Annotated in this window: 61 protein-coding genes and 1 pseudogene (2 of these 62 cut by a window edge); 27 read left to right on the plus strand and 35 right to left on the minus strand. The window is 50.3% G+C overall.

From position 1 onward, the window contains the following. From ACN0R1_RS07280 to ACN0R1_RS07300, 5 genes are all read right to left on the minus strand, one after another. Positions 1-60, minus strand: the 5' end (the start) of a protein-coding gene (locus tag ACN0R1_RS07280) for a methyl-accepting chemotaxis protein (RefSeq protein WP_417581387.1). Its footprint begins 2,310 nt before the window's first position; only the first 60 of its 2,370 coding nucleotides appear in the window; the start codon lies at positions 58-60; the stop codon falls past the left edge of the window. Positions 61-76: 16 nt separating this feature from the next. Next, entirely contained in the window at positions 77-568 is a 492-nt protein-coding gene (locus ACN0R1_RS07285; RefSeq protein WP_417581389.1) for a chemotaxis protein CheW, read from the minus strand. A 9-nt stretch (positions 569-577) separates the two neighbouring features. Continuing rightward, a complete protein-coding gene (locus ACN0R1_RS07290; RefSeq protein WP_417581391.1) occupies positions 578-2,659 on the minus strand; it encodes a chemotaxis protein CheW in 2,082 nt (693 codons plus the stop codon). Between the two features lie 22 nt (positions 2,660-2,681). Then, positions 2,682-3,047 (minus strand): response regulator, encoded by a 366-nt coding sequence (locus ACN0R1_RS07295; protein WP_417581395.1) that lies wholly within the window; start codon positions 3,045-3,047, stop codon positions 2,682-2,684. 131 nt (positions 3,048-3,178) lie between these two features. Beyond that, positions 3,179-3,676, minus strand: a complete 498-nt coding sequence (locus tag ACN0R1_RS07300) for an FKBP-type peptidyl-prolyl cis-trans isomerase (protein WP_417581397.1) — start codon at positions 3,674-3,676, stop codon at positions 3,179-3,181. A 354-nt stretch (positions 3,677-4,030) separates the two neighbouring features. Here ACN0R1_RS07300 and ACN0R1_RS07305 point away from each other — a divergent pair, with 354 nt between their 5' ends. From ACN0R1_RS07305 to ACN0R1_RS07340, 8 genes are all read left to right on the plus strand, one after another. Next, positions 4,031-4,525: an exonuclease domain-containing protein gene (locus ACN0R1_RS07305; protein ID WP_417581399.1), complete on the plus strand. Its 495-nt coding sequence runs from the start codon at positions 4,031-4,033 to the stop codon at positions 4,523-4,525. Positions 4,526-4,661: 136 nt separating this feature from the next. Then, positions 4,662-6,437, plus strand: coding sequence for a DEAD/DEAH box helicase (locus ACN0R1_RS07310; RefSeq protein ID WP_417581401.1), 1,776 nt, complete (start codon positions 4,662-4,664; stop codon positions 6,435-6,437). 93 nt (positions 6,438-6,530) lie between these two features. Then, positions 6,531-7,466, plus strand: coding sequence for a M23 family metallopeptidase (locus ACN0R1_RS07315; protein ID WP_417581403.1), 936 nt, complete (start codon positions 6,531-6,533; stop codon positions 7,464-7,466). Then, a complete protein-coding gene (locus tag ACN0R1_RS07320; RefSeq protein ID WP_417581405.1) occupies positions 7,415-7,873 on the plus strand; it encodes a bactofilin family protein in 459 nt (152 codons plus the stop codon). Before ACN0R1_RS07315 ends, ACN0R1_RS07320 begins: the two co-directional genes overlap by 52 nt. A 7-nt stretch (positions 7,874-7,880) precedes the next feature. After that, entirely contained in the window at positions 7,881-8,669 is a 789-nt protein-coding gene (locus ACN0R1_RS07325) for a class II glutamine amidotransferase (RefSeq protein ID WP_417581407.1), read from the plus strand. A gap of 33 nt (positions 8,670-8,702) precedes the next feature. Then, on the plus strand, positions 8,703-10,370 hold the full coding sequence (locus ACN0R1_RS07330; RefSeq protein WP_417581409.1) for an AMP-binding protein: 1,668 nt from the start codon (positions 8,703-8,705) through the stop codon (positions 10,368-10,370). A 107-nt stretch (positions 10,371-10,477) separates the two neighbouring features. Next, a complete protein-coding gene (locus ACN0R1_RS07335) occupies positions 10,478-11,467 on the plus strand; it encodes a HAMP domain-containing protein (RefSeq protein ID WP_417581411.1) in 990 nt (329 codons plus the stop codon). Further along, positions 11,379-11,951 (plus strand): methyl-accepting chemotaxis protein, encoded by a 573-nt coding sequence (locus tag ACN0R1_RS07340; RefSeq protein WP_417581594.1) that lies wholly within the window; start codon positions 11,379-11,381, stop codon positions 11,949-11,951. Before ACN0R1_RS07335 ends, ACN0R1_RS07340 begins: the two co-directional genes overlap by 89 nt. 32 nt (positions 11,952-11,983) lie before the next feature. On the opposite strand, the gene ppnN is transcribed toward ACN0R1_RS07340, so the two are convergent. Then, on the minus strand, positions 11,984-13,360 hold the full coding sequence (ppnN, locus tag ACN0R1_RS07345) for a nucleotide 5'-monophosphate nucleosidase PpnN (protein WP_417581413.1): 1,377 nt from the start codon (positions 13,358-13,360) through the stop codon (positions 11,984-11,986). A gap of 172 nt (positions 13,361-13,532) precedes the next feature. Here ppnN and ACN0R1_RS07350 point away from each other — a divergent pair, with 172 nt between their 5' ends. Further along, positions 13,533-14,756, plus strand: coding sequence for a TraB/GumN family protein (locus tag ACN0R1_RS07350; RefSeq protein WP_417581415.1), 1,224 nt, complete (start codon positions 13,533-13,535; stop codon positions 14,754-14,756). Positions 14,757-14,791: 35 nt separating this feature from the next. On the opposite strand, the gene ACN0R1_RS07355 is transcribed toward ACN0R1_RS07350, so the two are convergent. The 12 genes and pseudogenes from ACN0R1_RS07355 to ACN0R1_RS07410 all read right to left on the minus strand — a co-directional run bounded on the left by ACN0R1_RS07355 (position 14,792) and on the right by ACN0R1_RS07410 (position 24,284). Continuing rightward, on the minus strand, positions 14,792-16,027 hold the full coding sequence (locus tag ACN0R1_RS07355) for an EAL and HDOD domain-containing protein (RefSeq protein ID WP_417581417.1): 1,236 nt from the start codon (positions 16,025-16,027) through the stop codon (positions 14,792-14,794). A gap of 105 nt (positions 16,028-16,132) precedes the next feature. After that, positions 16,133-16,240, minus strand: a pseudogene (locus ACN0R1_RS07360) (GTP 3',8-cyclase MoaA); the annotation flags it as partial. 23 nt (positions 16,241-16,263) lie between these two features. Continuing rightward, the gene (locus ACN0R1_RS07365) at positions 16,264-17,271 is read right to left on the minus strand and encodes a hypothetical protein (RefSeq protein ID WP_417581419.1); all 1,008 of its coding nucleotides are present in this window, start codon (positions 17,269-17,271) and stop codon (positions 16,264-16,266) included. A 36-nt stretch (positions 17,272-17,307) separates the two neighbouring features. After that, a complete protein-coding gene (moaA, locus tag ACN0R1_RS07370) occupies positions 17,308-18,312 on the minus strand; it encodes a GTP 3',8-cyclase MoaA (RefSeq protein WP_417581421.1) in 1,005 nt (334 codons plus the stop codon). Then, positions 18,305-18,769 (minus strand): molybdopterin synthase catalytic subunit MoaE, encoded by a 465-nt coding sequence (gene moaE, locus ACN0R1_RS07375; protein WP_417581423.1) that lies wholly within the window; start codon positions 18,767-18,769, stop codon positions 18,305-18,307. Before moaE ends, moaA begins: the two co-directional genes overlap by 8 nt. Before the next feature lies 1 nt (position 18,770). Further along, positions 18,771-19,583, minus strand: coding sequence for a cyclic pyranopterin monophosphate synthase MoaC (gene moaC, locus ACN0R1_RS07380; protein ID WP_417581425.1), 813 nt, complete (start codon positions 19,581-19,583; stop codon positions 18,771-18,773). Positions 19,584-19,607: 24 nt separating this feature from the next. Further along, positions 19,608-20,909 carry a gephyrin-like molybdotransferase Glp gene (gene glp / locus ACN0R1_RS07385; RefSeq protein WP_417581427.1) on the minus strand — a complete coding sequence of 434 codons (1,302 nt, stop codon included), beginning with the start codon at positions 20,907-20,909 and terminating at the stop codon, positions 19,608-19,610. After that, on the minus strand, positions 20,906-21,445 hold the full coding sequence (gene mobB / locus ACN0R1_RS07390; RefSeq protein ID WP_417581429.1) for a molybdopterin-guanine dinucleotide biosynthesis protein MobB: 540 nt from the start codon (positions 21,443-21,445) through the stop codon (positions 20,906-20,908). The genes glp (ACN0R1_RS07385) and mobB overlap by 4 nt, the downstream gene beginning before the upstream one ends. Before the next feature lie 93 nt (positions 21,446-21,538). Then, complete coding sequence (gene mobA / locus ACN0R1_RS07395) at positions 21,539-22,111, minus strand: molybdenum cofactor guanylyltransferase MobA (protein WP_417581431.1); 573 nt, start codon at positions 22,109-22,111, stop codon at positions 21,539-21,541. After that, on the minus strand, positions 22,111-22,755 hold the full coding sequence (locus ACN0R1_RS07400) for an ABC transporter ATP-binding protein (protein WP_417581433.1): 645 nt from the start codon (positions 22,753-22,755) through the stop codon (positions 22,111-22,113). Before ACN0R1_RS07400 ends, mobA begins: the two co-directional genes overlap by 1 nt. Beyond that, entirely contained in the window at positions 22,752-23,459 is a 708-nt protein-coding gene (locus ACN0R1_RS07405; protein WP_417581435.1) for an ABC transporter permease, read from the minus strand. The genes ACN0R1_RS07400 and ACN0R1_RS07405 overlap by 4 nt, the downstream gene beginning before the upstream one ends. Before the next feature lie 24 nt (positions 23,460-23,483). After that, positions 23,484-24,284 carry a substrate-binding domain-containing protein gene (locus tag ACN0R1_RS07410; protein WP_417581437.1) on the minus strand — a complete coding sequence of 267 codons (801 nt, stop codon included), beginning with the start codon at positions 24,282-24,284 and terminating at the stop codon, positions 23,484-23,486. Positions 24,285-24,526: 242 nt separating this feature from the next. On the opposite strand from ACN0R1_RS07410, the gene ACN0R1_RS07415 reads away from it, so the two are divergent. After that, the gene (locus ACN0R1_RS07415) at positions 24,527-25,909 is read left to right on the plus strand and encodes a sigma-54-dependent transcriptional regulator (protein ID WP_417581439.1); all 1,383 of its coding nucleotides are present in this window, start codon (positions 24,527-24,529) and stop codon (positions 25,907-25,909) included. Then, positions 25,909-27,996 carry an ATP-binding protein gene (locus ACN0R1_RS07420; RefSeq protein WP_417581441.1) on the plus strand — a complete coding sequence of 696 codons (2,088 nt, stop codon included), beginning with the start codon at positions 25,909-25,911 and terminating at the stop codon, positions 27,994-27,996. The genes ACN0R1_RS07415 and ACN0R1_RS07420 overlap by 1 nt, the downstream gene beginning before the upstream one ends. Here the strand turns inward: ACN0R1_RS07420 and glp (ACN0R1_RS07425) are convergent. From glp (ACN0R1_RS07425) to ACN0R1_RS07475, 11 genes are all read right to left on the minus strand, one after another. Further along, the gene (gene glp / locus ACN0R1_RS07425) at positions 27,966-29,195 is read right to left on the minus strand and encodes a gephyrin-like molybdotransferase Glp (RefSeq protein ID WP_417581443.1); all 1,230 of its coding nucleotides are present in this window, start codon (positions 29,193-29,195) and stop codon (positions 27,966-27,968) included. The two genes, ACN0R1_RS07420 and glp (ACN0R1_RS07425), sit on opposite strands and share 31 nt — an antisense overlap. A 24-nt stretch (positions 29,196-29,219) precedes the next feature. Beyond that, a complete protein-coding gene (gene moaB / locus ACN0R1_RS07430; RefSeq protein WP_417581445.1) occupies positions 29,220-29,738 on the minus strand; it encodes a molybdenum cofactor biosynthesis protein B in 519 nt (172 codons plus the stop codon). Beyond that, positions 29,738-30,055 (minus strand): DUF1244 domain-containing protein, encoded by a 318-nt coding sequence (locus tag ACN0R1_RS07435; protein ID WP_417581447.1) that lies wholly within the window; start codon positions 30,053-30,055, stop codon positions 29,738-29,740. Before ACN0R1_RS07435 ends, moaB begins: the two co-directional genes overlap by 1 nt. Positions 30,056-30,185: 130 nt before the next feature. After that, a complete protein-coding gene (locus ACN0R1_RS07440; RefSeq protein ID WP_417581449.1) occupies positions 30,186-31,172 on the minus strand; it encodes a formate dehydrogenase subunit gamma in 987 nt (328 codons plus the stop codon). A 2-nt stretch (positions 31,173-31,174) separates the two neighbouring features. Further along, entirely contained in the window at positions 31,175-31,819 is a 645-nt protein-coding gene (fdh3B, locus tag ACN0R1_RS07445) for a formate dehydrogenase FDH3 subunit beta (RefSeq protein WP_417581451.1), read from the minus strand. Positions 31,820-31,880: 61 nt separating this feature from the next. Beyond that, positions 31,881-34,742 (minus strand): molybdopterin-dependent oxidoreductase, encoded by a 2,862-nt coding sequence (locus ACN0R1_RS07450; RefSeq protein ID WP_417581453.1) that lies wholly within the window; start codon positions 34,740-34,742, stop codon positions 31,881-31,883. A 39-nt stretch (positions 34,743-34,781) separates the two neighbouring features. Beyond that, the gene (locus ACN0R1_RS07455) at positions 34,782-34,994 is read right to left on the minus strand and encodes a formate dehydrogenase (protein ID WP_151054120.1); all 213 of its coding nucleotides are present in this window, start codon (positions 34,992-34,994) and stop codon (positions 34,782-34,784) included. A gap of 11 nt (positions 34,995-35,005) precedes the next feature. Then, positions 35,006-35,653: a TorD/DmsD family molecular chaperone gene (locus ACN0R1_RS07460; protein WP_417581455.1), complete on the minus strand. Its 648-nt coding sequence runs from the start codon at positions 35,651-35,653 to the stop codon at positions 35,006-35,008. Positions 35,654-35,662: 9 nt separating this feature from the next. Continuing rightward, the gene (locus tag ACN0R1_RS07465) at positions 35,663-37,390 is read right to left on the minus strand and encodes a 4Fe-4S binding protein (protein WP_417581457.1); all 1,728 of its coding nucleotides are present in this window, start codon (positions 37,388-37,390) and stop codon (positions 35,663-35,665) included. 161 nt (positions 37,391-37,551) lie between these two features. Then, positions 37,552-38,106 (minus strand): DUF3306 domain-containing protein, encoded by a 555-nt coding sequence (locus tag ACN0R1_RS07470; protein WP_417581459.1) that lies wholly within the window; start codon positions 38,104-38,106, stop codon positions 37,552-37,554. Further along, on the minus strand, positions 38,103-38,570 hold the full coding sequence (locus ACN0R1_RS07475; protein ID WP_417581461.1) for a DUF3305 domain-containing protein: 468 nt from the start codon (positions 38,568-38,570) through the stop codon (positions 38,103-38,105). The genes ACN0R1_RS07470 and ACN0R1_RS07475 overlap by 4 nt, the downstream gene beginning before the upstream one ends. 281 nt (positions 38,571-38,851) lie before the next feature. On the opposite strand from ACN0R1_RS07475, the gene fdhD reads away from it, so the two are divergent. The 3 genes from fdhD (at position 38,852) to ACN0R1_RS07490 (ending at position 41,051) form a co-directional block, all read left to right on the plus strand. Next, positions 38,852-39,718, plus strand: coding sequence for a formate dehydrogenase accessory sulfurtransferase FdhD (gene fdhD, locus ACN0R1_RS07480; RefSeq protein ID WP_417581463.1), 867 nt, complete (start codon positions 38,852-38,854; stop codon positions 39,716-39,718). Continuing rightward, the gene (locus ACN0R1_RS07485; protein ID WP_417581465.1) at positions 39,711-40,625 is read left to right on the plus strand and encodes a substrate-binding domain-containing protein; all 915 of its coding nucleotides are present in this window, start codon (positions 39,711-39,713) and stop codon (positions 40,623-40,625) included. The genes fdhD and ACN0R1_RS07485 overlap by 8 nt, the downstream gene beginning before the upstream one ends. A gap of 120 nt (positions 40,626-40,745) precedes the next feature. After that, on the plus strand, positions 40,746-41,051 hold the full coding sequence (locus ACN0R1_RS07490) for a hypothetical protein (RefSeq protein ID WP_417581467.1): 306 nt from the start codon (positions 40,746-40,748) through the stop codon (positions 41,049-41,051). 93 nt (positions 41,052-41,144) lie between these two features. Here ACN0R1_RS07490 and ACN0R1_RS07495 read toward each other — a convergent pair whose 3' ends face one another. Together ACN0R1_RS07495 and pdxB are read right to left on the minus strand one after the other, a co-directional pair. Next, positions 41,145-41,885, minus strand: a complete 741-nt coding sequence (locus ACN0R1_RS07495; protein ID WP_417581469.1) for a flagellar brake domain-containing protein — start codon at positions 41,883-41,885, stop codon at positions 41,145-41,147. A 4-nt stretch (positions 41,886-41,889) separates the two neighbouring features. Continuing rightward, positions 41,890-43,050 carry a 4-phosphoerythronate dehydrogenase PdxB gene (pdxB, locus tag ACN0R1_RS07500; protein ID WP_417581471.1) on the minus strand — a complete coding sequence of 387 codons (1,161 nt, stop codon included), beginning with the start codon at positions 43,048-43,050 and terminating at the stop codon, positions 41,890-41,892. A 109-nt stretch (positions 43,051-43,159) separates the two neighbouring features. On the opposite strand from pdxB, the gene ACN0R1_RS07505 reads away from it, so the two are divergent. From ACN0R1_RS07505 to ACN0R1_RS07545, 9 genes are all read left to right on the plus strand, one after another. Then, positions 43,160-43,405: a hypothetical protein gene (locus ACN0R1_RS07505; RefSeq protein WP_417581473.1), complete on the plus strand. Its 246-nt coding sequence runs from the start codon at positions 43,160-43,162 to the stop codon at positions 43,403-43,405. Then, complete coding sequence (gene trpB / locus ACN0R1_RS07510; RefSeq protein WP_417581475.1) at positions 43,398-44,600, plus strand: tryptophan synthase subunit beta; 1,203 nt, start codon at positions 43,398-43,400, stop codon at positions 44,598-44,600. The genes ACN0R1_RS07505 and trpB overlap by 8 nt, the downstream gene beginning before the upstream one ends. 84 nt (positions 44,601-44,684) lie before the next feature. Continuing rightward, the gene (locus ACN0R1_RS07515) at positions 44,685-45,176 is read left to right on the plus strand and encodes a hypothetical protein (RefSeq protein ID WP_417581477.1); all 492 of its coding nucleotides are present in this window, start codon (positions 44,685-44,687) and stop codon (positions 45,174-45,176) included. Positions 45,177-45,194: 18 nt separating this feature from the next. Next, positions 45,195-45,791 (plus strand): SCO family protein, encoded by a 597-nt coding sequence (locus ACN0R1_RS07520; protein WP_417581479.1) that lies wholly within the window; start codon positions 45,195-45,197, stop codon positions 45,789-45,791. 19 nt (positions 45,792-45,810) lie between these two features. After that, positions 45,811-46,251, plus strand: a complete 441-nt coding sequence (locus ACN0R1_RS07525; RefSeq protein ID WP_417581481.1) for a copper chaperone PCu(A)C — start codon at positions 45,811-45,813, stop codon at positions 46,249-46,251. A gap of 430 nt (positions 46,252-46,681) precedes the next feature. Then, complete coding sequence (locus ACN0R1_RS07530; RefSeq protein WP_417581483.1) at positions 46,682-47,545, plus strand: hypothetical protein; 864 nt, start codon at positions 46,682-46,684, stop codon at positions 47,543-47,545. Positions 47,546-47,581: 36 nt separating this feature from the next. Continuing rightward, on the plus strand, positions 47,582-48,130 hold the full coding sequence (locus tag ACN0R1_RS07535; protein ID WP_417581485.1) for a hypothetical protein: 549 nt from the start codon (positions 47,582-47,584) through the stop codon (positions 48,128-48,130). Between the two features lie 289 nt (positions 48,131-48,419). Next, on the plus strand, positions 48,420-48,953 hold the full coding sequence (locus ACN0R1_RS07540) for a hypothetical protein (protein WP_417581487.1): 534 nt from the start codon (positions 48,420-48,422) through the stop codon (positions 48,951-48,953). After that, positions 48,950-49,588: a C39 family peptidase gene (locus ACN0R1_RS07545; RefSeq protein WP_417581489.1), complete on the plus strand. Its 639-nt coding sequence runs from the start codon at positions 48,950-48,952 to the stop codon at positions 49,586-49,588. Before ACN0R1_RS07540 ends, ACN0R1_RS07545 begins: the two co-directional genes overlap by 4 nt. 318 nt (positions 49,589-49,906) lie before the next feature. Here ACN0R1_RS07545 and ACN0R1_RS07550 read toward each other — a convergent pair whose 3' ends face one another. Genes ACN0R1_RS07550 through ACN0R1_RS07560 form a run of 3 tightly spaced genes read right to left on the minus strand, consistent with a single transcriptional unit; the run spans position 49,907 to position 51,762 of the window. Next, the gene (locus tag ACN0R1_RS07550) at positions 49,907-50,458 is read right to left on the minus strand and encodes a hypothetical protein (protein WP_417581491.1); all 552 of its coding nucleotides are present in this window, start codon (positions 50,456-50,458) and stop codon (positions 49,907-49,909) included. A gap of 24 nt (positions 50,459-50,482) precedes the next feature. Next, on the minus strand, positions 50,483-51,022 hold the full coding sequence (locus tag ACN0R1_RS07555) for an elongation factor P hydroxylase (RefSeq protein ID WP_417581493.1): 540 nt from the start codon (positions 51,020-51,022) through the stop codon (positions 50,483-50,485). Beyond that, positions 51,022-51,762 carry a hypothetical protein gene (locus ACN0R1_RS07560; protein ID WP_417581495.1) on the minus strand — a complete coding sequence of 247 codons (741 nt, stop codon included), beginning with the start codon at positions 51,760-51,762 and terminating at the stop codon, positions 51,022-51,024. The genes ACN0R1_RS07555 and ACN0R1_RS07560 overlap by 1 nt, the downstream gene beginning before the upstream one ends. Positions 51,763-51,936: 174 nt before the next feature. Here ACN0R1_RS07560 and ACN0R1_RS07565 point away from each other — a divergent pair, with 174 nt between their 5' ends. The 4 genes from ACN0R1_RS07565 to ACN0R1_RS07580 are packed head-to-tail and all read left to right on the plus strand — an operon-like array spanning position 51,937 to position 55,467. Next, the gene (locus tag ACN0R1_RS07565; RefSeq protein WP_417581497.1) at positions 51,937-52,278 is read left to right on the plus strand and encodes a c-type cytochrome; all 342 of its coding nucleotides are present in this window, start codon (positions 51,937-51,939) and stop codon (positions 52,276-52,278) included. A gap of 11 nt (positions 52,279-52,289) precedes the next feature. Then, the gene (locus tag ACN0R1_RS07570; RefSeq protein WP_417581499.1) at positions 52,290-53,606 is read left to right on the plus strand and encodes an NAD(P)/FAD-dependent oxidoreductase; all 1,317 of its coding nucleotides are present in this window, start codon (positions 52,290-52,292) and stop codon (positions 53,604-53,606) included. Positions 53,607-53,609: 3 nt separating this feature from the next. Continuing rightward, positions 53,610-54,668, plus strand: coding sequence for a YeeE/YedE family protein (locus ACN0R1_RS07575; RefSeq protein WP_417581501.1), 1,059 nt, complete (start codon positions 53,610-53,612; stop codon positions 54,666-54,668). 40 nt (positions 54,669-54,708) lie between these two features. Beyond that, positions 54,709-55,467 (plus strand): thiosulfate oxidation carrier protein SoxY, encoded by a 759-nt coding sequence (locus ACN0R1_RS07580; RefSeq protein WP_417581503.1) that lies wholly within the window; start codon positions 54,709-54,711, stop codon positions 55,465-55,467. A 12-nt stretch (positions 55,468-55,479) separates the two neighbouring features. Here the strand turns inward: ACN0R1_RS07580 and ACN0R1_RS07585 are convergent, their stop codons facing one another. Continuing rightward, a protein-coding gene (locus ACN0R1_RS07585) for a sigma-54 interaction domain-containing protein (RefSeq protein ID WP_417581505.1) crosses the window boundary here: on the minus strand, positions 55,480-56,154 show its 3' portion. The gene runs 666 nt beyond the window's last position; only the last 675 of its 1,341 coding nucleotides appear in the window; its start codon lies off the right edge, out of view; its stop codon occupies positions 55,480-55,482.

Raw genomic sequence — 56,154 nt, forward strand, 5'->3', positions numbered from 1 at the left:
CAGAACTGACAATAGGCCGATGACAAAAATTAACCGAGCTTTGACACTGATATTTTTCATCTGTTAGTCCTGTAATTTAAACGCTGGCTAACTGATCGATCAGCCCCATTTCCTGGCTGGTCATCAGTTTTTCTATATCCACAACGATGGCCATACGTTCACCCACAGCAGCTAAACCCAACAAATACTGGGTGTCGAAACTGGCGCCAAAGTCAGGTGCCGGACGAATATCATCCGGCTTCAATGCCACCACATCGGATACCGTGTCCACCACCATACCCACAATCCGCTGCCCCAGGTTGAGAATAATCATCACGGTAAATTGATCATAGGTGGCATTGCCTAAATGAAACTTCAGGCGCATATCCACCACCGGAACTATCACCCCACGCATATTGATCACACCTTTTATATAGTCGGGTGTATTGGCAATGTGAGTGACAGCATCATAGCCACGGATCTCCTGTACCTTGAGGATATCGATAGCGTACTCTTCCTCACCCAGGGTAAATGTCAGATATTCACCATTCTGATTCAACTCCGGGTTATCCTGCGTTGCCTCTGTCATATTTCCACCTCAACCCTGTTGCAACTGGTTATCTGTGCTATTCATACGTGCCAACTTGTCGATATCAAGAATAAGTGCCACGCGCCCGTCACCCATGATGGTTGCACCAGAGATCCCATCCACCTTGCGGTAATGCGTTTCCAGACTTTTAATCACCACTTGCTGCTGTGCGATCAGCTCATCTACAAATAGGGCCACCTTGCCACTGTTGGTCTCAACAACTACCAAAATGCCTTTTTCGGGCTCAGTGACATCGGGTTCCAGATTGAGCGTCTTGTATAATTCAAGTAATGGCAGATATTCACCGCGCATCTGCACCACCCGCCCCTTGCCAGACAGAGTTTTCAGCTGTTCAGGTTCAGGCTGAAAAGATTCCAGAATCCGCGTCAGTGGCAGGATGAAAATTTCCTTGCCTACACGCAGCGTCATGCCATCCAGAATGGCCAGTGTTAAAGGCAGGCGCAGGCTAATAGTAGTGCCCACACCGGGAATCGATTCAATTTCAACCTGCCCTTTCATCTCAGAAATATTACGTTGCACCACATCCATACCCACACCACGTCCAGAAACATCAGTCACTTCTTTGGCCGTTGAGAATCCGGGCGCAAAAATTAACTGCCAGATTTCTTTATCTGTGGGATTGTCTGATATGGGCAGGTTTTTCTCTCGTGCTTTCTCCAGCAATTTTTCACGATTCAAACCAGCACCATCGTCAACGATCTCGACTAAAATACTGCCGCCCTGATGGCTGGCACTGAGTGTGATGGTACCCTCTTCCGGTTTTCCAGCGGCAAGACGTACTTCAGGCGTTTCAATGCCATGATCAATACTATTGCGAAGCAGGTGCGTGAGGGGATCGGCAAGTTTTTCAATAAGCCCTTTATCCAGTTCGGTATCTTCACCCACTAGCTTTAAACGGACTTTTTTGTGCATTTTTTGAGTTAAATCACGTACCACACGTGGAAACCGTCCAAACACAAAATTGATCGGTAACATGCGGATCGACATCACCGCTTCCTGCAAGTCGCGGGAGTTACGCTCTAAATTAACCAGACCGTTATGGATCGATTCATACTCCACCGCATCCAGCTGTGACACGGACTGAGCCAACATTGAGCGGGTAATCACCAGTTCGCCTACCAGATTAATCAACTGATCAACCTTTTCTACACCGACCCTGATCGATGTTTCGGCTTGAGGCTTTGGTGTATCGGCACGGACTTTTTTGGCGACGGTGATTTGTGGTTCCTGCGGCTGTGGCTGAACTGCCACTTGATTGACTGGCAACTCATCTGTGTCAACAAAGAAGCCAAAGCCCTGCTCCACCTCTTGTTGAGCTTGTTGCGCCGGAAGTTCAGATTCATCGATAAAGAAGCCAAAGCCCTCATCACTGTCAACCTCGTCACCCTCTGATTCGGGTTGAATAGACACATCAGAGGGCTGGCAAATAAATGCGAAGATCTCACTGATAGCATCAGGGTTTTCAGGACCTTGTAGCCGCCAGGAGATATGGCTGTTAGGTTGTTGATTGATCACACTGAGTTGACCCAAAGCAGCCAGATCTTCACTGACCGCATCAATAGACGCGGCTCCGGAAAAAATATCGCTGCCTGGATGCAAATCTATCAGCCAGATCGGCGCATTGACTAACTCGACTGCCGTTGTTGTTTCCGAAGTAACAGCCTGTTCAGTAAGGTCGCTATGCTCATCACCCAGTCTGAGCAACTCAGCTCGAACCGCGTCAATCTGAAGTTCATCAACAGGAGAGCCATCCTGGTGTGCTTCCAGCATGGCACTTAGCAGATCGCAGCAGGTCAGAAAAGCCGAGATCATTTCATCAGTAACCGCGAGAGTTTGCTTGCGCAATTTGTCTAACAGGGTTTCCAATGCATGGGTTAACGAGGCGATATCACTGAAGCCAAACGTGCCACTACCACCCTTAATCGAATGTGCAGCACGAAAAATGGCATTAAGATCTTCCAGACTAGGGTCTTCCACATCCAGCGCCAGCAGCAGCTTTTCCATGCTACCCAGATGTTCATAGGCTTCATCGATAAATACCTGATGAAACTGACTCAGATCTATATTCATATAGCCACTTCCTGTCGCAGATTCAACCGATCACCTTGCGCACAACCTCGATCAGTTTCTGTGGATCAAAGGGCTTGACCAGCCAGCCCGTCGCACCGGCTGCACGCCCCTGAGACTTCATGGCATCACCGGCTTCAGTAGTGAGCACCAGAATAGGGACAGAGCGATAGGCTGGCAGCGCTCGTAAACTCTTAATCAGAGTCAGCCCATCCATATTTGGCATATTCTGATCTGTCAGAATCAGATCAAAATGTGCCGCCTGGGCTTTTTCCAACCCTTGTTTTCCATCTACGGCTTCGGTAATGCTGTAACCGGCACCTTTGAGGGTGAAACTGATCATCTGTCGAATAGATGCCGAGTCATCCACAGTAAGTATAGACTTCCCCATAGGATCCTCCATGACTAGTTAAGATTTAAACGCAATATAAGCCTAAAAGCCAATCAATATCAATAAATAATATTCCTTTTAATACGCCATACGCATTAAATTAACATTAGTGTAAAGTTACAGCCTTCAAATCAATGATGGTGCCCGCCCGGCCCGTGAGCATGCCCATGAGCAATCTCTCCAGCTTCCGCTTGACGCAGAGAGTCAATCCGTATGGCATAACTGAGCGTCTGACCTGCGAGTGGATGATTGGTATCCACCTGCACCATAAAGCGACCTGGCTTTAATACAGTTACATGCCGCGGCCCTTGATCAGTTTCAACCAAAGCCACCATGCCCGCTTTCCAGCTTCGCTCACCCTTGGACAAGCCCTGTAAGTGCTTAACCGGCACTTTGAGCACCTGACCCTCATCTCGCTCACCATAAGCGTCTTCTGGCTGAAGCGTAATATCAAAACTGTCACCAGCCTGTTTACCCAACATAGCCGCTTCTAACCCGGGAATCATATTATTGTGTCCGTGCAGATAGACCATCGGTTGATCATCTTCATTTGACTCTAGCACGTCACCTTCGGCGTTACGTAGTGTGTAAAAAAAACCAACGACCATGTCATCTTGTATCTGTGTCATCGCACCTTTCCTGTTTTTCCTGTTATAAGTTTCAAAACAACTCAGCTTCACTATTTATAAAATTTTGTGCTGGCTTAATACGCTCTTGTTCTAACAGTTCATCATAGAAGCTAATAGGGTTTTTACCACTATACTTAGCCAAATAGAACGCCTTGTCAGCCTTTGCCAAGCATGCATATTGCACATCACTAGATGAATCTCAACCACACACAACCGCATCATGACAGGTCCTACTTACGGAAACCTCTTGTTTTTCTATTTGCGTCAATTCGTTGTAATAATGGTATGCTTTGATTCTATCCATAGCCGACACTCCATACAATTTAAAACACAGCTACAGGTTACATTATCTCCATGCTTATTATTGACATAGAAGCCTCAGGTCTGGACCCTGATCACTCCTACCCGATTGAAATCGGTGTTTACAACACTGATAAACCAGACACGTCGCTGAGCTTCTTAATCAGACCCCATCCAGACTGGTCACACTGGGATGATGTTGCCGAAGAGATCCATGGTATCGAACGGGCCGAGTTGTTCCGCGATGGCATTGCGCCCGACCTCGCCTGCGATCAACTTAACCATTTTATTAGCCAGCATGCTGATGGTTCTAACCGCCTCATCTCTGATGCACCAGATTTTGACTTTATGTGGCTACGGCGGTTATTCAGAACAGCCCAGCGTCCTATGCTGTTTAAGCTGGCAGGAATAGATTCAGTCTTATCACTCAACCGCCAGACTCTTATCTTTGCTGAACTGGAAAAGCAACAGATGCCACACCGCGCACTGGCCGACGCCCGAATCATTGGCGAGATACTGATGGGTTACACCTCACCACAGACCCACTAGACAAAGGTCCAGTAAGTCTATACAATTTGCGCTTCTTTCTGAGGCATTGCTGCTTAAATGTGTGCGGCCCGCCTCTTTGCTAACTGAGCGGCACGTTTCACAAAACACCTCTCTTCTATCAGGTATAAATCACAGCATGTCCAATACTGAAACTCTCCCCACCAACTTTGGTGACCTGGGTCTATCTGCACCTATTCTTGCAGCACTGAACGACGTAGGTTATGAAATACCGTCACCGATTCAAGCTGGCACCATTCCTGCTCTACTCGAGGGCCGCGACCTATTAGGTCAGGCGCAAACAGGCACAGGTAAAACGGCCGCTTTCGCCTTGCCTCTGCTGCAGCGTCTTGATCCATCAAAAACCTTTCCGCAGCTATTAATCCTGGCGCCAACTCGCGAGTTAGCACTACAGGTCGCAACGGCTTGCGAACGCTATTCCAAACATCTGACCGGTATACGCACCCTCTCCATCTATGGTGGCCAGGGCTATGATGAGCAGCTGCGTGGTTTGCGCCGCGGTGCTCATGTCGTTATCGGCACGCCTGGACGCGTAATGGATCATATCCGACGCGGCACCCTGGCACTGGATCAGCTTAAGACACTGGTACTGGACGAAGCCGACGAAATGTTACGCATGGGCTTCATCGATGATGTTGAATGGATTCTGCAGCACACCCCGGCTCAGCGTCAGATCGCCCTGTTTTCAGCCACAATGCCGCCTGCTATCCGTCGTATTGCTGACAACTATCTGTCAGATCCGGCCATCGTGAAAATCGTTAACAAAACGGCTACCGCCAGCACTATCCGCCAGCGAGTCTGGACCGTACGCGGCATGACCAAAGCCATGGCGCTCACACGTCTGCTGGAATTGCGTGAACACGAAGGCGTTCTGGTATTCGTACGCACCAAAAATGCGACTGAAGAAGTGGCTGAGCAGCTTACCCGCGCAGGCTTCCCAGCTGCCGCACTGCATGGTGATATCGCCCAGAATCAACGTGAAAAAGTCGTCGATAAACTCAAAAGTGGCGCCCTGGATATAGTCGTCGCAACCGACGTTGTGGCGCGCGGGCTGGATGTCGAGCGCATCACCCACGTAGTCAACTACGACATTCCTTATGATGCAGAATCCTATATCCACCGTATCGGTCGTACCGGCCGTGCTGGCCGCTCAGGTGATGCTATTCTGTTTGTTGCGCCTAGAGAACAGCGCTTGCTGCAGCAGATTGAACGCACCACTCGCTCGCCGATAGAAACACTGGAATTGCCTACCGCTAAAGATATCAATGCATTGCGCATCACTCGCCTGCAGATTGAGCTGGAAGCTGCCGCATCTGACTGTGATCTATACCTGCCATTGATCAAACAGTTTGCCGAAAGCACCGATCTTACCCCAGAGCAAATGGCAGCAGCGGCGCTGAAATTACTTTACAAAAAAACCCCGCTATTTATGGATGAACGCGAACCTGCACCTGTACGTGAAAAACGTACTCGTGACGCCCGTGATCCCCGTGACGAGCGCGGTGGTGACCGTAAGCCAGCGGCCCGTCGTGCCCGTGGTAATGATGCCATCTCTGAAGGCATGCAGCGTTACTGGATAGGCGTGGGTTATCAGCATGGCGTGAAGCCAGGCAATATTGTGGGTGCTATTGCCAATGAAGCCGGTGTCGAAAGCCAGTATATCGGTCGCATAGATATCAGCGAGAACTTCAGCACCGTCGATCTGCCTAACAGCATACCGGCACCGATGCTACAAATCCTGAAACGCGCACGCATTTGTGGCCAGCCACTGAATATCCGTCCCTGGTCTGACGATCTGCCTTCAGATCGTGATAGCCAACCGGCCAAGCCAAAGCGCAAAGCCGCACCGCGTAAAAGCAACAGTAGCACGAGTCGCGAGCGCCCACGCGCTTAAACTGATGAGTGGGCAGCTAACCTAGCTGCCCACTCGACACCAGCCAACTGCTAACGTTATATTACAACGATTTTGCAGACTGGACTCTCTCATTTGCGACAGAAACTGATCATCACCCTGACAACCGTTCGCGGTTCTCGTCAATATACGCTTAGTCAGCTTGCTGGCTATCTAGTAGCTTTGTTTTTACTCCTCTCTGCACTCAGTTTTTTTATATCCAACCTGCTCTTGGTTAAAACTCGTGATGACTTACAGGGATTGGAACAAGAAAAAATCACCCTTGAAGAGCAATTCACTGAAGCCCTGGGCACACAACAATTTTATCTGGAAAACCTGGCCGAATTGGGCTCACGTTACTCTGAAGTTTTCTATGAACGCGCTCAACTGGAAGAAGAAAAAATCCGTTTGGATGCAGACCTAACAGAAATAGAATCCATACTGGGTGTATTGACTGACATACCAGAAGACACAGCCCAAGCCGACCGTTCAGAATTACTCAAAGCCGCTACAGTACAACGGCTATTCCTGCTGTACAGCATTCCTAATGGCCTGCCGATCAAAGGCACCCGTATCGGTTCTGGTTTTGGCTCTCGTGTTCACCCAATTACCCGACAGAGATCACCGCATAACGGCCTGGATTTTCCGGCAGCCAGAGGCACTCCTGTTTATGCCACAGCTGACGGCATCGTAGAAAAATCTGGTTATGACCAAGGATCGGGTTTTGGTAACCTGATTGTACTGCAACATAATTTTGGTTTTAAAACCTATTATGCTCATCTGCAGAAGGCTGAAGTAGAATCATCGCAATATGTACATAAAGGCCAACTGATCGGCTATAGTGGTAACACTGGTCGCTCAACAGGGCCACACTTGCATTATGAAGTCCGGCACTTATATGCACCACTGGACCCTAAATATTTTGTAGACTGGGGATTGGATAATTTTGAATCTCTATTCAGTAACATAGAGGATGTAGCGTGGGAATCCTTAAGCGCCATGTACCCCCTAAACCAGGGCGGGCCACAGTAAGCATTATTGCTCGTGGCAATCGCTTTTCCGGTGATACCCGTATCAGTGGAAAAATGCATGTGGATGGTACCTTTGAAGGGCATATCGTCGCTGAAGATGACGTTTCGATTGGTATCTATGGTCTGATAACCGGCAGAGTCCGTGGCACCAAAATTTTTGTCAGCGGTAAACTGGAAGGTGAAGTTATCTGCGACCATCTATTTATTGAACCGGGTGGGCAGGTTAACGCCAGGGTCTGCTGCGCTGACATGAAGGTTGATCAGGGTGGCGTGTTTGTCGGCGAGCGCAGCCTGCCAGAGCCCACACTGGGAATCAATACCATCGAACTATCTGATGCGCCCCAAAACAGCGAACATAACGACATCCTGGCATCACTGCCTGAACGCATCACACTCAAAAAAGGTTAAATAAATCATGTGTGAACTGCTTGGCATGAGTGCCAACGTACCCACAGATATCTGTTTCAGTTTTACTGGTTTGATGCAACGTGGCGGCGGCACTGGCCCACATAAAGATGGCTGGGGCATAGCGTTTTATGAAGGCAGCGGCCTGCGTATTTTTCACGACCCGGCTCCCAGCGCACAGTCGCGCATTGCCCAACTGATTGCTGAATATCCAATCAAAAGTCGCATTGTCATCAGCCATATACGTCAGGCCAATGTAGGCAAAGTCTGCCTTGAAAACACCCACCCATTTGATCGTGAACTTTGGGGACGCAAATGGTGCTATGCACATAATGGCCAACTGGATCCGGAAATATTTAACTGGCCATTGCAGCACTACTTCCCGGTCGGCTCCACAGACAGTGAGTATGCTTTCTGCTGGTTACTGGATCAGATACGCACTACTTTTCCATCCCCCCCCGAGGATTTTGCAACCCTGACAGATTTTATTCATCAGTGTTGTGAAACCTTGCGATCCCTCGGTGTGTTCAATTTGCTGCTGAGCGAATCCACCCATCTGTTCACCTATTGCACCACCAAGCTCTGCTGGATTACGCGACAATCACCCTTTGGTGAAGCCCGACTGAGTGATTGCGATGTCGCGGTTAATTTTGAAGCGGTCACCACACCCAACGATATTGTTACAGTCATTGCTACCGATGCGCTGACCAATAATGAAGTCTGGTCCAAGCTGGAAACCGGGGAAATGGTCGTTTTTGTGGATGGAAAAGTCGTAAGACGTTTGCATACTACGCCCTGACATACGACAATAGTCGTATAACGAGGGAGTAAAATGACAAAAACATCAGCGCCTCTCTACCATAATGCCCTGTGTCTGAACGAATTGTTCAATTCCGTTTTCAGACAGTTTGGTAACAGCACCGCCTTTTCTCATTCGGGTGGCAGCATTTCTTTTGCTGAACTGGACCAAAAAAGCCGTATTCTGGCTGGCTGGTTTCAGCAGCAGACTGAGCTGAAGCCAGGTGATCGTGTAGCCGTGCACTTACCCAATATGATGCAGTATCCACTGGCCATGATCGCTATCCAGCGCGCTGGCTTGGTGCTAGTTAACAGTAACCCGCTGTATACACCTGCTGAACTGCATTTTCAGCTCAAGGATTCAGGTGCCCGTGCACTTATCACCTTTGCTCCACTCGTTCGCCGGGCCGCTTTAGCGCTGGAAAACACCGACGTGTCGAGTATTTTGGTCACAGAACTGGGAGACTTGCATCCTCCGGTCAAAGGCTGGCTGTTAAACCGATACGTTCGTCATATTGCCATACCCTTTTCAGACAGCGCCATCCCTAACTCAACCCGACTGCACCAGGTGTTAAGCCAGCACTCAGTTGAAGCCTGGCAGCCGGTTAAACAAACAGCCAATGATCTGGCACTGCTGCAGTATACCGGGGGAACAACCGGCATCCCTAAAGGCGCCATGCTGACCCAAGGCAACCTAATGGCCAACCTGAAACAGCTCAAGGACCTGCTGGAAAGGTACACTCATACTGGACAAGAGCGCCTGCTGCAACCTCTACCGCTTTATCATATCTATGCATTCATGCTGAATCTTGCGTTTTTCAGCCAGGGAGCCCACACCGAACTGGTCCCAAATCCTAAAGACATCAAGTCACTGATCCGCTGTTTCCAGTCACACAAACCCACTGTATTTGCTGGAATCAATCCGCTGTTTAATGCACTGCTGAATCATAAACACTTCAAACGCCTTGGCTTTAAACACCTTGGACTGACCATCTCCGGTGGTATGGCACTGTCACCCTTGTTGGGAACAGCCTGGTCTGAAGTGACTGGATCGGCCATTGCTGAAGGCTATGGCTTGACTGAGTGCTCACCGGTTGTCAGTGTCAACCGCCCTGATCATATCGTTGCGGGCAGTGTCGGCCCTGTACTCAACAACACCCAGGTACGCATCATCGACGACCAGGGCAATCTTCTGCCAATCGGTGAAACAGGTGAAATACAGGTCAAAGGGCCACAGGTCATGCTGGGCTACTGGAATCAACCCGAGGAAACACAACAGGTACTTGCCAAAGATGGCTGGCTAAATACCGGTGACATCGGCCTCCTAACGCAGGAAGGTGTATTGAAAATCATTGATCGCAAAAAAGAGCTGATTTGTGTATCCGGTTTTAAAGTATATCCCAGTGAACTAGAGGCTTTAGTATGCAGCATGCCCGAGGTTGAGGACTGCGCTGCAATTGGCTTACCTGATCAGGCCACCGGAGAGCGAATCAAGCTCTACGTCATGACCCGCAGCACCAACCTCACACCTCAGGTAGTACGCACCTACTGCAAGGAGCGTCTGACCGCCTACAAAGTGCCAAAGTGCGTGGAATTTTGCACCACACTACCTCGCACAGCGGTCGGCAAAGTACTAAGACGCAAATTGAAAGAACAGGCGCTACGTCAGTTGGAAAGCAGCAAGCGTTGCCATAATGATTAACTCAATAGACTCGCCATTGCTAACTTTCCCGCGTTGACAAGCCTGTACTGAACGCCTATACATTTCAAAAGCCAATCCCGCCGTTGCTTACCTACTTGGAGAAACCTATGAACTGGGTTAACAGAAGCCTATTCAACAAGCTGCTGGCAATTATTGTCGGTGGCTGTCTGCTGATCATGATTGCCGGCGTGTTCTATTTCATGCAGGTGAATCAGGGAATCCAGCGCTACAACCAGCTAATCAGTCAAGAAGTGGCAATGGAGCGTGCGATCAACTTGATGCAGAGTGAATTTAAAACACAAGTCCAAGAGTGGAAAAATGTGTTAATCCGTGGAGAAAAGGCTGATCAATTAGAGCGCTTTTGGAACAGTTTTCAGCACCAAGAAGACCGAGTACAGAAAATCGGAAACGACCTGCTTCAAATTATGCCGGAAGGAACCGAACGTCAGACAGTTACTGAGTTTATCCAGGCTCATCAAACTATGGGCCAGGAGTACCGCACAGGGTATCAGCAGTTTGTTGCCAGTGGCTTTGACCATCGCGTCGGTGATCAAGCCGTGGCAGGTATAGATCGAGAACCCTCACGACTGTTAAATCTGGCGGCAACTGAGTTGGCCGACAGTGCGATCCAAGAAGCCAGTATGATCCCTGCTGAGGTCGAAAATGCATCTATCCTCGCCGCCTTACTTTTACTGATTGCTATACTGCTTTTTGGAGTGGTAGCCCTATTGGTGGTTAATCTGGCCATTGTCAAACCCAGCCGCAGTCTAATCAGTGCCATTCAAGATCTGAGTGAAGGACGGCTGGACACAAGCATAGCCATATCACGTACTGATGAGTTGGGTGTTCTAGCCGAATCTGCTCGTCAACTGCAACAGTTCCTGCTTCAGATTGCTGGTGAGATGCGCAAAGCCACGACTGAGCTGACTGAGTCTACTGCCCAATTATCTGGCATCTCGGATAACATCATCGATCATGCAGCGAAAACCAACGACAGCGCATCGTTGGTTGCTACGGCAATGGAGCAAATGGCGCCAGCTAGAGGCCGATACCAGCAATATAGGTACCGTCGTTGGTGTTATTCAGGGAATTTCTGAGCAGACCAACTTGCTAGCCTTAAATGCGGCCATTGAAGCCGCTAGAGCGGGTGATCAAGGACGGGGGTTTGCGGTAGTGGCTGATGAAGTTCGAACACTCGCTCAGCGCACTCAGACCTCAACCGAACAGATCCAGAAGATTATTGAGACTGTACAGAAAGGTGCCAACGAAACTGTTGATGTAATGCAAGCGTCTCATGCCATATCCACTGAAAGCGTGGAAATTTTTGAAGAAAGCTCATCCCAACTTCAGAGTGTCAGCAAATTAATCATCCAGATCAATAATTTCAATGCCCAGGTTGCCACAGCAGCGGAACAGCAAACTAGCGTAGCCAGCGATATTGCTCAAAACATCGCCAGCGTGTCACAGCAAACCCATGAAACCGCCCAGGCGGCTCAAGGCCTGACTGGCATTGCTAGCTTATTGAAGCAAATGGGGCAACGCAATCAGGCACTCACCAGCCGTTTTTCAGGAACCAGCTAACTAATCACATATGAGTGACTTCTTCAGAGGAGTCACTCCCTTCGAGCCAGACGAAAACAAGGCACATAATCCTCATGATTGATTTTCATACGCCGCTGTTTGACAAAACTGTCCAGCAACTCTGCCAGTGCATCAATCACCTGAGGGTCACCAGTTAACTGAAACGGTCCGTGCTCTTCAATGGCCCGAATCCCTGGCTCTTTGACATTACCAGCCACTATGCCGGATAAAGCGCAGCGTAACTGAGCAGCCAATTCATAGTCTGGCTGCTGTAGTGACAGGTTCAAACTGCCCATCAGTTCATGTGTTGGCTCAAAGGGTTTTTGCAGTGCCAGCGGAATCATCAGGTCCCAGTTAAAGTGATAGGACTCACCACTGGATTTACGATAGCGGGTAACTTCATCCAGGCGCTCCTTCATGCGCTGCGCAACCGCATGGGCATCACCGGTGATGATTTCATAAAAGTGCGTGGCCAGCTCACCCAACGTCGCGGCAATAAATTTATCCAGCGTCTCAAAATAGGACTGACTCTCTTCCGGTCCGGTAAAAATCAACGGGAAAGGCATCTGAGCGTTCTCTTCGCGTAGCAAAATACCCAGAATATAAAGTATCTCCTCTGCCGTTCCAGCACCGCCGGGGAACACAATAATGCCATGCCCCACCCGCACAAACGCCTCCAGACGTTTTTCAATATCCGGCAAAATCAAGAGCTCATTCACTATCGGGTTGGGCGATTCGGCCGCAATGATTCCAGGTTCGGTGATACCGAGATAACGCCCCTGAGTAATGCGCTGTTTAGAGTGCGCAATAGTCGCCCCTTTCATCGGTCCTTTCATCGCTCCAGGCCCACAGCCAGTGCAGATATTCAACTTGCGCAGACCCAGCTCATAGCCGACTTTCTTGGTGTAGTCATATTCAGTACGGTTAATCGAATGACCACCCCAGCAGACCACCATATCCGGTTTGATATGAGGCCGCATAACGCCAGCATGACGCAAAATATGAAACACCAGATTGGTGATACGTTCAGATTCACTTAATTCATCGTCGCAACTATCCAGCTCATCCTGCACATACAACAGGTCGCGCAGTACCGAAAACAGATGCTCGCGTATCCCCTGGATCATTTCACCGTCGACAAAAGCCGAGGCCGGTGCATTGATCAGATCCAGCTGAACATCACGGAATTTATGACTGATTTGTACATCAAAACGACGAAAACGATGCAGTACTTTGCGGGTGCTATCCATTTCACTACCCGTATTGAGTACAGCCAAAGCACACTGACGAAACAGAGTGTGTAAACCACTGTTACTTCTATCCTGTAATCGTGCCACCTCATACGGTGACAGGGTGTCCAGATTACCTAAAGGGGTGATACTGGCATCGACAAACTGCTCGGTAATCATACGGCTCTCCTGCTAATCAACTATCCAAGTATATGTTTATATTACTACGCTTTTATCTTAAAACCGCATTTCTGTCCAAAAGGCTGGGTAAAACAGGTGACAAAGATGCACTCTGCTGCGCTGAAGGGTAAAATCAGCGCTCTTTTGCGAATTAACACAGACAGCGAACTCTATGACAACCTCAGTAATCAGTTCTGTTCAAACCGGCGGCCCACGTGAAGAGCTGCATAAATATGACACCCACTACACACTACTGGGTACAGCGCATGTTTCCAAAGCCAGTGCCGATGAAGTGCGTGAACTGATTCGTTCTGGAGAGTTTGATGCTGTCGCCATAGAGCTCTGCCCAGGGCGTCTACGCTCCATGCAGGACCCTGATGCGTTGGCAAAAATGGACCTGTTCCAGGTGATCCGTGAAGGCAAAGCCGGTATGGTTGCCGCCAGCCTGGCACTGGGAGCCTTTCAGCAGCGCGTTGCCGAAGAAAGTGGCATAGCACCAGGGGCCGAAATGAAAGCGGCTCTGGAAGAGGCTGAAACAGCTGGATTGCCCGTAATGGTCATAGACCGGGATATTGGTATCACCCTGAAACGGGTCTATCGCAGCGTGCCCTGGTGGCAACGGATGAACCTGATCAGTGGCTTGATGGCCAGTTTGGTATCTAAAGAAAAAGTCTCCGCTGAAGAGATCGAAAAGCTCAAACAGGGTGATGTGCTGGAATCCACTTTCACCGAGTTTGCTGAAGAGTCTGAACACCTTTACCAGGCCCTGATCGCCGAGCGTGACCATTATATGGCACTGCGACTGGCACAGGAAAATGGCGACAGCCGTTACAAACGCGTACTGGTGATCATCGGTGCCGGTCACCTTAAGGGCATGTCCGACAATCTGCGCGGGCACCTACCTGAAGATCCTACTGAACAGATCAATCTGCTTGAGCAAACCCCCAAGGGGAGTCGCTGGCCGAAATTCATCCCCTGGATCATCATGCTACTGGTAATCACTGGCTTTGCCATAGGCTTCAGTCGTAACACTGACCTGGGACTGCAACTGATTATTGAGTGGGTATTGATCAATGGTACGCTGGCGGCACTGGGTGCCTTGATAGCCACAGCCCATCCACTAACCATTATCGGTACATTTTTTGCGGCACCCTTTACATCACTGAATCCCACTATAGGTGCGGGCATGGTGGCGGCAGCCATTGAAATAGCCATGCGCAAACCGACTGTGGGTGATTTTTCAAGGCTGCGCCAGGATGTCACACAGCTGCGGGGCTGGTGGCGTAACCGGGTATCCCGAACACTGCTGGTATTCATCCTTGCCACCTTTGGATCAGCGCTCGGTACTTACCTGGGTGGCTTCAGAATTTTTGGACAACTCGCCGCAGCGGGCTAACGCTGAGGCTGTTTAACACTGAAAGCCACATGGCTTTATCTGGAGGCATCGGCCACTTCACCGAGCAGATTATTTGCCCAACTTACGCTATTCATATAGCAACGATTGAGTCGCTGAACCACCAGCTGTGATGCAGACCCCAGGCGCGCATCTTCATAGGCGATAGTCAATCGTAGTATCTCGCCCAGGCGTCCCTGCTGCTTCAGCAGCGCCTCGCGTACGGCTTCGCTCAGCGGCAGTTGCAGGCAGAGTTTATCCAGGGGTTCATCCAGCAGAGTGTCCATCATTGATAAGATACCGACAAGAAAAGCACTGTCTGGATGGTCGTGATTCGATTCTTCAGCCAAGCGCTCACACATGGCAGCACGGGTGAGTGCTTTGGGCAACAGCAGCAAATTACAGGGGTTGTTATCAGCCAGCAAAATTACAATAATCAATTTTCGCAGTCCATTAAAACCGACCAGAATCATCGCCTGACGTAAACTGCCAATTTCACACTCACGCCGGTAAAGGGGTGAGTTACATAGCCGCAACAGTCGTATACAAAGTGGCGAATCCTGAGCCATCAGCGATTCCAGCTTGTCATACTCCGGCTCCTGTTCATTCAGCACCGCCAACAGACGCAACTGGGCGGCCTTATTGCTGCTGCGTTTTATAAACTGACTTTGTCTGATTTCCGGACGAGCGTAAAAATAGCCCTGAAACAGGGTAAAGCCCAGTTCGCGGCAATGCTTAAAGGTTTCGAAGTCTTCTACTTTCTCAGCCAGGAGCTCAATGCCGCGTGACTTATACAGCTCAAGATCTTTTTCATTGATACCGTTATTAAGTAGATCAATTTTAACAATATCGGCCAACTCCAGTAACGGCAAAGTGGCGTCATTAAGCACAAAATCGTCTAGAGCAATGCGATAACCCAGTGATTTTACATTACGAAGCGCAGCGATAACTTCAGCATCACCTTCAACACTTTCAAGCACTTCCAATACAATTCGGTCGGCTGCCGGTGGTAATAGATCTAGATTAAGCAGCCAGTCACGGGGGGTATTAAAATAGAGTTCACGCGGACCGCTGAGCGCTTCCCGGCCCATTTCGTAAAAAGCGATATTACACACGCGCGCGGTAGCTACCAGGGGGTTTTCAATCACTGCCACCCTGGCATTCACACTGGCGCGATAAAGCAGTTCATCACCCACATGCCGCAAATGCTGATCACAAATAGGTTGTAGCGCAAGACAATAATCGGTTACTTTTTTCTGTTCCTGTTCTGGCATCAAAGGCTCCCTGCGATAAGGTCCAGAATGCATAAGCACTCTATCACTAAGACAGATAGTAAGCCATTCCGCCGAAAAACCCTATACTTTCGTCCCGATAATGCGTTAACCGCCAGTCATATTCATAAAGCGAACCACCTGGACTTCACCATCCGTAGTGAAGTGATGGGATTCAGGTTTCAACTCCATGGCAGCAATAATGGCCTGGCGTAATGGGCCGCTGGTCAAAGCTGTGATCAATTAATTATCCACAAATCATTCACTCGAACATAGCCTTTTATATCGGGATCAGAATACAGGCGGACTAAAAACCAGTCAGCGCTGTAAGTAGAAATTTTTTCCACCCTGGGCCCTGAATCAGAAACCTGAGTATTGACTAGTAAAACCACCTTTGATTCTTTATCAGGCTGTGTATACATTGAAGCCGATGAGTCAAGCCGAAAGAATTGCTGCCAAGGTAGCGATAAAAAATTATGGCGTTGAAGATCATAAATATCAGAGTCGAAAGCCGCTCCTTCAGGCCAAGACTGAACATCGGTAAGCTTTCCGTTGAGAAACGTAGAGCTCAATTCATGATAGGTCAACACTTCAGTCAAGGTAACCTTGGCAGGCATGGCTATATAGCCTTCCTGGTCCGTCTTAAAGGAATCAGCCAGCGCGCCAAAAGGCTCAAGCACGGCTTCAATTTCATCCTGATCCCAAGCTTCGACTCCACTGTGAACGCGCAAAGGCCCTTGCTCATTAAAGCTATCATAAATAAAAAACCGAACAGCTCGACGACTGTCTTCCGCCAACAGGACTAAGTCTTCGAGCATCGCTTCAGTTTTAGGATCTTGTGGTCCTTGAGGATAAAAACGCAAAAGCAAGGTCTTTGCAGGCTGAGCATCAATTAATTTAGTCTCCCAAGAGAGATCATAGTAATCAATATCCCAGTAAGCCAATAAATGACCTTTAATCACAAAAGGCTGTTCAACTATATTGACTGGCGTATGACTTAAGCCATCCACCCAGGCTCGATAACTTAATTGTCCCAAAACTCTTGGCGCATTCCACCCCACATGCATATTCAATACACTGGCTGTCGCCCAATCATCAAATGAGCGCAGGTCACGTTCAGCATCGATTCTGTGTACAGTCTCGTCAGCGAACGTATCTGTACAGCCAGCCGCCAGTATCGATAAAAGCCCAAGCAAGACAAGACGAGGGATAACAGAAGCCATAGCTCTTCTAGTGCCTGTGTTCATACTGATTGATACTCCCTATCTTGGATTCATTCCGACTCAGCCGCCGGTCATATTCATAAAGCGAACCACCTGTACTTCGCCATCCGTAGTGAAGTGATGGGATTCAGGTTTCAACTCCATGGCAGAAATAATGGCCTGGCGTAACGGGCCGTTATCCTTGGGGTAAGCGCGCAGTATAGGTTTCAGATCAACCGAATGCTCATTACCAAGGCAGAGTAACAACTGCCCTTCTACAGTGACGCGCACACGATTGCAATCGCCACAGAAGTTATGGCTGTGCGGTGATATAAAACCTATGCGGCTGCGACTGTCAGCCATACTGAAATATTTCGATGGACCTCCCGTCATATGTTGCAGTGGCGTCAGTGGATAATTCTGTTCAATCATCGCCTTAACTTCATCACTGGAGCAGAAGGTTTCATCACGACCATGATCAGAAATATTACCCAGCGGCATCTCTTCAATAAAACTGATATCGATGCCTCGTTTGCGCACCATATCTACCAGAGCAAGCACCTCGTCATCATTGCGGCCCCGCATCACCACGGCATTGATCTTGATTTCACTGAAACCGGCGGCCTGTGCAGCATCGATACCGGCCAGCACCTTGTGCAGATCACCATTACGGGTAATTCGACGAAACTTCTCCGGGTCCAGCGAATCCAGGCTAATATTCAGTCGATGCAATCCAGCGGCTTTCAGCTCGGTTGCAAAACGCGGTAACTGACTGCCATTGGTAGTCATGGTGAAATCTTTCAGCCCCAAGGTTCCGATATAATCAACCAATTCCATCAGATCTCGTCTGACCAGCGGTTCACCACCTGTCAGACGGATTTTTTCTACCCCAAGACTGGTAAATACCGACGCAATTCGTCCTATCTCCTCCAACGTCAGTACCTGATCGCGAGGCAAAAAGGTCATTTTTTCACTCATGCAATAGACACAGCGAAAGTCACAACGATCCGTTACCGACAAGCGTACATAACGCACCCGTCGACCAAAACGATCCACCAATGCCGTCGTATTCAGGAGCTCAGTCATTATTATTATCCCAGCGTTGTGCCGCCTGGCTATCTGAAGGACGTGAACTGACCCAATAGTCACCGCTCAGGGTATGTTCTTTCTTCCAGAAAGGCGCCCGGGTTTTCAGATAGTCCATAATGAAGTTACAGGCATCAAATGCGGCCTGACGATGTGCTGAGGCCACAGCCACCAGCACTATCGGATCACCCGGCTCCATCCGGCCAATCCGGTGAATAATCGTACCACCCAGCAGCGGCCAACGTTCAGCGGCTGTTTCAGCAATGGCTTGCAGTTGCTGCTCAGTCATGCCGGGATAATGCTCCAACGTCAGTGCAGTCACATCCGGACGTTCATTGAAATCACGCACGTAGCCGACAAAGCTGGCTAATGCACCAATATCTGTACGCTGCAGACTCAAAGCGTCCAGTTCTTTGCCGGTATCAAAACGTTCGGCATAGACCTGTATTTTGAACATATCAGCCCCCGGTTACCGGTGGGAAAAAAGCCACTTCATCACCGGCTTTAACCGGTACCTGGTTATCGGCCATTTTGTGATTGACGGCGACCATCAAGCCCGCTCTATCCAGCACGGCATCCAGTTCTGGCTGAGTTTGACGCAACCAGTCAGACAAACCACCCACGGTCACTGTAAAACCGGCTGCTTTAAGCTCAGCCGGATCAACGGCCAATTCATCCTGCTTCAGTTGCTCTCGTAATTCAGCAAAAAAACGTACCTGAAGTCTTTCGTGGGGCCGTGTCCTGATCTCATCAACACTGGGTTCAAAGACCACTTCGGCAGATACAGTTTCAGCGGCGTCAAACACCCAGTCACCCGACTTACCGCCCTGCTTGGTTAATACGCGGATATCGCCAATCAGCATGGTTTTATCCACCGCTTTACACATATCGTAAAGGGTCAAAGCCGCAACCGATGCCCCGGTCAACGCCTCCATTTCCACCCCGGTTTGACCTGCCAACTTGCAGGTCACCAGAACGCGGATACCCGGTAAAGCGGTATCTGGTTCAAATTCAACAGACACCTTGGATAACATCAGCGGATGACACAAAGGAATCAGATCTGGCGTACGTTTGGCCGCTTGAATGCCCGCAATGCGTGCGGTAGCAAGCACATCCCCTTTGGCATGACGGTCTTCTATAATCATCTGCAGGGTGGATGCCTGCATAGTTATACTGGCACTGGCAGTGGCTGTTCGGGCTGTCACGGCTTTGGCCGATACATCCACCATGTGCGCCTGCCCTTTGGCATCCAGATGAGTCAGTGTGGTCATAATAGTTGTTCTCCGTTCAAATAATTACACCAGCGGATAGCCAGGCAACCAACGACTGAATGGATAAATTCTGACCCGGGAACCCGCTTCAACGCGGTCCCGGTCCTCTTCAATACGTATCAGGCAGTTAGCTTCATGCATAGAGGTCAGAATGCCAGATCCCTGATGACCGGTGGTACGCACCTCCAGCTCCCCCCCTTCGGTGATAGTAAAAATACCACGGTGGAAATCACTGCGTCCGGTGCGACTTTTCATCGATTCTGTCGCTCTTGCCTGCCACGTCAGCCCTACCCATTCAGTTTCACCCTGAAGCTTACGGATCAACGGCTGCAGCAACAGGCAAAACGTCACCATCACAGCTACCGGGTTGCCTGGCAGACCAGCAAATAAGCATAGCTCGCCATCCTGGTTTAATCCCAGATCCCCAAACGCAATCGGGCGTCCCGGACGGATTGCCAGTTGCCAGAAGCTGGTATTGCCAAGACTGCTCAGTGCCTGCTTAACAAAGTCAGCTTCGCCAACAGATACTCCTCCACTGGTCAGTACCAGACGATTACGCTGGGCCGCCTGCTGTAGTGCCTGCTCAATACTGGCTTTATCATCCGGCAGAATACCCAGATCCTCCACCTCACACTCCAGCCCTTTCAGTACAGAGAGCAGGGTAAAGCGATTGGTATCATAAATACCACTGGGCTGCAGCTCATCACCCGGCGCACAGACTTCATCACCGGTTGAGAATACCGCCACTTTCAGAGGCTTATAAACACTTGCCTGGTGTAGCCCCAATGACGCGAGCATACCTATTTCTATCGGACCCAGACGCTGTCCGCGCCTTAACACCAAACTGCCAACCGCTATATCTTCACCCGCCTGACGCACATTGCTGCCGGGCCTGACAGCCACAGAGTCAGCAATCACCACCCGTGTACCGCGCAGTTCACACATCTCTTGCATCACCACCGTATCGGCACCCGATGGCATCGGAGCGCCCGTGGTGATCTTTACCGCACCGCCTGGCTGCAGCCGGCCATCAAACGCACGACCTGCCAGACTCTGGCCCTGCAGCTCCCATTCAGTCTGCGCTCCTAACTCTTCACCTTTGAGGGCAAAGCCATCCATCGCCGCATTAATATTCTGGGGGACATTAAACGGTGCCACTATATCCTTGGACAGGACTCGGCCCAACGCCGCCGCCAAAGGGCAATCGCAGGAAGGCAGGTGACCAAGCGCCATCGACATAACCAGCCGAGCGCCCTCTTCCAGTTTTAAGTGACGATTGCCTTGGGGAGTGACAAAATCAAAGCAGGAAATATCTTTCTGGCTCATCCCTGGCCTCCGCTGGTTGGACAAAATTGACACACAAAGGTCTCAATCTCATCGAGGTTGTTAATATCCAATAAGGGTAGTTTGAGGCCTTCAGGTAAGGCGCTAGGGTCATCGGTTGCAACTGCAATAATAGTGCGGTCCTGCTCATAACGCAGTGGCTTACCAACAGCGGGCCGGTAGAGTTCGATTTTAGGATAGTTTTCGGCTTTAAAGCCTTCCACCAGCACCATATCCAACTGATCTGTATCCAACTTCGTCAGTAGATCCATCAATTTAGGTGCGTCATCCTGCGGGTCCTCAGTCATCAGTGCCCAACGCTTAGCTGAGGCAATCAACATCTGACTGGCGCCCGCATGCCGCAGTTCATAGCTGTCTTTGCCGGGTATATCAACATCAAAATCATGGTGGGCATGTTTGATACAACCGATACGCAAGCCCCGCTGTTTCAGTCGCGGCAAAAGCTGTTTCAGCAATGTAGTTTTTCCGGTACCACTCCAGGCGGCAAAGCCGAGTACCGGAATATCGTAGGGTTTCATGCGGTCCGATAATCCTATTGTTATTATCTGTTTACAAGCAAGGTTTATTCCTGATTCAAAAGGAATAAACTGACTTATAACGGAGAATTATCGTTAACTCTTCGGAGTTATTTGTTCAGGTGTATTAAAGTTATACAAACTATCCGCAGCAAAACTAACTTGCGCCATACCTACCGAGGCATACCAGCGGTCTGGTTTACGCTCACCGGCTTGTAATGCTGCCCGCAGTTCTGGTAACAGCTGCTTTTGTAGCATCACCACCATCGGCTGCAATCTTTCTCCGTCATCTGCCACAATAACAGGCTTTCCGGTATTAGAGAATTCCTCACTGAAACGATTAACCAGCTCGCGACTTATAAACGGACCATCACAGGGTACAAATACCACCTGATCATGAGACGCATGGGTTAAACCTGTAGCTATCCCCACCAAGGGTCCCTGAAAGCCGGTCAACAAGTCCTCAACAACCCTGACTCCCAAATCAGCATAGCGAGACTGATTACGATTAGCGACGATAATAATTTCATCTACCTGGTCGGACAAACGCTCCATAATATGCTGAATCATCGGCCGCCCCTGGAAATCGACCCAACCTTTATCTTCCCCGCCCATACGGCGCCCCTGCCCACCGGCCAGGATAACCCCTGTTACTGCTGTATTTTGCATCATCCACCCTCAGTGATTAACTTGCCCTGATGCAACTGCCACTGACTGTCGCAAAGTGCCGTCAAGGCACCCTGCTGGTGACTGGTCATCAAAATGGCGGCACCACTTCGGCGTAACTGTGAGACCAATTCTACACAACGCTCAATGCCATTTTCATCCAGACTGGCGATGGGCTCGTCCAGCAGCCAGAATTGCGGCTCACATAACCAAGCCCTGGCCATAGCTAAAGCCTGGCGCTCGCCACCTGAAAGAGTCCGCGCCGCTTGCCCAGCGTGATGAATTAACCCTGACCAGTGTAACGCCTGATCAACGCGTTCACACTTGTCATTTTTAGAACCAGAACGGGATGCCAATACCTGCGCCAGATTTGCCCGTACCGTTTTGTCAAACATATAGGGTTGCTGATGCAGGTAACAACAACGTCCATCTCCTAGACTCACGGGCTGCTGATTGATCAGTACCCGACCAGCACTTGGGCGTTGCAACCCTGCCAGAACTTTCAGCAAAGTAGTTTTACCACTGCCGTTTTCACCTCGCAGATGCACACACTGGCCTGCCAGTAGCTGCAGATAATCGATCTGCCACAGGGTTTCACGCTTAAAACCATGCTGTAATCCAGTGGCCTTCAGCTCAGCAGGTTTCATTGTGCAGCCCCCTGAACACTGCGCCCACGACTAATGCCTACCAGCAGATTTAATCCCAGCGCCAGCACCAGCAATACGATTCCCAAGGCGATCCCCTGCACATATTCACCCTTGGTGGTTTCCAGCGCAATGGATGTCGTAATGGTGCGGGTATAGCCAGCAATATTACCACCCACCATCATGGCACAGCCCACTTCGGCAACAATACGACCGAAGGCAGTCACTGCAGCAGCCAATACAGCAAAGCGTACTTCAAGCGTAATCAACCACAGGGTTTTTAACCGTGAACAGCCCAGCGTTCGCGCTGTTTCCCAGGCATGACGTGACACCCCCTGATAGGCCATGTGCAGCATCGCTACCAGCAGCGGAAAACAGATTAAAATCTGTCCGATAATCATTGCCGGCTGAGTGAATAACAAGCGCAAGTCACCAAACGGGCCGCTACGGGAAAACAGCAACACCAGTGTTAAACCTATAACGACTGTGGGCACCGCTAACAGCGTGTTGTTCAGGGTAACGATGAACCAGTGTCCGGGAAAACGCCAAAAACTCAGCACAAAGCCAAGCATCATCGCAAAGGGAAAGGCTATTAAAAGGGCCGAAAGCGAAACTCTGAAGGACACCAGAATAATGCCCCAGAGCTCCGCATCACCGGAAATCAAAAGATACAATGCAGCTATAGTCGCTTCCGAAATAGAATTCATTACTGCATTGTCTTTCGCATGAAATTATTGTTTAGCAGAGGCAAAAAACAACTGCTCTCCTTCAATCTGAAAACTGTCAATCAAACGCTGCCCTTGTTCTGACACCAGCCAATCCGCCAGCATTTTAGCCAATTCAAATTCAACATGGGGGTGCCGCTCCGGGTTCACCAGAATCACCTGATAAGGGTTAAACAAGCTTTCGTCTCCCTCATAAACCAGTGCCAGATCCAAACGGTTTTTCATCGCCAGCCAGGTACCCCGATCGGTAAGCGCATAGCCTTCCATTTCATCCGCCAGGGACAGTACACGACCCATACCCTGACCGACGCTCCGGTAACCATCAAAAGGCAGAGTTTGTCCGGCATTTTCCCAGAAAGCCAATTCTTTCATGTGGGTTCCCGAGTCATCGCCACGCGACACAAACACTGACCCACTTGCTACAATACGCGAAAAGGCATCCAACGCATTATCAGCGGATCGCAGCTCAGCCGAGTCAGCAACCGGCCCCACCAAAACAAAGTCATTATACATCAACCCTCTGGGATCAACACCATGGCCGCCTGCAACAAAAGCGGCCTCAGCCGCCGGTGCATGCGTCATCACCAGATCCACATCACCATCCTGTCCCAGACGCAGTGCTGCACCTGTACCTACTGAAATTACCTGAACACTGATATCAGTCTCTTCTTCAAAGTGCGGTAATAAAAAATCCAACAAGCCTGAGTTATAAGTACTGGTCGTTGTCGCCAATCTGAGCATTTTTTCAGCAAACGCAGACTGCATTGTCAGCAGCACCAAACAGACTACTAGTAAAAATCGTTTCATAAAGCCCCGCTCCATTGTGTTTATAATTTCATGCAGTTAGAGAGCAAGCAACAGGCCAGCTTTCATGCCAACACTGTCCAAGCCCGCATAAAACATAAAAACAAAGCTAGAAACTCAGGAAGTTTGACGAATTACATCCCATAACTTATCTGCTAATATGAGTCAAAATTACACAGGTCAGACTACATATGGGACATTAGATCCCAACACTGACCGCTTTCGACCTGTCAATCGGATAACCCATGATAACAACAGACTCAGATCTTTGCCGCTCGGCTTCGGTATTAGTGGTAGATGATGAATCCGGCATGCGCAGCTTCCTGCAAAAAGCCCTGCAGAAACATTTCGGGCTGGTTGAAGTCGCAGGCAGCATCGAAATAGCTGAAGAGATACGTAAACGCTGCCACTTCGACCTGCTTATTGTGGATGTAAAACTGCCAGGACGCTCCGGCATCGAATGGCACGAAGCTTTACAGGATCCGAACCGACATAGTGATGTTATCTTCATGACCGCCTATGCTGAGTTGGACACAGCCATTCAGGCACTGCGTGCTGGTGCCGCCGACTTTATTCTGAAGCCCTTCAGGCTGGAACAGATGATGAATGCGGTCAGACGGGTACTACAGCGTCGTCTGCTGGCTCGGGAAAATTTTTTGTTACGACGTGAGGTCACCCGTTACATCGCCGCCGATACGCCTATGCTGGGTGACAGCGCAGTGATTAAACGACTCGAAGCCGTAATTCAGCGCGTAGCCCCCACGCCTTCCCCGGTTTTAATAGAGGGAGAATCCGGCACAGGTAAAGAACTGGTAGCCCGGGCGCTACACCATCAATCCGGCAGAGAGGGTGCATTTGTGGCGATTAACTGTGGTGCCATAGCCCCCGATTTGCTGGAAGCCGAACTGTTTGGGCATACCAAAGGCGCCTTTACCGGCGCTGATCGTGCCCGCGAGGGGCTATTTACCTATGCCGCCGGTGGTACGCTGTTTCTGGATGAGATAGGCGAAATGCCCTTAGCTATGCAAGCCAAGCTGTTGCGGGCGCTGGAGCAAAAAAGCATTCGTCCGGTCGGCAGTGAACGCGAGGTGCCAACCCATGTGCGCATCCTGGCCGCCACCAACCGCACGTTGAGTGATGAAGTCAGGCAACAGCAGTTTCGTGAAGACCTGTACTTCCGCCTGAATGTGTTGACCCTGACCCTGCCTCCTCTGCGTGAACGCAGTGAGGATATCCCGCAGTTGGCACACTTCTTTTCCCGGCGCCTGTCAGATGACCTGGGGCTTCCTGCCGTGCCTTTCAGCCATGAAGACCTGCGTGCCATGCAGGCACACCATTGGCCCGGCAACATCCGTGAACTGAAAAATTTCATTGAGCGCTGCATTTTGCTTGGACACCTGCCATTGGAAGAACTTCAGCCACGGGACAATGCAGCTTTCAGCAGCTCAGGCTATCCCAGTTGCTGGCCATTGGAAGAAGTTGAGAAACGGCACATATTGCGGGTTCTGGAAGCCAGTGAGGGTAACAAGTCCGCCGCCGCACGCCAGTTGGGTATCGCCAGGAAAACGCTTGATCGTAAACTGAGTGGCTGGCAGCAGGACAATGACAGTCTGACAGGAACCGATTAATGCCCGGCCCCTGGAAACACTCGGTTCGCGGTAAGCTACTGGCACTGATACTACTGCCCATTCTGCTGACATTTGCCGCTCTGATCGGCTTAACCGCCTACTGGACCACCACCTATTCAGATCGCCAACTCTATATGAAGGTAGCGTCTGATCTGGCCGTAGCCCGCAGCACCCTGCAGATGATGCAGGACCGGCAACTGGAACGTCTGGAACAACTCAGCCATACCTTACAATTGCATCCCTACCTGATCAGCAATGATCATCAGGCGCTTAACCAGATGATCAATGACCTACGCCAGAAGCAGCAATTTGATTTTTTACGCCTGCTGACTCCTGAGCAACTGCAGCAGGATCTGGACTCACAACCCAGTATTGCGCAGTTGAAGGATCAAATTCTTGCGGGTAACAGCCTTAAAGGGCTGTCTCTGATTGATGCAGAGGAGTTACTGACCTTAAGCCCCGCACTGGCTGAAAAAGTTAAAGTGCCGGTGCTGGACACTCCCCGCGCCAAGCCCTCTGACAAAACCCTGGAAACCCGCGGCATGTTCGTGCGCACCCTGCAGCCAATATTTGATGCCAGGGGTCAGTTACGCTATGTATTGGACGGCGGGGTGCTGTTAAATCACAACCTGCAGTTTGTCGATACCATCCGCGATCTGGTTTATGGTCAGGATGCGCTGCCGGATGATGGTCTGGGAACAGTCACGTTGTTTCTCGACGATGTCAGAATCACCACCAACGTACCGGCACAACATCAGCAGCACCCCAGCAGGCAAGAATTCGAACGTGCGATCGGCACGCGCATCTCGGCTGAAGTCTATGAGAGAGTGTTGCTGGAGGAGCGTCTTTGGCTTGATCGGGCCTTTGTAGTAAACGACTGGTTTATCAGTGCTTATGAGCCTATTTACAGCTTAAACGACAAGCTGATCGGGGTTCTGTATGCCGGTTTCTCAGAAAGCCCGTTCATTTATATGTATCGCCGTAATCTTGCCGAGCTAGGTATTACACTGGGCCTGATTATGCTGTTATCAGGTTATTTTGTCTGGCACAGCGCTTACCGCTTACTCAGCCCGATCAAGCGTATTCACCGCTCGGTGATGGCGGTGCGTCGTGGTGATACCCATGCGCGGATCGGTACACTGAAAGCCGAGAATGAGTTTGCTGACCTGGCCCAGCAGTTCGATAACATGCTGGATGAGCTGGATCTCCGCCAGGATACCATCCGTCAGGCTGCTGAGCGTCTGGAGCAGAAGGTGGAACAACGTACCCTGAGCCTGCAACAGAAAACCCAGGAACTGGAACAACACATTGAGCTGCTGAAGGCTACTCGGGCTGAACTCTTTACCAAAGAGAAATTGGCGGTACTGGGTGAGTTAACCGCCGGCATTGCCCATGAAATCAATAACCCGGCAGCGGTCATTCTCGGGCACATGGACCTGCTGCAAGCGGAATTGGGTGAGGGCTGCCTGGTACAAAGTGAAATCGATACAGTGATCGAACAGGTCTACCGTATTCAGGCAATCATCAATAACCTGTTGCAATACAGCCGCCCCGGGCAGGTTATCGACCAGATGCAAACGCTCGACGTTAACGCCGTTGTGCAGGATACCCTGGCGCTGGTGCACTACGCGCTGAACAAAAAAGGCATTACAGTACACAAGGATTACACCAGTGTCTGCTCCGTGGAAGGTAACCGACAACAGGTACAGCAGGTACTGGTAAATCTGTTATTGAATGCCGCCAATGCCATGCCCTGCCAAGGCAATATCTGGCTATCAACTCATCCATGGCAAGCCGAAGACGGTGCCAAAGGCGTAGAAATCAGCGTACGTGATGAAGGCAGTGGCATGAGCGCTGAGGTACAGGCACGCATTTTTGAACCTTTTTTCACCACCCGGGAGAATGGCAATGGGTTGGGCCTGTCCATCAGCCGCTCGCTGGCGCGGCGTTATGGCGGTGATATCTGCGTAAGCTCTGAGCCGGGAAAAGGCAGTCAGTTCAGTGTCTATCTGCGTGAGAAAGCCCTGTTGAATCAGGAAGATGAAGAAACCATGCGTCAGTTGTTATCCGGTTTCGGCGTGGTCTGATCGGCATAAAGAAAAAAACGCACCTTATCGCCTGGAGCCACATCACTTTCAGGAGGCAGTACAGCCAGCGCATTGGCCCAGATCGCCGATGTCAGTACACCGGAGTTCTGATTCGGGTAAGCATTCAGCTGCCAATGATCATCTTGCCAAGTCGCCTGCACCCGCAGGTATTCCTGGCGTATTTTAGTTGCAGCCGAAAAACTGGCTAGACCTGTGAGCCAGTCGGGTTCACCTGCTGCCTCACCCGCCAGGCGCGCGAGTACCGGCTTAACAAACACCTGAGCCCCCACAAAGGTTGACACAGGATTGCCCGGCAGACCGATAAAAATACTCTGATCTATCCGACCAAACGCCACAGGCTTACCCGGTTTCATCGCCAGACGCCAGATGGCCAACTCGCCCAAAGATTCTACAGCTGGCTTAATATGATCCTCTTCGCCCACGGATACACCACCGGTCGACAGCACCAAATCAGCCTGGTCGGCGGCGCGGCGGAGCGCTGACTGAGTTTCCGCATAGGTATCGCCTACCTGTTCAAAACTAACCACCTCGGCTCCCAACGCTTCCAGAAAACCCTGCAGTAAAAACCGATTAGAGTTGTAAATCTGGCCAGGCTGCAGCGCCTTCCCAGGTTGAACCAGCTCATCACCGGTAGATAAAATGGCTACGCTAACTTTTCGAAATACCGCTAACTCGGCAATACCCACACTGGCAAGCAGACCTAAATGACGATAATCCAGACGCGTTCCGGCTTTAAGGATTGTGGCTCCCCGGCGGATATCCTGCCCGGCCCGACGGATATTCTGGCCAGGCTTCAAGTCTTCCGGCACCAACAGATCATCAAAGGCGGTAAAGCTTACGGCTTCCTGCATCACCACCGCATCAGCGCCTGGAGGAATCTCCGCACCGGTAAAAATGCGTGCGCAGGTGCCCTGAGTCAGCGGCCCAGGTGACCGCCCCGCTGCCACACGCTGACTGATAGGCAAAGGTGCCCCAGCATCAGCCAGACGTAGCGCATAACCATCCATCGAGCTGTTATCAGCCGGAGGGACGTCACAGGTCGATTGTATATCCTTAGCTAAAACGCGCCCGGCCGCCTTGGATATGGCCACCTGCTCAATAACCTCGGCCAAGGGGGTTAATTGCAGCATGGCACTCAGTGCCTGATCTACAGGCATCAGATTATCGGTTGGTCTCAACGTACGTCCCTCAGTGTCACACATTCAGCTATGTAACTGCTTGCCATTTAACAAAATGCCGACAAAATTACACGGACGGTGACGGCTGTCTAATTGCTCCAGCAAGATATTTTTCCAGGCGGTTTTACACGCACCGGTGGAGCCAGGTAAACAAAAAATAGCCGTACGATTCGCCAGGCCTGCCAGGCAGCGTGATTGAACTGTAGACGAGCCTATTTCCTGCCAGGACACCTGCCGGAACAGCTCACCAAAGCCTTCGATTTCAGTATCGAACAGCGGTCGCAAGGCTTCGGGTGTCGAATCCCGGCCAGAAAATCCGGTACCACCGGTAGTCAGAATCACCTGAACACCCGCATCAGCAATCCACTGACTCACCACAGCCCGCATCTTGTACACATCATCAGGGATGAGTTCCCTACTAACCAGTTTATGACCAGCCGCTTCCAGCAGGGCTACCAGCGTATCACCAGAGCGGTCTTCAGCCAGGGTACGGCTATCTGACAGGGTCAGCACCGCAATATTCAAAGCTACCGCCTCAGTCATTATTGTGCTCCCTTTTTCGCCGCTTCACGAGCGGCAAAGGCAGCCAACTGTTCAGGTGTGGCTGACTGCTGATACAGATCTTTCCACTGCTCATAGGGCATGCCATAGACATGTTCACGCGCTTGATCATAATTGAGTGTTTCACCACGCGCTTCGGCAGCCGCCATCAACCACTTTGCCAGGCAATTGCGGCAAAAGTCGGCAAGAATCATCAGATCGATATTCTGCACATCCTTGTTGTCATCCAGGTGCTTGAGCAACTGCCGAAAAGCAGCTGCTTCGATTTCAGTTGTGGTCTGGGCATCAAGGTGTTTCATGGTTCACACTTCCTTAGGCAGAGTAATTTTTAACCTGATTATATAGATAGAGACAGGACTGTACATAAGAAACAGCCATGTCGGGTGAGGAACATGGCTGTTGGGGGTTACGGGGTGTCTGTGGTGCAGATCAGTTCCCGGTTTTCTTTTTTATCGCGTCGTACCACTGGTCGTGGTGTTGTTTCGCCCAGGATTCATCGACATAGCCGGTTTTCATCCCTTCAAAGGCACCTTCGGTTCCAATAGTACCTATGTAGATATGTCCGAACGCAGCCGCCATCAATACCAGTGAGGCCACCGCATGGATTATCAGAAACAGCTGCATGGTTTCACGTGGCTGACCGAAGTTAGGGAAATCCAGCACCAAACCAGAAACCACCACCGTCAATCCAACCAACACCACCATCCAGAACCATATCTTTTCACCACCGTTCAGGTAGCCAGCCGATGGATGCCCCTTACCGACAATACCACCACCCTTAAGAAACCATTTCAGATCGGTCATATTGAAAAAATTGTGTTTCAGCCATTTGACGATCATCACCAACACACCCAGTGCAAACAAGGGCCCCAGGTAGTTATGGATATTTTTCGCCGCTATCATCCAGCCCGCCCAGACACTGGTCGGCAGAATCGGCATCAAAAACCATTTGGCGTACAGAATCGACAACCCAGTAAGCCCAAGAATGATGAACAACACGGCGACATACCAGTGAATGGCTCTGTCCCAGCGTGTCCAACGTTCAATAGTCTTACCGGTACGCGGATTTTCCAGCTTCACCTGCCCTACCAGCAGGTAGAATAAAGTGATCGCCAGCAGACTACCTCCCAGAGCGATAGCACCGCCTGGCGAGATCCACTGATTACGGATGTCTTTCCAGCGTTCGCCTTCAAGCATGATCAAGGTATCAGCACCTGGACTATTTGACTGTGTCCTGCCACTGACACCCTCCACGGCATCACGCCAGAAATCTGGCGTGGTTCCTGGCATAGATTGAAATGCCTCACGGCGCGTATCAGACTCTTGAGCCAGCGCTGTTACTGGCAGTGCTAAAAGCACCGCCAGTAACAACATCAGCCAGATCTTAACGCCACCCTCTGACCCATGTTTTTCCATAGCTATACACTCTGCGTTGCATCATAAGCCAGATCAGCGGCATTTTTAGCCAGCTGCTCAGATTCAGCCGCTTCATGTTCAACTGAACTCCAGGCACTGTTGCGATGACCACGGTAGACTACACGCTCACGGAAGATATCCGCCACGTCTTGCGCATCACCGGCCAGCAGCGCCTTGGTGGAGCACATTTCGGCACATAAAGGCAGCTTACCCTCACGCAGGCGGTTAGCGCCGTATTTCTGCTCTTCCAGTACCGGATCATCTTCCGGACCACCGGCACAGAAGGTACATTTATCCATCTTGCCACGCGCACCAAACGCACCCTGCTGCGGGAACTGTGGCGCACCAAACGGACAGGCATACAAACAGTAGCCACAACCGATACAGGCATCCTTGTTGTGCAGGATCAGACCGTCTTCAGTCGGATAGAAACAATCGGTCGGACAGACTGCCATACAAGGCGCATCCGTACAGTGCATACAGGCCACCGAAATGGAGGTTTCCTTACCAACTTCGCCATCGTCCAGGGTGACCACACGACGACGCTGAATTCCCCATTCGGTTTCATTGGCATTTTTACAGGCCGTTACACAGCCGTTACACTCGATACAGCGCTCTGAGTCACATAAAAACTTCATACGAGCCATGGATTTTCTCCTCATAGGCCCTCCGCTCTCAGCAGGGGCCCAGCTTTATTTTTCTATGGGTTCAGGCCGCTTTCTCGATACGGCATACAGTACACTTGGTTTCCTGCATCAAGGTCACCGGATCATAGCCGTAGGTGGTCACTGTATTGACAGCCTCACCCAGTACGTAGGGATCACTGCCTTCCGGATACCGGCCACGCAGGTCTTCACCCTGGAACTCACCACCGAAGTGGAACGGCATAAAGGCAACATTACGGTCAACACGGTTAGTTACCAATGCTTTGACACGCACCTTGCCACCCTCTGGTCCATAAACCCAAACGGTATCACCATCAGCGATTCGCAGGGTGTTAGCGTTGAACGGATTGATCTCGACAAACATATCCTGCTGCAACTCGGCCAACCAGGGGTTGGAACGGGTTTCATCACCACCGCCTTCATACTCAACCAGACGACCCGAGGTCAGAATGATCGGGAACTCAGCCGAGGTGTCGCGATCCTGAATGGATTTATACAGCGTTGGCAAGCGGAACAGGTCATCAAAATCATCCCAGGTTGGGTATTTATCAACCAGGTCACGACGGGTCGTATAGAGTGGCTCACGGTGCTTGGGAATAGCATCCGGGAAGGTCCATACTACGGTACGGGCCTTACCGTTACCAAAGGGGGCACAACCATGCTGAATAGCAACGCGCTGGATACCACCCGACAAGTCAGTCTTCCAGTTTTTACCTTCAGCTTCGGCCTGCTCTTCAGCAGTAAGATCACCCCACCAGCCCAGTTGCTTGAGCATATCAGCGGTAAACTCCGGATGACCATCACCGATTTCATTGCCAACAGGTGCGGAGCCTTCAGCCAACAGTGTTTCGCCATTACGCTCGACCCCAAAGTTAGCCCGGAAGCCCAGTCCACCGTCTTTGACCGGCAAACTGGTGTTATACAGAATATGCGTGCCAGGGTGCTTCATTTCAGGTGTGCCCCAGCAAGGCCATGGCAATCCATAGAAGTCATTGTGTGCATCCGTTCCCACCGCACGCAGGCTGGTGAAATCAAACGCATGCCAGTTTTGCTGATGGTATTTCAGTCGCTCAGGACTTTGCCCTGTGTAACCGATGGTCCACATACCGCGGTTGTATTCACGCACGATATCTTCAATCAACGGCTCATCACCGTTAACCTGAATATTCTTAACCAACTCGTCAGCCAGGCCCAGTTTTTTCGCCAGCAGGTAGATAATTTCATGGTCTGACTTGGACTCGAAATGTGGCTCGATGACCTTATCACGCCACTGAATCGAACGGTTTGAAGCGGTAACTGAACCGTAGGTTTCGAACTGGGTACAGGCCGGCAGCAAATAGACACCATCGGTGCGATCGTTCATGACCGCGGCAACAGTTGGATAAGGGTCAACAATGACCATCATATCCAGTTGCTTCATGGCTTCGCGCATTTCCGGCCCACGGGTCTGGGAGTTAACCGCGTGGCCCCAGTAGAACATCGCACGAATGCGGTCTTTCTGCGACATGTTATCCGGATCTTCCAACACCCCATCCACCCAGCGGGAAACCGGGATACCGGTAGCATTCATCGGTACACTACCGCGGTGTTCATCCTGGTCAAAGCGTGCTTTCAACCAGTCAAAATCCACGTCCCATACACGCGCCCAGTGCTTCCACGAACCCTCGGCCAGTCCATAGTAGCCTGGCAAGGAATTGGATAGCACACCAAAGTCGGTCGCACCCTGCACGTTATCATGGCCACGGTAGATATTGGCACCGCCACCTTCTTTACCCACATTACCCAGCGCCAGCTCCAAAATGCAGTAAGCACGGGTGTTGTTGTTACCGGTGGTATGCTGCGTTCCGCCCATACACCAGACCACACAACCTGGACGATGGTCAGACAATAGCTTAGCGGTATCGTACATGGTTTGTTCGTCAACGCCGGTGATATCCTGCACCACTTCCGGCGGGAACTGCTTCACCTCTTCACGAATTTCATCCATGCCATAGACACGTTGTGCCAGATACTCGGTATCTTCCCAGCTATTGGCAAAGATATGCCACAACAATCCCCAGACATAGGCCACATCGGAGCCAGGACGAATACGGACATACTGGTGTGCGTGTGCAGCGGTGCGGGTAAAGCGGGGATCAGCCACCACGATCTTACAGTTGTTACGCTCTTTGGCGATCAACGTATGCTGCATGGATACCGGGTGCGCTTCAGCGGCGTTGGAACCGATAAACAGAATCGATTTACTGTTCTGCATATCGTTGTAGCTGTTGGTCATCGCACCATAGCCCCAGGTATTGGCTACGCCAGCTACCGTGGTGGAGTGACAGATACGCGCCTGGTGATCGACGTTATTAGTGCCCCAGAGGGATGCGAATTTACGGAACAGATAGGCCTGTTCATTATTAAACTTGGCAGAACCCAACCAGTAAACAGAGTCAGGACCGGATTCGGCACGAATAGACTCAACCTTGTCACCGATTTCATTGATGGCCTGTTCCCAGCTGAGGCGTTTCCACTGCCCGCCTTCAAGCTTCATCGGGTATTTTACCCGACGGCTGCTATGACCATGGTGCCGCAACGCCGCCCCTTTAGCACAGTGAGAACCCTTATTGATCGGATGATCAAACGCCGCTTCCTGGTAGGTCCAGACGCCGTTCTGGACATGCGCATACACACCGCAACCCACTGAACAGTGAGAACAGATGGTACGCTTGATCTCAACGGGTGCTGATGACCTGGGCGTTGCCGCTTCAGCCGGGCGAATCATACCCTTACCCAGCAGTCCGCTGGCAGCAATACCACCCGCGGCCAGCGTTGTTCCTTTCAGGAAACCACGACGACTGACACCTAAGCGATTATGTGGATTATCCAGTGACTGATCACTGATTTTTTTATTCAGACGCATCTTCATCCCCTCAATTATTCGAGTGTGTGACAGTCCGCATCAGCGACAACTGGCGTAATAAGAACGGATGTGATCCGTTTCATGGTAACCCTGCTGATTCGCATCAGACGTCTGAATCTCAGGGGCCTCGGTGTCTGCTATAGCACTGCCTGCTGAGGCGGCTATACCCGCCGCTGATGCAACAGCCACACCACGCAGAAACTGTCGGCGTCCATTACTGACAGGTTGATTAACAGGTTTATTGTTATGCATGTTTGCTCTCCTCATCCTCGCAGATGCACACTTTGAACGGCATCCGGAATTTTTTGTAAATGCACGCTTTCTGTTTTTATAAAGGCTTGCCCCAGCATCGCTACGGCATGATAAAACACGGCACTGGGTGCCTCGGCCATATCAGCAAACAGCTGACCTGCCCAGGCATTCAAGTGACGTTGAAAAAACACCGCCTGGCGCTCGCGGCTATCACCCTGTTGAATCAACAGGCTCATCATCTCCAGCTGTACAGAAATATGGTCTTCTGGTTCTTTTACGCCCTCATCACGTTCATAACCCAGCAGTTGCAGGTCATTGCGCAATTCAATCAAGGGCGCCTCCATCAAGGATCCGGTCAGATACCAGGATGCAAACGGGGTTAATTCGCCCTGAGAGATACCAATGAACAGGTTCAGGTATTCATCTTCCAGAGATTGATGCTTTGTGCGAGCGGCGGCCATACGCAGCAACTCCCATGCCTGAGACATGGAGTTGGCTGCGCTGCGATCCAGTTCCAGTGATGCCAGAAACTCCAACAGCGCTTCAGAAGGATGACTGCGGCACAAGGAAGCCAACAGGGCATAAATATCTGCACGCAACGCATCTTCTTCACTTAACGATGTTTGCAACTGTGCATCCTGGGGATTGAACGTCTCCATCCTCACTCCTTAAAGTCTCAGTTGTGCTGTAGGATCGGCGGCCAATTCGCGGTAGCTGTCTCTGACACGACAGTCATCGCACATCTGCAGACGCTTGGCGGCCTCACCTTGAAAATAGGGATGCGCTTCAAGTTTCTGACTAATTTTTTCGATGGTACTTTTAGTCGCGAACGGCTTGGAACAGCGGATACAGTGAAAAGGCTCTTCCTCTTTTAGCGTACGTACTTCACCGCGAGTACCCGCCGCCGGTGCAAAGCGAGCTTCAAGACTAATTGCACGTTCAGGGCAGCTAGCCTCACACAAACCACACTGCACACAATCGCCTTCCAGAAACGCCAGCACTGGAGCTACGTCACTGGCACTCTTGAGCGCGGAAGTCGGGCATACCGACACACAACTCATACACAGGGTACAGGCTGATTCGTCAACGAGTACTTGGCCATACGGGCTACCCTTAGGTAAAGAGACAGGGGTTTCATTTGCCTCGCCCTGCTCTATCAAACGGTCTAGCGCAACATTGATAGTCTGACGTTTGCCCTCATAGGGAAATATCATCCCCTTGGGCAAACCTTCCCAGGATTCCAGGCTTGCATTCAGTGCACTGAGTGCATCCGGCATAGCATCGGCAGTAACCACGGAAATGCGTGCATGTGGATGACCGATGGCCTGTAACAAGTGTCCGGTTAAGCTGACTTCGTCTTGCAACTGTTGTTTAAGCGTTGCGGGGGTTTCCTCATCAATCAGGATAGCGATATAGGTCACACCATAGGCCAGTAAGGATAGCCAGGTGTCGGCTCCCAGTGCGCCCACCTCTTCCAGTGCCACAGGAATTACATGCGCAGGTAGTTGATCCATTTCAGGGCTGTAGTGCTCAGCATGAATCATCAAGGCCGGTCTTTCGCCACCGGCTTGAAAATAGCTGTCCAGACAGTTACGTAAACGATCCAGTTGAGTAGCGGGCTTAGGTGCAGCAAAGCTCAGGGCACCGGTAGGACACACGGTGGTACAGCTGCCAGCACCATGACACAAATGGGTATCAACACTGATTTGAAAGTCATGACTGAGGGTGTTGTTATGGCTGCTGATCGCGTCGGCCGGACAGACATCCAGACAACGGGTGCAGCCCATATTGCCACGGTCAGCATGCGCACAGATATCATGGTTAACCTGCACGTACTGCGGCTTTTCAAACTCACCGACCATGCTGGCAATCTCTTCCAGCGCATCGGCAAGACGATTCGCGTCCGCTCCGATAGCAAAGTAGCCGGGAGGAGATAATTCGGATGCAATCACCGGGTCAGTATTAAGGTCCAATACCAGATCATAATGGGGTTGTCCGGCGGTGGCTTCTGCCGGGTTGATCTGTTGTCCATCCGGTGCGCTAAGGCGCAGTTGAAATGCTCCCAGCCAGCCGCTCAGTGATACGAAAGGCAAATACAAGGGAGTCAACTCAGGAGCTGCCTGCATGGCACGCTCCAGGTGCTCATCATCCTGGTTTGACACCTGCCCCATCGCCAGCAGGGTTTTGCTGCTGGCGCCTACAACCTGCGCAGCCACAAGACGAATCAGATCCTCAGGGCCGATGATTAGCAAATGCCCACGACTGGTATAGCTGATCACGCCATCCTGCATCGCCATCAACGGCGGCAGGGCATTGAGTGCCTGCTGTCGGGCACGCGCATTTAACTCAGGTGTGGCCGTAAAGGCCTGATGCATAATTAAACTATTGGGTTTCATTGACTCTCTCTCAGGCTCACCTGCACGCTTGTTATGATTCAGGTGGTCGAGTTGTAGTTATTTATAGGTTATTGCAATTTAGAAGCCAGTTTTATCAACCTGAATTACACAACTGAATCACCTATACACCGACAAAAAAGCATGCTTAATAAAAAAGCGGGTCATTTTGTCTCCTCCTGGGTAGTTTTTTCGGGGCGATCTGGACCAACAGTCTCCGCCGACTCATCAACAGCTATTTTTTGTCTATCCGCCTCTACACCCGCCAGGCTATCACGCGCCTGCTGCATTGCATCTTCCAGTTGCTGCTCTGCCCAGCCGCGTACTTTTTCACCGACGACAGCAACCAGTTTCTTCGGTTGCGAATAATCCAGATTGTATTCATCCAGTGGATCACGGAAGTTAAATTCAGGCTGATGAAAGTATTTACGCAACGCCTGACGCTTCAACTCAGACGAAACACCCGTCGAAAAGAAAGCCGACATATCACTGCGGGAATCAATTGTGTCGATATCCGGCATATCCTCATCTGTGAGAGGCTCGACTTCAGTCGCCGCTTGATCAGTAACGTCCTCCTGCTCCGCAAGCTCAGCATTCTGAACAAGCCTGACGTCTGAATCAGCGCGGTTCGCTTCGCTATCATGCGGGTCAACATCAGGCAAAGCCTCTTCACCAGTCTGCTTGATACGCGACCAGCGATTCAGAAACCCTTCACTCATGCCGCACCTCCACTTGCTTCACCCGCTGCCTGGGCCCGTAAACGGCGCTTACCCGCCTTAGGATCCTCTAACTCACCATGCTTCGCCATAAACTGCTCCAGCCATACATAGATAGCCTGAGGCATGGGAATACTCAGCACTGGCTGCCCGGCATCCAGGTGGTCAGCCGCAAGATCCTGCGCCACCGATAATTTTCGCGGCTCCAGCTTGCCGGCTTCCACCTCTTCGCAGATCACAAACAGAGTAGGCGCCTGAGCACTCAGATTAAAACGATAGGCCATACGCTCATCGCGATGAAGTTGTAAACACAACTGAAACGCCTCAGGTTCTTCAGGCTTAACGGCGCTGATCTGCGAAATTTTCCAGGATACCGATGGCCAACCGCGTGACTGAGTTTCCTGTCGATCCAGCACTACCCACAAGGGCCATTTATCCGATGTCGGACCATGATCTGACTGTGCCATACCCAACTCCTGTTATTAGTTTTCGTTAACTATCAGTGTAGGTCAGAGGCAAGTAATGTGCCGCATTACCCAAGCGCCTGAGTCGCCAGCCCTGCTATACTCATCACCGACATAGAAAAGGGTCAAATAATCACACACCCAGACCCGTTCGGGACAAAATGACCCATCTCATCACTCTGGAACTTTGCCAGCATCGCCCTTAAACCGTCTATCTGGCATGCTCGGCAGACTGGTACAAATGTTGCTGATTAAACCAGTGAACAACAGGCTAAGGATCGACTATGACTGATAACCCCGGTTTAGTAATGACACAGGCACGTGCCTCGTTGACACGTATTGCACAGGTCATGGATGAGCAGGGTGACTGGCGGGAACAAGCACTGGCCTGCGAAAGACCTCTCACGCTTTATCTGAATAAACGCGAGATAGTCACCCTGATGACGCTGGGCGAAGATCCTGAGGCACTGGTGCTCGGCTATTTACGCAATCAGGGGTTAGTAAATCGACTTGAAGATGTGCTGGCTGTTCAAGTCGACTGGGAGGTAGAAGCCGCTGCTGTCGTCACCTCGCATACGCCGGATGATATAGAAGCCACACTGGCCAAACGAACTGTAACTACTGGCTGTGGACAGGGTACGGTTTTCGGCAACCAGATGGAGCGCTTAAAAGGCTTACAGCTGAGCCAGTGGACGCTGAAGCAATCGCAGATTTACCACTTGCTCGACAGCCTGAATCAACACAACGACACCTACAAAAATGCCGGTGCGGTGCATGGCTGTGCTATCTGCTCAGCCGAAGGTGAGGTGCTGAGCTTCTGTGAGGACATAGGTCGGCACAATGCGGTGGATACCCTGGCCGGTCGGCTGTGGCTGGAAGGCATTAACAGTGACGATAAAATTTTCTATACCACTGGTCGCCTGACCTCTGAGATGGTAATGAAAACCGCACAAATGGGGATCAGCGCACTCTTATCCCGCTCGGGTGCCACCGAAATGGGACTGCAGATCGCCAATGAACTGGGCATTCTTATGCTCGCTCGCGCTAAAGGGCGACACTTTCTGGTATTCAGCGGCCAAACACGCCTGGAGCTGGATGCCAAGCCCACGCCATTAGCACGATCAAATAAACGGAGGTCTCAGGATGAGTGATCCAACCCCATCCCCTTATATGACTGTCAAAGATGCGGCGGCTTACTTGCATCTGAATGAAAAAAAGGTCTACCAACTTGCCAGTGATGGCCATCTGCCTGCCACCAAAGTAACCGGAAAATGGTTATTCCCCCGCAAACTCATTGACCAATGGCTGCTGGAATCCAGTCATCACGGCGTACTCAGTGACCGGCTGTTATTTGCTGGCAGTGATGATCCTTTACTAAAAGCGGCACTGCTAAGAATTATGCAACAGCAGCAGTACCAGGCACTCTACAGTTATATGCCCACTGGCACCCAAGCGGGTTTATCATTACTGGCGCAGGGATTGATAGATTGCTGTGCCGTACACTGGGGACGGGCCGAAGAAAGTCAATTACGCCACCCGGCACTGATTCGCCAGTATGCCGGTTCACGCCACTGGGTACTGGTACATCTGTTCAAGCGCCGACAGGGTCTGATGCTGCGCAAAGATGACTCCGACACGCTACTCAGCGAACCCACAGCAATGTTACGCAAGCGCTGGGTGATACGCCAGGAAGGTGCTGGATCCCAGCGCTTTCTAAAAGACTGGCTGCATCAACAGAATCTGCCTTTTGACAAAATACACGCCAGCGTGCGAGCTCTCACCGAAACCGAAGTCGCTTCTGCCATTGCCCGAAATCTGGCCGACATAGGTCCAGGCACTGAAGCCGCGGCCATCGAGTGCGGTCTGACCTTTGTCCCTGTGTATCAGGAAGCCTTTGAGCTGGTGATCCCCAGACAGGTATTTTTCAGGACGTTACTACAGCAATTATTTGACTGGCTACAGAGCCCTGAGGGCCGCCAAACCGCCACCAAACTGGAGGGCTATGATCTAAGTCAATGTGGAAAACTTATTTGGAATGGTGAAGTCAAAGACTCGTAAAAATATTTGTGCAATGCACAAAAAAATACTTGACACAGGCTCTCATACCCCTATAATCGGACGTATTGTGCAGTGCAACAAAAACACTGCATAGATCATTAAATATTAGGAGAGACTCTCATGACAAACACTGTTGATTTCCAGAAGCCTGTTGAAGCCGCTAAAAACCTGATTGCCCTGCAGACTGAAACTCTCAGCAAAACTGTTGAGCTGCAGAAAAAATCTGGCGAAGAGCTGGTTAACTTTTTCAAGTCTGAAGCTGAAAAAGCTAAAAGCCTGAAAACCCCTGAAGAAGTGATCAAGTTCAACACTGAAGCTAGCACTTCACTGTACAGCCTGCTCAAAGCACAGGGCGAAGCTTTCACCGCTTTGGCCACTGAATCCAGCAAAACTGTAATGGCTGAAATGCAGAACTTCGGTAAGTAATCTTACCTGTTCGCCGCTCCTGCGCATCCATGCGCACGCGGCATGCAGTACATTCTGTACATAAAAACACCCCGCTTGCCGGAGTGTTTTTATTTATAGCGCTGCAAATTGCTCCGTTTCATGCAATTCCCCGCATTCATACAACCACTGCTGATACACATAGCCTGCCAATACCAGGCGCGTCTCTTCCTCCATCTCATCAAAGATCAAACCGTGACGATAGACCTTGAGGGTTCCGCTCTCTGTTTGCATAACACTGCGTACCTTAGCGGGCGCTAAAATCACATGGTCTATGCCAGCAACAGAGACCCTGGCAGTCAAAAACACACTGTCACCAACAGTGGCCAGCGCCAAGGGAGACTCCACCGAAGCACCGGACAAACTCATGTCTACACACAGCGCCGTTTGTGACGCATGCGGATCAGCATCACCCTTGTCCAACAATAAATTCAGGTGAACAGGCACACGAGTGTGCTGACGAAACGGCACAGTATCCAGTGCCGTTGGATAGGCCAGTATCCAATGAGGAAAAGGCTCCGAACGCGCTTTAAGCAAACGCGATTTGAAGCTGATCAGCGTATTACCACACAGCAGTTTCACATTCAGCGAAACCCCTTCAGTCAGCAAAGGCTTGCGGCTTTTCGGCGCAGTCACAATCACCGCACTCTGGTCGTGCACACCCACCAGGCGCACTGAATAGCGCGCTTTGGGGAGCCGCGTTTCAAGGCGCACCGGTTCACCTGGACGTGGGCGTAATTGTGCCAGCGATATGACAGGTAGCACCCGCCGAGTGGCTAACTGACCCGATTGAGGTTTCAGACTGACTGGAGACATGAATTCACTTTTTAGCATCCGCGACCGGAAAACCCAGCGCTTTGAAAATTGACTGCTGATCTGTTGGCAGCTGCAGGGTTAAGGCGCTGAACTCGCGCCGGATTGGGTACTGCTTACGCAACTGATCAAAGGCGACCTTTTGCTGCTGCTCAGGCACACCCAAACTGGCGCGCAGCGCACGATCATCACGAAAAGGATCGTACAGCATTCGTACCGGCGGCAATAGACCTGCCTTTTCAGTTAACCGCATCTCCGCCACCTCGGCAAGCGGTAACAGTTGCGCAAAAGACTGCTGCACCCTAACACCGCTAAATGCACACCAGGCTTGATAGAGCATCCAGGTTCCGCGCAATTTACCTTCCAGCGAATAGCCGGCAATATGTGGTGTAGCAATTTTGACATGAGCTGCCAATGCCGGATTAACCGCTGGCTCATTTTCCCAGACATCCAGCACCAGTGTCAGATCATCACGCTGCTGTAGCAACTCAAGCAGTGCTCGATTATCAATCACCGGCCCGCGCCCGGCATTGATCAAAATTGAGCCAGGTTGCAGCATCGCCAGCGTTTCAGCCTGCAACAGGTGCCAGGTCGCATCCTCACCCGAATGGGTCAACGGCGTGTGCAGGCTGACAATATCAGCTTCACTTAACAACTGCTCCAGCGAACAAAAACGCGCCGCCTCATCGACTGACAAGGAGCGCTGTCTGGGCGGATCACATAGCAAGGTGCGGATTCCCAGCGCCTGCAGCCTGGTCGCCAGCCGTGAGCCGACATTACCGACACCGACGATGCCAACAGATCGGCCCCACAAATCAAAACCCTGCTCTTCAGCCAAATGCAGCAGTACACTGAGCACATACTCTACAACCGCATCGGCATTACAGCCCGGCGCACTACTGAATCCTATACCTAGCTCGGTCAGAGCCGCCAGATCGATATGATCGGTACCGATAGTGGCTGTGCCAACAAAACGTACCGAGGTACCTTGCAACAGTGCCCGATTAACAGGGGTGACCGAGCGTACCAACAGTACATCCGCATCCAGCAGATCATCACGGCAGATTGCCCGACCGGGGCGAGTATGCAGCTCTCCCAGCGGGGCAAACAGTGTTTGCAGCGCCGGAATATTTTCATCCGCAACAATTTTCAACGGGGCAGGCTTCAATAGACCTCCAAGACTTTACAACAAGGGCATTTTCAGGCTCAATTTCGCGCCATTATAAAACGTATCCCCTGTCCGGGTCATTGTTCCTCATCTATTCAGAAGAAAATCTGTGTTATTACGCTGGCAAAAACAGGCTGACTATTTTACTGTCAGCGTCTACCAGGATCTGGTTGGTGACTGGATTCTTACGCAAAGCTGGGGCAATTGCCTCAATGATGACAGTGAGTTCAGTCATACAGTACTGCCCTCTCTGCATGAAGCGGAAAAGTACGTAACCAAATTGCGCCTGAGTCTGATTAAAAACGGCTTCAGAGAACGCAGTGACAACGCCCCCTTACGGAGTATCTATGAGTAAAATCGAATACGCGGCCATGCCCGATGCCCAGGGCTATTTTGGTGAATATGGCGGACAAATTATTCCTCCTGAACTACAGCGCGTCATGAACGACATCGACAAGGCGTATGAAGAAATTCGCCGGATGCCCGAGTTTAAAAATGAATTAAAAATGCTGTTCGCTGATTACATTGGTCGCCCCAGTCCGATATTCCATGCGCGTAGACTGAGTGAAAAGCTGGGAGGTGCACAAATCTTCCTTAAGCGTGAAGACCTGAACCATACCGGCGCTCACAAAATCAATCACTGCTTAGGTGAAGCCCTACTGGCCAAGTACATGGGCAAAACCAAGGTAATTGCGGAAACAGGTGCTGGACAGCACGGTGTCGCACTGGCTACCGCCTGTGCCCTGGTAGGCATTCCCTGTGAAATTCACATGGGCCAGGTGGATATTGAAAAAGAACACCCCAATGTGGTCAAAATGAAAATTCTTGGCTGTACGCTGATTCCGGTCACACGAGGTACAGCAACACTGAAGGATGCTGTCGACAGCGCATTTGAGGAATACCTGAAAGATCCGGACAACTTTATTTATGCAATCGGTTCTGTGGTTGGCCCGCACCCTTTTCCGAAAATGGTCCGCGATTTCCAATCCATTATCGGCGAAGAAGCCCGCGAGCAGTTTATGACCCGTTTTGGCAAACTACCGGACTACCTGACAGCCTGTGTCGGCGGTGGTTGCAACTCCATTGGCCTGTTTACTGCCTTTCTCGGTGATGACTCAGTCAATATGGTGGGTGTTGAGCCAGCAGGTAAAGGTCTGGATACCGACCAACACTCAGCCACGCTGACATTAGGCAAACCCGGACAGATTCATGGCATGAAATGCTATGTACTGGAAACTGAAGATGGCCAGCCCATGCCGGTTCACTCTATAGCGTCGGGCCTGGATTATCCTGGCGTTGGGCCCCAGCATTCCTATCTGAAAGACCTGGGTCGGGTTCAGTATGAAACCGCAACCGATCAGGAATGCCTGGATGCCTTCCTGACACTGTCACGAGTGGAGGGCATCATTCCGGCACTGGAAAGCTCCCATGCTGTCGCCTGGGCCATTCGTACAGCACCGACACTCGCCCCTGAACAAACTATTCTGATAAACATTTCAGGACGGGGTGATAAAGACGCCGACTATGTTGCCGACCTGCTGGGTCTGTGACATCCAGATCATCTTCACCTGCCAACGATGCGACACTATGTCGCATCGTTTTCCCTACCATCCTCCGATAAACTGGCTTTCAACATGACCGATGATCAAACGCCCGACAAAGGCAAACCTAGCCGACAATGGATGTTACTGGTGTTGATTGCTCTGGTACTGCTGGCTCTGGTGGTATTGCCACAATGGGTCGATGAACAACGCACCGAAGACAGCGTGTTTATTCCCCCATTACCCTGTGATTTGCATCAGGGCGGCTGTATTGCTTCAGCTGGGAAACAGGTCTTGCAGCTCAATCTGTCGCCCAAGCCCCTGGTTTCCATGCAATCACTGAGCATTGAAGTCAGACTGCAACATTTCGACGCCAGACAGGTGATGTTAGATCTTCAGGGTGTAGAGATGTATATGGGACTGAACCAGACAGCGTTACAGCAAGATCCAGAACGCCCAGATGTCTGGCGTGGGACCACAGAGCTGGCTGTTTGTACTACAGGTGAAATGACCTGGCGTGCTATCGTCTATATTGATACTGCCGACACGCTATACTCAACACACTTTGATTTTGAAGCACGCTAGTCAAGGCAAGGAGATTTGATGAAAGCTATTCGTTATCTGCTATTGCTCAGCATTGCACTGGTGGCCGCTGTGATGTTCTATTTTCAACAGCAGCCAGAAGCACCCGAGCAGCGCGCTCTGGGTGGCAACATTGGTGGAGACTTTACCCTGATGTCAGCTGACGGGCCGGTTTCCCTGTCTGACTTTCAAGGTAAGGGTGTAGTGATCTATATAGGCTACACCTATTGTCCGGATGTCTGTCCCATGGCGCTGGCTACGCTCGGGCAAGCCTTACGCAATATGCCAGCAGAACAAAGTGAACAGATTCAGGGCATTTTTATTAGTGTAGACCCCGAGCGGGACACGCTGGAACACCTTGCCAACTATTCCAGTTTTTTCTCACCGCAGATTATTGGTGTCACCGGTGAAAAATCTGAGATTGACCAGGTCGTAAAGCAATACGGTGCCTTTTACCGCCGTGTCGAGATGCGTGACTCCGCCATGGAATATGCCGTGGATCACTCTTCACGTCTGTACCTAATCAATCCAGAAGGCAACCTTGAAGCGCTGGTTTCCCATAATTCCCCCCCCGATCAGTTGATGAATAACCTCAAGCAACTGATCGGAGAAAGCTAAAAAACCAGGAGTGTTGAACATGCGTAAACTCTGTTTTGCTAGTGCCCTGCTGTTTTCCTCTTTCAGCTTTGCGACTGAAAGTGTCAATATCCACGAGCCTTACGCCAGAGCGGTACCGCCAGGGCAACCCAACAGTGCCGCCTTTATGCAATTGGAAAATACCACCGAAACGGATCTGGCTGTAATTACCGCCCAATCCAGTGTTTCTGAAGTAGCAGAACTGCATACGCATACTGATGTGGATGGGGTGATGCAGATGCGTCAGGTTGAGAGTATTGCACTGCCTGCCGGTGAAACTACTGAGCTCAAGCCAGGTGGATTGCATATTATGTTGATTGGCCTGAAACAGCCCCTCGCTGACGGCGACCAGATCGACCTGACGCTGACCTTTTCAGATGGATCAGCTACAGAGCTGACACTACCTGTCCGTCATGTCATGCCGATGGGCATGGCTCATTAAGACATAAGCCTTCCTTAACACATCTTACAGCCACGTAGACGGGCGTCGAAGTGGCTGTATATCATTAGACAGGCTTCTTTTTCAGCCGCCTCGGATGTTTATAACTAATCTAACCCCTCTACTACAGAGGTAGACTATTGCAAGGTGTGACCACAAATAGCAGGCCACCATTAATCGGCTATGGTGGAGTTGACATTCAAATAAAAATAATTATCATTATATTACTTTTTTTAAAAAGCCAGCCACCAACCTCTCAGTACGGTAGCCAGCACATGCTGAATATTGTGAGAGAGAGTCTATGCAAACAAACCAAACTACCCGAAAGCGGGCATTATCCGTGGTTATCGCGAGCACTCCTTTGTGCTGTCGCAGATATAGTCCTCAGGTACCGCCACGGTCATTTTCAATTCCATGGCTGAGCTTAGCTCTTGTGCTTGGAGCATCGATTGCATTTCCGCTACTGGCAGAAGACGAACCCAGTTCCGATACCCCTTTCCAGATCGAAGATTTTGCGCCTGATAGTGGTCGCTACACTGTGACCGGAGGTATTGGCTACAACACATCAGACAGCAGGAATATCAATGTATCAACAACAGCCATTCCAATTGCTCATGGGTACGCGTTACTGTTACCAGAAGTCATCGTAGATGACCGTCGCCGAGACACACTATTTGCAACTTTAGGTCTACGGTATGCATTCAATCAGTCGTTAAATCTAAATTTAGGCCTTAAAGGAGATACATCTCGTAGCCTGATTCAAAATAATAATGAGACTAGCGCAGAGTATGACTCAGGCTGGCGCACTATCAGCGCAGGTTTTGATTATAGGTTTACTCAACTTTATGACCAACCTTATGTACTCGGGTTTGCTGAAATTGCAATTGCAGAAAGAAATGATGGAGCTACTGATTCAGGGAAAACGGCAACCTTCGGTGCTTCCAGTCACTGGGCATTTGACCCTGTAATCCTTTCTTTAACAGGAACCTACACCCATCTTAGATCCAGAAAAATCAAGGGAAAGCAGCAAAACCCGGGCGATATCTTCGGTATAGGAATGTCTATCGGGCTAGCTATGAATCCTGAAATAAGCTTTCGTGCAGGCGTTAATCAAAGTTTTCGTACGAACAGTAAAACGACAAACCAACAGGATTACTGGAATGCAAGTACGGCATTCACTCTTGGTTATGTTCAGCGACTGACGCCATCTTTAGCCATGAATATTAATGCTCAGGGTGGAGTGGCTGGTAATCACACAGCACAAATATCCACTAGCTTCACATGGCGACCCAATTAAGCTTTTACTCGATTATTTTTTCAACAGGAGGAAAAAATGAAAACACTACTAAAATCGACATATGGACTGCTATCTTTAGTCTGTTTAGCTATCTTAATATATGGAGGTCTAAGCTATGCTAATCAACCATTAGAGAGTAATTCTCAATCCAGGGATACTATCAATAATGGGCTATTTCAGAATCATCCGTCTATTATATCTGAAGAATTTTTACCCTCACCACTCACAGATGAATCTCTGAACTATCTTTTTGAATTTTCGGGTATGGGACAAGACCAATCAAATACCTTGAATCTTTCCTACCTGAATGAAAAACAAATGCTAGAAGCTGAAGGTAAATTCGGGCTTCCCGGTGCAATCGTTGGCGCTATTGGTGCTGGAGCAGGATATTATGGTCAAGCAATAGGTTCTGGAGAAGGTTCAGCAAGTGGTCTTGTCACAGCTGTTGGAGTTGGGGCTGGTACAGGATTTTTATTGGGCCCCGCAGGTAATACTACAGCATGGTCATTTCTCACGGGTATGGTAGGGTTCAACGCAGGTTTGGCTGGAGGATTGGGTCAGAGGGGCTGCAATAGCTGTCATTAACTATGTTTGAGTTCTGTAATTTCATAACCAAATTAGTGATCGGAATTTTATTAATACTCATACCATATGCGGCAACATTGTTTTACTACCGTCTAAAATGGAAATCATGGAGCCTACTAGAAATGCCATATTTTTTTATGTTACTGATTTTTCTCTCTAATTCACTTACGTTTTTTTGGGGATTTGGAGATATTGCGGTTAGTTATACATGTAACAAAGTCTTTGCAACGAATTAATGTATGAACACTAGAAACATCTACCTCCCTATTAATTACTGCGGAAAACTAGTATGAATGCTATCACCATTGCATTAGATTTAGCACGTCTTAGGGGGCATCCTATAAAGGATTATACTTTTCCATTTTGGCAAGCAGTTATACTTCTAACATTTATTGGAATTTCCTATGGACTTGATCCGTCGATAGGAATTCCTCTTATATATGCTATTATACTAGGCGTGTTAATTTATTGGTCTTGGTATTGGGTATGTAATTTTGTAATTTCCTGGTGGTTAAAACGCAGTAAACTATGGGATGGTCGTGGAGCACTTTCAAGGGTTATTATAGCTTCTTGGGGAATTGATATCTTGCTGCCGTTCTTGGGTTTAATGGGGATTCCAGGATTATTGTTAATACCCTTATGGCTATATACACTGTGGGTTATGGTAAATGCTATTTCTCACGCGACAGGTGTTAGTAAGGGATCCAGTATAATCGCTTGCCTTGCTGCTCTGCTAGTGTATTTATTTACTTTAGGGATGCTCGCTGCTATTACCATAGTAGCACTAGTCATGTCGGGTATTTTTCCGGCAGTCAATTCATGATAATACTTAATAAAATTTTATCATCAGCCATAATAGCCATGGTAATTTTTGCTCCCAATTATGCTTTTGCGGCGAATATCGTGACAGCCGATCGTTTCTTAGATCAACTACCCACACGCTCATGGAAAGATATTAGAGATCAGGATGTGGTTAAACAGCAGTTTGATTACTCATGTGGGGCAGCATCACTAGCGACTTTACTGGGTTATCATGGAGTAGAAACAAGTGAGTTAGAGATACTAGATAGAATAGGCTTAAAGGAAGCGTTTTCTTTTGCTGATCTTGCAAGAGTCGCCGAAGAGTATGGTTTTAAGCCTGTAGGCATAGCTATCGATTATACAGCACTCACTCAACTCAAAAGACCTGTTATTCTTTACCTGAACCACTGGGATGAGGGACATTTTTCTGTATTAAAAGGAGTTGACAATCATGGAGCTCTACTTGCTGATCCCTCTTGGGGGAATATTCATATGCGACGGGCACGATTTGAACGCTTCTGGTTACTAGACAATGAATCAGAAATATCAGGAAAGGTATTGGCGCTACTTCCACCATCCTACGGAGTTGAAGCTGACCCATTACTAGATCTAATCGAAAAGACAATGTTGATACCTCCACATGAACTATTTCAATGAAAAACACGTTAAAACTATCGCTTTGTCTATCTTTGCAGACGGAAAGTGCCATCTATGTGAAAAATCAAATGTATGGCTGATAGCCATTAGCCTGATTTTAATTTAGTTTAAGGCAGTTTCTGCCTCTGGAATGGATGCTACCTTTACAGGTGGTACATCTGGTCACCTCACGGATAAATCTACAATTTTGGATCGTTAGCATGTTTACATACCATTGCTTAAACTCGCAGACCGTAATAATTCAACGATACTTCAAGCTGAGCTACCAAGCCAACTCATTCGAGATATTAGCACATTCACTAAAAGCCTAAGCCTTCCTTAACACATCTTACAGCCACGTAGACGGGCGTCGAAGTGGCTGTATATCATTAGACAGGCTTCTTTTTCAGCCGCCTCGCCCAGATACTCGGTATGGTAGCGATCGATATACGTCAGCGTAAACAAGCCTGACTCTTCATCAAGCTGCACCCGATAGGATTTAAGTCCTACCTTATAAACACCCTGATACCTGGCTCTGATCAACTGCCCGTTGGCACTCAGCTCAAGCAGTGGCCACTGAAGCTCATCAGTAAGTAAGGCGGGAATCTTGAGGGGATTATCACTGTGCAGAGCCAGAAAAAACTCGGCCTGATCACGGGTATCAAAGACCCCCAGCACATAAGTTTTGTTTTGTGCCTGATCCAAGGCATACAGACACCAGGTGAATTCACCAGCCGACTCTGACAGTTGCACTAACCGATATTGCCAAACTGGATCGACAGAATCAGCCAGAGAGTCTCGGTGATCACAGCGAAAGCCTGACAGTAATGCTGGATGCACTAAAGGCATCCAGTCATCCCAGGGTGTAGTGTTAGTCTGCAAATTACGCATACCGACTCCGTGGCATTGAGGACATTATAGGGTTGCCGGGTCAAATCGACTGTAACACAAGCTCACCGGTGTCGCGTAAAACTGACACAAGGCCTCGCGCAGCCTGGCTGTGCGCTCAGGCAGCCCTTGCTGAATATACGCACCCACCTGTTGATACACGGCCTGCTTGAAGGCGGTATTATCAGTAGCTTCACCATTGAGATTATCGCTGCTGACACGAAAGCGAAAACCGGCTGCATCAGCCAATATCCACTCGGTTGCCTGAGGTTTCACCTCCACCAGTTCAAATGCCGCCTGCTGGGCGGCACTGCGACCATCCGGCTCATACCAGTAACCAAAGTCTTCTAGCAAACGACGTTGCGGACCGGCTATCAACCAGTGCGCAATTTCGTGCAAGCCACTACTGTAAAAACCATAGGCAAAATAAATGGCATGATAACTACGCTCGGCATCTGCCGGAAGGTAAATCGGCTCATCGTCACCACGTACCAGGCGGGTGTTATAGTCCACTTCAAAGCACTGATTAAAAATGCGGATCAAGTCCTCATAATCATGATCTGGCATCAGTTCAACACCTGCCAGGTATCATTGTTGAGCCACCAGCTACGTCCGTCACGCTTATCAATACGCACAGCAACATAGCCCTTGGTATCTGTGTCCGCACGCTGTATTTGCACCTCATAGCTTGAAGAACTCAAACTTGTTGTGTCACGTAATAACTGCCAGTTATTGTTATCTGCCAACCAGGCTTCTCCGGTCTGCGCATGAAAGCGTATCAGTATCCAGCCATTACGGGTGAAGGCGGTAGCAATCCGATAAGGGCCAGAGGATTCCGCCAACTGCGGTGACTGCATACTCATGGCTGAGAGCAACTGGGCCACGGCCTGATCAATCTGGTTGACAGTACTTTCGAGGTAGTCGGCATCCGCTTCCTCTTGACCCGCAACCGAAGGGCCCTGATGACGTTGAGGGTCTGACAGGCTTTGTAAGCGCGTCATATTCATCTGACTCTGCTCCAACGTTTGCTGCGTCAGAGAGCGTATCTGTATCACTTGTTCCTGCAACAGGGTTAAACGCCCGGTCAACTGATCCAGTTGATTTTGCAAACTACCCGACATATCACCCTGAGTGACCTGAATAGGTTCAATTGGCGCGCCTCCTAACTGTGCCGCCAATTCAGCACGCCCTTCCGAGCTATGAGGATCGACTAATTCAGGGTCTCCAGCCATCGGCTGTACATTGGCCTCGTTGCAACCGCTTAATAGCACCAGCGCAACGCCTGTCAATAGGATTTTTTTGAACATAACAGCCTCTGATCCTCGTAACTAATTCGTTAGCCATACTTGCTAGCCACTCTTGTTGACTAAACCCGTATATTCCAAAAAGGAATGAAAACTTAATATATTATTCTTTTGCCACTAATCTAAAACATGCTACTTTTCATAACACTCAAAACCACTAACATGGCTGGAAGGATAATGACTCTCAGTATTTTACTCCACAAGCGTGGCCTACATAAGCTTTTACTGGCGTCCATTTTTGCAGGAGTAGCTGGCTTGGCTCAGGCTGAAGCGCTTGCTCCGGCCCAAGTAGAGCTACTTGCAGGTGCCTGTGCCAACTGCCACGGTACTGATGGCAAATTTTCAGGCGCTATTCCTGCTATCGCCGGACGCCCAGTTACGGTTCTAGCTGCACAATTGCAAGCCTTCAAGCAAGGGCTACAGCCCAACACCACCGTCATGGACAGAATTGCCAAGGGTTATTCCGATGCAGAACTGTCAGCACTGGCTAATTATTTCGCCAATGTCGATAACCAATAACGGAGCCGGACATGAGTGATATCAAAAAACCTTTTTCAGCCTCACGCCGCCAGCTTTTAAAAGGCCTGGGTCTGGCATCCGTTCTTCCTGCCATTACAGCCTGCGCCGCAACGGTTACATCTGGCTCATCAGCCGGACGCGTCATTGTTATCGGCGGTGGTTTCGGCGGTGCGACCGCTGCCAAATACATCAAACGGGGTAACCCAGCCATTGATGTTACCCTGATTGAGCCCAATAAAACTTTTTACACCTGCCCCTTTTCCAACCTGGTACTCGCCGGTGAACGTCAACTCGACTCCATCGGGCACAACTACGAGGAGTTGAAGCAGGTCTATGGTGTCAAGGTCGTACACGCATTGGCGCAGGATATTGATCCGGTTGCTCACACAGTCAGTCTGTCCGATGGCCAAACATTGGGTTATGACAAACTGTTGATGTCACCCGGCATCGACATGCGCTGGAACGCCATTGAAGGCTATGATGAAGCCGCTGCAGAACTGGCCCCTCACGCGTGGAAGGCTGGTCCGCAAACGCTGTTGCTAAGACAGCAACTGGAAGCAATGCAGGATGGTGACACCTTTATCATGTCAGTGCCCGGCAACCCTTTCCGTTGCCCACCTGGACCTTACGAGCGCGCCAGCCTGGTTGCGCACTACTTGAAGCAACATAAGCCGCGCTCAAAAATCCTGATACTGGATGCCAAGGATAACTTCTCTAAACAGGGGCTGTTTACCGCTGGCTGGCAGAGCACTTATGGCGACATGATTGAATGGGTGGGGCTTTCCAACGACGGTCGTGTAGTCCGTGTAGATGCCGCTCGTCGTGAAGTAGAAACTGAATTTGGCACCCGACACAAAGCCGCTGCTCTCAACGTTATTCCACCACAAAAAGCCGGCTTTATCGCCGAGCGGGCTGGTGTAACCGATGCGACCGGCTGGGTACCGGTCAATCCGGTAACCTTTGAATCCGCCCAGGTAAAGGATATCTATGTGGTGGGTGATGCGACAGTGGCTGCCCCCATGCCAAAATCCGGTTTTGCCGCCAATGCACAAGGCAAAGTGGCTGCCAGCGCTATCGTTGCCGCACTGGCGGGCGTTAGCCCACTGGAACCTGTTTGGGCCAACACCTGCTACAGTCTGATCAACCCGGACTATGGTATCTCTGTAGCGGCTGTTTATAAGGTGGAAGACAATCAGATTATTTCAGTGGAAGGAGCCGGTGGTTTAAGTGCGGCTGAAGCCAGTGATGACATTCGCCGCTCTGAAGCCGCCTATGCGGTAGGCTGGTACAATGCCATTTCACAAGACACTTGGGGTACGCGGCGCTGATCTATGCTTCCACTCTTTGATAACTACCTGACGGCGGTGCTCTGGGGCGGTGCGCTCCTGGGCTTCGCTTACGGCGCAGCGGCTCAATGGAGCCGCTTTTGCTTCTATCGCGGGTTGGCTAATCTGTGGCAACAGGGCAACAGCCTGAAACTACGTGCTTTTTTGCTGGCCATGGCTGTCGCACTGCTCAGCAGTCAACTGCTGGCGTTGCAAACCGGTCTGAACCTTACACAAACACATTACCATCAACCTTCGCCCTCGTTACCGCTGTTACTCGTCGGAGGCGTGCTGTTCGGCTATGGTATGCATCTGGCTAATGCCTGTGGCGCACGCTCTCTGGTACTACTGGGTAGCGGCAACTTGCGCTCTTTGTTGGTATTACTGGTTCTGGGCGTGAGTGCCTATGCCACACTATCTGGCTTACTGGCACACCTGCGTCTGAATTTGGAGGCACTGACACAAACCCGCTTACCTAGCACGTCGATCGATGGCTTGATCAGTCTGATGGGTGTATCACCCGCATTTTCACACTGGATTACAGTGCTGTTGATATCAGGTCTGCTAGCTTACATTGCACTAAAAAGTGCCGAGTTGCGTAACTCTCCCAGAGACTGGGTAGGAGCTAGTTTGATCGGCTTATTGGCGGCGGCAGGCTGGTGGGTTACCGGTGTGGTAGGGTTTGACGACTTTGATCCGGTGCGACTGGCATCGCTGACCTTTGTAGCACCTATCGGTGAAACCCTGCAGTTTGCCATGCTGTCATCCGGCATGCCGCTGAGTTTTGCCATACTCGTGGTAACCGGTGTTATTGTCGGCAGTTTTTTACGTGCCCTGCTAGCAGGCGAATTCAGTTGGCAGGGCTATGAATCACCCACACAGATGCAACGCGGAATCCTTGGCGGAATGTTGATGGGCATTGGTGGCGTGTTGTCGCTAGGTTGTACTTTGGGCCAAGGCATTAGTGGCTTTTCCACGCTGGCACTTAGCAGCGTGCCAGCACTTGCTGGTATTATTGGCGGCACCCGTCTTGGCCTTTGGTTGGATACCCGTCAGCAAGAATAAGACCCAAACAAGACACAGACAAAAAGGAAACTGAATTATTATGCAATCCTGGCGTATTGTTGTATTGGTCCTGGTGTTAAGCAGTATTTCACTGCCAGTGCTAGCCGCTGACTGGCAGCGCATTGAAGCCATCAACAGCTATTTGACTAACCAGCAACCGCAACAAGGCGGCGTTAATATCGGCTTGCCACTGGTAGCCGAAGATGGCTCGGCCGTGCCGTTGAAAATTACCTTTAGTGGCGAACTGGCTGATGACGAATATATCGACACCATCCGTGTATTTGCCAGCAACAACCCCAATACCGAAGTGATTGATTTCGAATTATCAGCCGCCATTCCCAGAACAGAACTGTCCACACGCATTCGCTTGAGAGAATCACAAACCCTGTTTGTAGTTGCCAAAAGCAATCTGGATAACTACTGGATCGCCAGCCGCGATATACGTGTCACTGTCAGTGGCTGCTTGATGGCTGGTGATGTAGAAACGACAGCGACCGGCATGTCACAGCCACGGGTAGCCCTACCGCGCAGCGCAACCCCCGGTGAAGCGGCTGAAATCCGCACCATGATTAACCACCCAATGGAAACAGGCTTTCGCGATGATGGCCAGGGAGGCACTCTGGCAGAAAATCTGGTGGAGTCCTTGGAGGTTAGCCAAGCGGGCGAAGTTTTACTGACTGTTGGCTTTCATACTGGTACCTCAGCCAATCCGTTTGTAGGCTTTTATCTGGACCAGTTCAGCGACCTGAGTTTTACCTGGACCGATCAGCAGGCTGAACGTATCACTGAGACTCGGTGATACGTGCTTTACCTATTTCAACCGGCTTAACTTCCGATACAGGGTGCGTTCACTCACACCCAAACGCTCAGCTAATGAACGATTATCACCACTGAAGCGGGATGTGATGCGCTGTAGATAATAACGTTCCAGTTGATCCAGCGGAATCACTTCCTCATCCGGGAAGCCGGAATACGGCGCTGACTCACCCGCCTCTATCGCTTGAAGACACTCAGGTGGCAGATGCTGTACACCAATACGTCCATCATCTGTCAGCAACATGCCTCGCTCTAAAATATTGCGCAGCTCACGAATATTACCAGGGAAACTGTACTGACGTAACAGCTTGACGGCCTGCTCAGTTACGCTGACTTGCTCTGCGCCGGGTATACGCACCAACAGTGAATTGATCAGCAGTCCCAGGTCTTCAGGGCGTTCCGACAACGCCGGCAGGATGACAGGAAACGCCGAAATACGGTAATAAAGATCCTGTCGGAAAAGCCCCTGGGTAACCAGTTGTTTCAGATTACGGTGGGTAGCACAAACCAGACGAAAATCGGCATGCAAGGGTTCAATCCCCCCCACAGTACGATAGGTGCCCGTTTCGATCAGACGTAACAATTTAACCTGCTGAGGCAGAGGTATTTCCCCGATTTCATCCAGAAACAGCGTACCTCCGCGAGCCGCTTCGATAAGCCCCTTCTTACG

The organism is Nitrincola sp. (assembly GCF_048264025.1).
In the GTDB taxonomy this organism is placed as follows: Bacteria; Pseudomonadota; Gammaproteobacteria; order Pseudomonadales; family Balneatricaceae; genus Nitrincola.

What these genes read in the sequence shown, in the direction of transcription:
- ACN0R1_RS07435 (WP_417581447.1), bottom strand. Translation starts at nt 30,055, where the DNA reads ATGAAACACCTTGATGCCCAGACCACAACTGAAATCGAAGCAGCTGCT.
- ACN0R1_RS07285 (WP_417581389.1), bottom strand. Translation starts at nt 568, where the DNA reads ATGACAGAGGCAACGCAGGATAACCCGGAGTTGAATCAGAATGGTGAA.
- ACN0R1_RS07465 (WP_417581457.1), bottom strand. Translation starts at nt 37,390, where the DNA reads ATGAAACCCAATAGTTTAATTATGCATCAGGCCTTTACGGCCACACCT.
- trpB (WP_417581475.1), top strand. Translation starts at nt 43,398, where the DNA reads ATGAGTAAAATCGAATACGCGGCCATGCCCGATGCCCAGGGCTATTTT.
- ACN0R1_RS07470 (WP_417581459.1), bottom strand. Translation starts at nt 38,106, where the DNA reads ATGAGTGAAGGGTTTCTGAATCGCTGGTCGCGTATCAAGCAGACTGGT.
- ppnN (WP_417581413.1), bottom strand. Translation starts at nt 13,360, where the DNA reads ATGATTACCGAGCAGTTTGTCGATGCCAGTATCACCCCTTTAGGTAAT.
- ACN0R1_RS07535 (WP_417581485.1), top strand. Translation starts at nt 47,582, where the DNA reads ATGAAAACACTACTAAAATCGACATATGGACTGCTATCTTTAGTCTGT.
- ACN0R1_RS07475 (WP_417581461.1), bottom strand. Translation starts at nt 38,570, where the DNA reads ATGGCACAGTCAGATCATGGTCCGACATCGGATAAATGGCCCTTGTGG.
- ACN0R1_RS07545 (WP_417581489.1), top strand. Translation starts at nt 48,950, where the DNA reads ATGATAATACTTAATAAAATTTTATCATCAGCCATAATAGCCATGGTA.
- ACN0R1_RS07580 (WP_417581503.1), top strand. Translation starts at nt 54,709, where the DNA reads ATGCAATCCTGGCGTATTGTTGTATTGGTCCTGGTGTTAAGCAGTATT.
- fdh3B (WP_417581451.1), bottom strand. Translation starts at nt 31,819, where the DNA reads ATGGCTCGTATGAAGTTTTTATGTGACTCAGAGCGCTGTATCGAGTGT.
- ACN0R1_RS07335 (WP_417581411.1), top strand. Translation starts at nt 10,478, where the DNA reads ATGAACTGGGTTAACAGAAGCCTATTCAACAAGCTGCTGGCAATTATT.
- ACN0R1_RS07515 (WP_417581477.1), top strand. Translation starts at nt 44,685, where the DNA reads ATGACCGATGATCAAACGCCCGACAAAGGCAAACCTAGCCGACAATGG.
- ACN0R1_RS07415 (WP_417581439.1), top strand. Translation starts at nt 24,527, where the DNA reads ATGATAACAACAGACTCAGATCTTTGCCGCTCGGCTTCGGTATTAGTG.
- ACN0R1_RS07540 (WP_417581487.1), top strand. Translation starts at nt 48,420, where the DNA reads ATGAATGCTATCACCATTGCATTAGATTTAGCACGTCTTAGGGGGCAT.
- ACN0R1_RS07330 (WP_417581409.1), top strand. Translation starts at nt 8,703, where the DNA reads ATGACAAAAACATCAGCGCCTCTCTACCATAATGCCCTGTGTCTGAAC.
- ACN0R1_RS07520 (WP_417581479.1), top strand. Translation starts at nt 45,195, where the DNA reads ATGAAAGCTATTCGTTATCTGCTATTGCTCAGCATTGCACTGGTGGCC.
- ACN0R1_RS07365 (WP_417581419.1), bottom strand. Translation starts at nt 17,271, where the DNA reads ATGAACACAGGCACTAGAAGAGCTATGGCTTCTGTTATCCCTCGTCTT.
- moaB (WP_417581445.1), bottom strand. Translation starts at nt 29,738, where the DNA reads ATGACTGAGGCGGTAGCTTTGAATATTGCGGTGCTGACCCTGTCAGAT.
- mobB (WP_417581429.1), bottom strand. Translation starts at nt 21,445, where the DNA reads ATGAAACCCTACGATATTCCGGTACTCGGCTTTGCCGCCTGGAGTGGT.
- moaE (WP_417581423.1), bottom strand. Translation starts at nt 18,769, where the DNA reads ATGTTCAAAATACAGGTCTATGCCGAACGTTTTGATACCGGCAAAGAA.
- ACN0R1_RS07355 (WP_417581417.1), bottom strand. Translation starts at nt 16,027, where the DNA reads ATGCCAGAACAGGAACAGAAAAAAGTAACCGATTATTGTCTTGCGCTA.
- ACN0R1_RS07560 (WP_417581495.1), bottom strand. Translation starts at nt 51,762, where the DNA reads ATGTTCAAAAAAATCCTATTGACAGGCGTTGCGCTGGTGCTATTAAGC.
- ACN0R1_RS07310 (WP_417581401.1), top strand. Translation starts at nt 4,662, where the DNA reads ATGTCCAATACTGAAACTCTCCCCACCAACTTTGGTGACCTGGGTCTA.
- fdhD (WP_417581463.1), top strand. Translation starts at nt 38,852, where the DNA reads ATGACTGATAACCCCGGTTTAGTAATGACACAGGCACGTGCCTCGTTG.
- ACN0R1_RS07490 (WP_417581467.1), top strand. Translation starts at nt 40,746, where the DNA reads ATGACAAACACTGTTGATTTCCAGAAGCCTGTTGAAGCCGCTAAAAAC.
- ACN0R1_RS07570 (WP_417581499.1), top strand. Translation starts at nt 52,290, where the DNA reads ATGAGTGATATCAAAAAACCTTTTTCAGCCTCACGCCGCCAGCTTTTA.
- ACN0R1_RS07575 (WP_417581501.1), top strand. Translation starts at nt 53,610, where the DNA reads ATGCTTCCACTCTTTGATAACTACCTGACGGCGGTGCTCTGGGGCGGT.
- ACN0R1_RS07295 (WP_417581395.1), bottom strand. Translation starts at nt 3,047, where the DNA reads ATGGGGAAGTCTATACTTACTGTGGATGACTCGGCATCTATTCGACAG.
- ACN0R1_RS07325 (WP_417581407.1), top strand. Translation starts at nt 7,881, where the DNA reads ATGTGTGAACTGCTTGGCATGAGTGCCAACGTACCCACAGATATCTGT.
- ACN0R1_RS07300 (WP_417581397.1), bottom strand. Translation starts at nt 3,676, where the DNA reads ATGACACAGATACAAGATGACATGGTCGTTGGTTTTTTTTACACACTA.
- ACN0R1_RS07455 (WP_151054120.1), bottom strand. Translation starts at nt 34,994, where the DNA reads ATGCATAACAATAAACCTGTTAATCAACCTGTCAGTAATGGACGCCGA.
- ACN0R1_RS07460 (WP_417581455.1), bottom strand. Translation starts at nt 35,653, where the DNA reads ATGGAGACGTTCAATCCCCAGGATGCACAGTTGCAAACATCGTTAAGT.
- ACN0R1_RS07525 (WP_417581481.1), top strand. Translation starts at nt 45,811, where the DNA reads ATGCGTAAACTCTGTTTTGCTAGTGCCCTGCTGTTTTCCTCTTTCAGC.
- glp (WP_417581427.1), bottom strand. Translation starts at nt 20,909, where the DNA reads ATGAGCCAGAAAGATATTTCCTGCTTTGATTTTGTCACTCCCCAAGGC.
- ACN0R1_RS07290 (WP_417581391.1), bottom strand. Translation starts at nt 2,659, where the DNA reads ATGAATATAGATCTGAGTCAGTTTCATCAGGTATTTATCGATGAAGCC.
- ACN0R1_RS07305 (WP_417581399.1), top strand. Translation starts at nt 4,031, where the DNA reads ATGCTTATTATTGACATAGAAGCCTCAGGTCTGGACCCTGATCACTCC.
- ACN0R1_RS07420 (WP_417581441.1), top strand. Translation starts at nt 25,909, where the DNA reads ATGCCCGGCCCCTGGAAACACTCGGTTCGCGGTAAGCTACTGGCACTG.
- mobA (WP_417581431.1), bottom strand. Translation starts at nt 22,111, where the DNA reads ATGCAAAATACAGCAGTAACAGGGGTTATCCTGGCCGGTGGGCAGGGG.
- ACN0R1_RS07400 (WP_417581433.1), bottom strand. Translation starts at nt 22,755, where the DNA reads ATGAAACCTGCTGAGCTGAAGGCCACTGGATTACAGCATGGTTTTAAG.
- ACN0R1_RS07410 (WP_417581437.1), bottom strand. Translation starts at nt 24,284, where the DNA reads ATGAAACGATTTTTACTAGTAGTCTGTTTGGTGCTGCTGACAATGCAG.
- ACN0R1_RS07565 (WP_417581497.1), top strand. Translation starts at nt 51,937, where the DNA reads ATGACTCTCAGTATTTTACTCCACAAGCGTGGCCTACATAAGCTTTTA.
- ACN0R1_RS07440 (WP_417581449.1), bottom strand. Translation starts at nt 31,172, where the DNA reads ATGGAAAAACATGGGTCAGAGGGTGGCGTTAAGATCTGGCTGATGTTG.
- ACN0R1_RS07350 (WP_417581415.1), top strand. Translation starts at nt 13,533, where the DNA reads ATGACAACCTCAGTAATCAGTTCTGTTCAAACCGGCGGCCCACGTGAA.
- moaA (WP_417581421.1), bottom strand. Translation starts at nt 18,312, where the DNA reads ATGACTGAGCTCCTGAATACGACGGCATTGGTGGATCGTTTTGGTCGA.
- ACN0R1_RS07450 (WP_417581453.1), bottom strand. Translation starts at nt 34,742, where the DNA reads ATGCGTCTGAATAAAAAAATCAGTGATCAGTCACTGGATAATCCACAT.
- ACN0R1_RS07485 (WP_417581465.1), top strand. Translation starts at nt 39,711, where the DNA reads ATGAGTGATCCAACCCCATCCCCTTATATGACTGTCAAAGATGCGGCG.
- ACN0R1_RS07550 (WP_417581491.1), bottom strand. Translation starts at nt 50,458, where the DNA reads ATGCGTAATTTGCAGACTAACACTACACCCTGGGATGACTGGATGCCT.
- ACN0R1_RS07555 (WP_417581493.1), bottom strand. Translation starts at nt 51,022, where the DNA reads ATGCCAGATCATGATTATGAGGACTTGATCCGCATTTTTAATCAGTGC.
- moaC (WP_417581425.1), bottom strand. Translation starts at nt 19,583, where the DNA reads ATGACCACACTGACTCATCTGGATGCCAAAGGGCAGGCGCACATGGTG.
- ACN0R1_RS07405 (WP_417581435.1), bottom strand. Translation starts at nt 23,459, where the DNA reads ATGAATTCTATTTCGGAAGCGACTATAGCTGCATTGTATCTTTTGATT.
- ACN0R1_RS07495 (WP_417581469.1), bottom strand. Translation starts at nt 41,885, where the DNA reads ATGTCTCCAGTCAGTCTGAAACCTCAATCGGGTCAGTTAGCCACTCGG.